50 protein-coding genes (1 of these 50 running past the window's edge) are annotated in these 57,671 nt (G+C 72.6%); 25 read left to right on the top strand and 25 right to left on the bottom strand.

The features are described 5' to 3' along the window. Window positions 1-393, bottom strand: partial view of a PP2C family protein-serine/threonine phosphatase gene (locus tag AF1_RS09015; protein ID WP_084262650.1) — the 5' portion only. Its footprint begins 840 nt before the window's first position; the window shows 393 of its 1,233 coding nt (coding positions 1-393); it begins with the start codon at window positions 391-393; the stop codon falls past the left edge of the window. Between the two features lie 300 nt (window positions 394-693). Between AF1_RS09015 and AF1_RS09010 the strand changes: the two genes are divergently transcribed. Together AF1_RS09010 and AF1_RS09005 are read left to right on the top strand one after the other, a co-directional pair. Beyond that, entirely contained in the window at window positions 694-2,448 is a 1,755-nt protein-coding gene (locus AF1_RS09010; RefSeq protein WP_084262648.1) for an ABC transporter transmembrane domain-containing protein, read from the top strand. Further along, window positions 2,445-4,187 (top strand): ABC transporter ATP-binding protein, encoded by a 1,743-nt coding sequence (locus AF1_RS09005; protein WP_067794982.1) that lies wholly within the window; start codon window positions 2,445-2,447, stop codon window positions 4,185-4,187. Before AF1_RS09010 ends, AF1_RS09005 begins: the two co-directional genes overlap by 4 nt. On the opposite strand, the gene AF1_RS09000 is transcribed toward AF1_RS09005, so the two are convergent. Further along, window positions 4,160-6,241: a S9 family peptidase gene (locus AF1_RS09000; protein ID WP_067794979.1), complete on the bottom strand. Its 2,082-nt coding sequence runs from the start codon at window positions 6,239-6,241 to the stop codon at window positions 4,160-4,162. The genes AF1_RS09005 and AF1_RS09000 overlap by 28 nt on opposite strands. A 170-nt stretch (window positions 6,242-6,411) precedes the next feature. Between AF1_RS09000 and AF1_RS08995 the strand changes: the two genes are divergently transcribed. From AF1_RS08995 to AF1_RS08985, 3 genes are all read left to right on the top strand, one after another. Continuing rightward, window positions 6,412-7,899 carry a serine/threonine-protein kinase gene (locus tag AF1_RS08995; protein ID WP_084262646.1) on the top strand — a complete coding sequence of 496 codons (1,488 nt, stop codon included), beginning with the start codon at window positions 6,412-6,414 and terminating at the stop codon, window positions 7,897-7,899. Between the two features lie 81 nt (window positions 7,900-7,980). Further along, window positions 7,981-8,871, top strand: coding sequence for an N-acetyl-1-D-myo-inositol-2-amino-2-deoxy-alpha-D-glucopyranoside deacetylase (mshB, locus tag AF1_RS08990; RefSeq protein ID WP_067794976.1), 891 nt, complete (start codon window positions 7,981-7,983; stop codon window positions 8,869-8,871). A gap of 40 nt (window positions 8,872-8,911) precedes the next feature. Next, window positions 8,912-9,415: a DUF6113 family protein gene (locus tag AF1_RS08985; RefSeq protein ID WP_067794973.1), complete on the top strand. Its 504-nt coding sequence runs from the start codon at window positions 8,912-8,914 to the stop codon at window positions 9,413-9,415. A gap of 39 nt (window positions 9,416-9,454) precedes the next feature. On the opposite strand, the gene AF1_RS08980 is transcribed toward AF1_RS08985, so the two are convergent. The 4 genes from AF1_RS08980 to rocD all read right to left on the bottom strand — a co-directional run bounded on the left by AF1_RS08980 (window position 9,455) and on the right by rocD (window position 14,122). Further along, window positions 9,455-11,068 (bottom strand): DHA2 family efflux MFS transporter permease subunit, encoded by a 1,614-nt coding sequence (locus tag AF1_RS08980; protein WP_067794970.1) that lies wholly within the window; start codon window positions 11,066-11,068, stop codon window positions 9,455-9,457. Further along, window positions 11,065-11,694 carry a PadR family transcriptional regulator gene (locus tag AF1_RS08975; RefSeq protein ID WP_067794967.1) on the bottom strand — a complete coding sequence of 210 codons (630 nt, stop codon included), beginning with the start codon at window positions 11,692-11,694 and terminating at the stop codon, window positions 11,065-11,067. Before AF1_RS08975 ends, AF1_RS08980 begins: the two co-directional genes overlap by 4 nt. Window positions 11,695-11,800: 106 nt before the next feature. Beyond that, complete coding sequence (locus tag AF1_RS08970; protein ID WP_067794964.1) at window positions 11,801-12,769, bottom strand: LCP family protein; 969 nt, start codon at window positions 12,767-12,769, stop codon at window positions 11,801-11,803. 159 nt (window positions 12,770-12,928) lie between these two features. Further along, window positions 12,929-14,122, bottom strand: a complete 1,194-nt coding sequence (gene rocD, locus AF1_RS08965) for an ornithine--oxo-acid transaminase (protein WP_067794961.1) — start codon at window positions 14,120-14,122, stop codon at window positions 12,929-12,931. Window positions 14,123-14,303: 181 nt separating this feature from the next. Here rocD and AF1_RS08960 point away from each other — a divergent pair, with 181 nt between their 5' ends. The 3 genes from AF1_RS08960 (at window position 14,304) to AF1_RS08950 (ending at window position 17,456) form a co-directional block, all read left to right on the top strand. Next, window positions 14,304-14,777, top strand: coding sequence for an Lrp/AsnC family transcriptional regulator (locus AF1_RS08960; protein ID WP_067794958.1), 474 nt, complete (start codon window positions 14,304-14,306; stop codon window positions 14,775-14,777). Between the two features lie 10 nt (window positions 14,778-14,787). Further along, window positions 14,788-15,270, top strand: coding sequence for a ribonuclease E activity regulator RraA (rraA, locus tag AF1_RS08955; protein ID WP_067794955.1), 483 nt, complete (start codon window positions 14,788-14,790; stop codon window positions 15,268-15,270). Between the two features lie 122 nt (window positions 15,271-15,392). Next, window positions 15,393-17,456 (top strand): M6 family metalloprotease domain-containing protein, encoded by a 2,064-nt coding sequence (locus AF1_RS08950; RefSeq protein WP_242608809.1) that lies wholly within the window; start codon window positions 15,393-15,395, stop codon window positions 17,454-17,456. A gap of 153 nt (window positions 17,457-17,609) precedes the next feature. Here the strand turns inward: AF1_RS08950 and AF1_RS08945 are convergent, their stop codons facing one another. The 5 genes from AF1_RS08945 to AF1_RS08925 all read right to left on the bottom strand — a co-directional run bounded on the left by AF1_RS08945 (window position 17,610) and on the right by AF1_RS08925 (window position 25,808). Then, window positions 17,610-18,185 carry a TetR/AcrR family transcriptional regulator gene (locus AF1_RS08945; protein WP_067794953.1) on the bottom strand — a complete coding sequence of 192 codons (576 nt, stop codon included), beginning with the start codon at window positions 18,183-18,185 and terminating at the stop codon, window positions 17,610-17,612. 78 nt (window positions 18,186-18,263) lie between these two features. After that, the gene (locus AF1_RS08940; protein WP_067794950.1) at window positions 18,264-22,811 is read right to left on the bottom strand and encodes an SAV_2336 N-terminal domain-related protein; all 4,548 of its coding nucleotides are present in this window, start codon (window positions 22,809-22,811) and stop codon (window positions 18,264-18,266) included. Then, entirely contained in the window at window positions 22,801-23,784 is a 984-nt protein-coding gene (locus AF1_RS08935) for an AAA family ATPase (protein WP_067794948.1), read from the bottom strand. The genes AF1_RS08940 and AF1_RS08935 overlap by 11 nt, the downstream gene beginning before the upstream one ends. Then, window positions 23,785-25,455: a VMAP-C domain-containing protein gene (locus tag AF1_RS08930; RefSeq protein ID WP_165488381.1), complete on the bottom strand. Its 1,671-nt coding sequence runs from the start codon at window positions 25,453-25,455 to the stop codon at window positions 23,785-23,787. Between the two features lie 8 nt (window positions 25,456-25,463). Further along, window positions 25,464-25,808 carry a CU044_2847 family protein gene (locus tag AF1_RS08925; protein ID WP_067794942.1) on the bottom strand — a complete coding sequence of 115 codons (345 nt, stop codon included), beginning with the start codon at window positions 25,806-25,808 and terminating at the stop codon, window positions 25,464-25,466. Window positions 25,809-25,892: 84 nt separating this feature from the next. On the opposite strand from AF1_RS08925, the gene AF1_RS08920 reads away from it, so the two are divergent. Then, window positions 25,893-26,237, top strand: a complete 345-nt coding sequence (locus tag AF1_RS08920; protein ID WP_067794939.1) for an MmcQ/YjbR family DNA-binding protein — start codon at window positions 25,893-25,895, stop codon at window positions 26,235-26,237. Window positions 26,238-26,247: 10 nt separating this feature from the next. Here the strand turns inward: AF1_RS08920 and AF1_RS08915 are convergent, their stop codons facing one another. The 6 genes from AF1_RS08915 to AF1_RS08890 all read right to left on the bottom strand — a co-directional run bounded on the left by AF1_RS08915 (window position 26,248) and on the right by AF1_RS08890 (window position 32,902). Next, window positions 26,248-27,213, bottom strand: a complete 966-nt coding sequence (locus AF1_RS08915; protein ID WP_131732631.1) for an IS481 family transposase — start codon at window positions 27,211-27,213, stop codon at window positions 26,248-26,250. A 110-nt stretch (window positions 27,214-27,323) separates the two neighbouring features. Continuing rightward, the gene (locus tag AF1_RS08910; protein ID WP_084262644.1) at window positions 27,324-28,076 is read right to left on the bottom strand and encodes a hypothetical protein; all 753 of its coding nucleotides are present in this window, start codon (window positions 28,074-28,076) and stop codon (window positions 27,324-27,326) included. Window positions 28,077-28,124: 48 nt separating this feature from the next. Then, window positions 28,125-29,612: a hypothetical protein gene (locus AF1_RS08905; protein ID WP_067794929.1), complete on the bottom strand. Its 1,488-nt coding sequence runs from the start codon at window positions 29,610-29,612 to the stop codon at window positions 28,125-28,127. A gap of 145 nt (window positions 29,613-29,757) precedes the next feature. After that, window positions 29,758-31,518, bottom strand: a complete 1,761-nt coding sequence (locus AF1_RS08900; RefSeq protein ID WP_067794926.1) for a serine/threonine-protein kinase — start codon at window positions 31,516-31,518, stop codon at window positions 29,758-29,760. Beyond that, complete coding sequence (locus AF1_RS34200) at window positions 31,515-32,003, bottom strand: hypothetical protein (RefSeq protein ID WP_067794922.1); 489 nt, start codon at window positions 32,001-32,003, stop codon at window positions 31,515-31,517. The genes AF1_RS08900 and AF1_RS34200 overlap by 4 nt, the downstream gene beginning before the upstream one ends. Window positions 32,004-32,308: 305 nt before the next feature. Then, window positions 32,309-32,902: a hypothetical protein gene (locus tag AF1_RS08890; protein ID WP_067794919.1), complete on the bottom strand. Its 594-nt coding sequence runs from the start codon at window positions 32,900-32,902 to the stop codon at window positions 32,309-32,311. A 158-nt stretch (window positions 32,903-33,060) separates the two neighbouring features. On the opposite strand from AF1_RS08890, the gene AF1_RS08885 reads away from it, so the two are divergent. Further along, complete coding sequence (locus tag AF1_RS08885; protein WP_067794917.1) at window positions 33,061-34,014, top strand: zinc-binding dehydrogenase; 954 nt, start codon at window positions 33,061-33,063, stop codon at window positions 34,012-34,014. Here AF1_RS08885 and AF1_RS08880 read toward each other — a convergent pair. The 3 genes from AF1_RS08880 to AF1_RS08870 all read right to left on the bottom strand — a co-directional run bounded on the left by AF1_RS08880 (window position 34,011) and on the right by AF1_RS08870 (window position 36,768). Further along, window positions 34,011-35,138, bottom strand: coding sequence for an alpha/beta hydrolase family protein (locus AF1_RS08880; RefSeq protein ID WP_067794914.1), 1,128 nt, complete (start codon window positions 35,136-35,138; stop codon window positions 34,011-34,013). The two genes, AF1_RS08885 and AF1_RS08880, sit on opposite strands and share 4 nt — an antisense overlap. 87 nt (window positions 35,139-35,225) lie before the next feature. Beyond that, window positions 35,226-35,885: a cysteine--tRNA ligase gene (locus tag AF1_RS08875; RefSeq protein ID WP_067794911.1), complete on the bottom strand. Its 660-nt coding sequence runs from the start codon at window positions 35,883-35,885 to the stop codon at window positions 35,226-35,228. Window positions 35,886-35,955: 70 nt separating this feature from the next. Then, a complete protein-coding gene (locus AF1_RS08870; protein ID WP_067794909.1) occupies window positions 35,956-36,768 on the bottom strand; it encodes a class I SAM-dependent methyltransferase in 813 nt (270 codons plus the stop codon). Window positions 36,769-36,808: 40 nt separating this feature from the next. Here AF1_RS08870 and AF1_RS08865 point away from each other — a divergent pair, with 40 nt between their 5' ends. Both AF1_RS08865 and AF1_RS08860 read left to right on the top strand, forming a co-directional pair. Next, window positions 36,809-37,141, top strand: a complete 333-nt coding sequence (locus AF1_RS08865; protein WP_067794905.1) for a hypothetical protein — start codon at window positions 36,809-36,811, stop codon at window positions 37,139-37,141. A gap of 87 nt (window positions 37,142-37,228) precedes the next feature. Beyond that, window positions 37,229-38,086 carry a polysaccharide deacetylase family protein gene (locus tag AF1_RS08860; protein WP_242608811.1) on the top strand — a complete coding sequence of 286 codons (858 nt, stop codon included), beginning with the start codon at window positions 37,229-37,231 and terminating at the stop codon, window positions 38,084-38,086. On the opposite strand, the gene AF1_RS08855 is transcribed toward AF1_RS08860, so the two are convergent. Then, on the bottom strand, window positions 38,083-38,352 hold the full coding sequence (locus AF1_RS08855) for a putative acetyltransferase (RefSeq protein WP_067794902.1): 270 nt from the start codon (window positions 38,350-38,352) through the stop codon (window positions 38,083-38,085). The genes AF1_RS08860 and AF1_RS08855 overlap by 4 nt on opposite strands. 112 nt (window positions 38,353-38,464) lie before the next feature. Here AF1_RS08855 and fdxA point away from each other — a divergent pair, with 112 nt between their 5' ends. The 10 genes from fdxA (at window position 38,465) to AF1_RS08805 (ending at window position 48,111) form a co-directional block, all read left to right on the top strand. Continuing rightward, window positions 38,465-38,791 (top strand): ferredoxin, encoded by a 327-nt coding sequence (gene fdxA, locus AF1_RS08850; protein ID WP_067794899.1) that lies wholly within the window; start codon window positions 38,465-38,467, stop codon window positions 38,789-38,791. A gap of 84 nt (window positions 38,792-38,875) precedes the next feature. Next, window positions 38,876-39,961: a succinyldiaminopimelate transaminase gene (dapC, locus tag AF1_RS08845; protein ID WP_067794897.1), complete on the top strand. Its 1,086-nt coding sequence runs from the start codon at window positions 38,876-38,878 to the stop codon at window positions 39,959-39,961. Between the two features lie 146 nt (window positions 39,962-40,107). Then, window positions 40,108-40,734 (top strand): DUF4178 domain-containing protein, encoded by a 627-nt coding sequence (locus tag AF1_RS08840; RefSeq protein WP_067794895.1) that lies wholly within the window; start codon window positions 40,108-40,110, stop codon window positions 40,732-40,734. A 2-nt stretch (window positions 40,735-40,736) separates the two neighbouring features. Further along, the gene (locus tag AF1_RS08835) at window positions 40,737-41,237 is read left to right on the top strand and encodes a DUF2617 family protein (protein WP_067794892.1); all 501 of its coding nucleotides are present in this window, start codon (window positions 40,737-40,739) and stop codon (window positions 41,235-41,237) included. Continuing rightward, window positions 41,234-41,668 carry a DUF4247 domain-containing protein gene (locus AF1_RS08830; protein WP_067794890.1) on the top strand — a complete coding sequence of 145 codons (435 nt, stop codon included), beginning with the start codon at window positions 41,234-41,236 and terminating at the stop codon, window positions 41,666-41,668. The genes AF1_RS08835 and AF1_RS08830 overlap by 4 nt, the downstream gene beginning before the upstream one ends. A gap of 10 nt (window positions 41,669-41,678) precedes the next feature. Beyond that, a complete protein-coding gene (locus AF1_RS08825; protein WP_067794887.1) occupies window positions 41,679-42,119 on the top strand; it encodes a DUF350 domain-containing protein in 441 nt (146 codons plus the stop codon). An 11-nt stretch (window positions 42,120-42,130) separates the two neighbouring features. Then, a complete protein-coding gene (locus AF1_RS08820) occupies window positions 42,131-43,732 on the top strand; it encodes a polyamine aminopropyltransferase (protein ID WP_067795004.1) in 1,602 nt (533 codons plus the stop codon). Between the two features lie 77 nt (window positions 43,733-43,809). Continuing rightward, complete coding sequence (locus AF1_RS08815; RefSeq protein WP_067794884.1) at window positions 43,810-44,952, top strand: acyl-CoA dehydrogenase family protein; 1,143 nt, start codon at window positions 43,810-43,812, stop codon at window positions 44,950-44,952. A gap of 133 nt (window positions 44,953-45,085) precedes the next feature. Continuing rightward, window positions 45,086-46,486, top strand: a complete 1,401-nt coding sequence (locus tag AF1_RS08810; protein WP_067795001.1) for a pyridoxal phosphate-dependent decarboxylase family protein — start codon at window positions 45,086-45,088, stop codon at window positions 46,484-46,486. A 17-nt stretch (window positions 46,487-46,503) separates the two neighbouring features. Further along, the gene (locus AF1_RS08805; RefSeq protein ID WP_067794881.1) at window positions 46,504-48,111 is read left to right on the top strand and encodes a xylulokinase; all 1,608 of its coding nucleotides are present in this window, start codon (window positions 46,504-46,506) and stop codon (window positions 48,109-48,111) included. Here the strand turns inward: AF1_RS08805 and AF1_RS08800 are convergent. The 3 genes from AF1_RS08800 to AF1_RS08790 all read right to left on the bottom strand — a co-directional run bounded on the left by AF1_RS08800 (window position 48,080) and on the right by AF1_RS08790 (window position 51,893). Continuing rightward, complete coding sequence (locus tag AF1_RS08800) at window positions 48,080-49,630, bottom strand: acetolactate synthase large subunit (RefSeq protein WP_067794878.1); 1,551 nt, start codon at window positions 49,628-49,630, stop codon at window positions 48,080-48,082. The genes AF1_RS08805 and AF1_RS08800 overlap by 32 nt on opposite strands. 15 nt (window positions 49,631-49,645) lie before the next feature. Further along, a complete protein-coding gene (locus AF1_RS08795) occupies window positions 49,646-51,019 on the bottom strand; it encodes an FAD-binding oxidoreductase (protein WP_067794875.1) in 1,374 nt (457 codons plus the stop codon). 139 nt (window positions 51,020-51,158) lie between these two features. Then, window positions 51,159-51,893, bottom strand: a complete 735-nt coding sequence (locus AF1_RS08790; RefSeq protein WP_131732801.1) for a hypothetical protein — start codon at window positions 51,891-51,893, stop codon at window positions 51,159-51,161. A gap of 194 nt (window positions 51,894-52,087) precedes the next feature. On the opposite strand from AF1_RS08790, the gene AF1_RS08785 reads away from it, so the two are divergent. Together AF1_RS08785 and AF1_RS08780 are read left to right on the top strand one after the other, a co-directional pair. Next, entirely contained in the window at window positions 52,088-54,262 is a 2,175-nt protein-coding gene (locus AF1_RS08785) for a sensor histidine kinase (RefSeq protein WP_084262640.1), read from the top strand. Continuing rightward, entirely contained in the window at window positions 54,259-54,921 is a 663-nt protein-coding gene (locus AF1_RS08780) for a response regulator transcription factor (protein ID WP_067794869.1), read from the top strand. Before AF1_RS08785 ends, AF1_RS08780 begins: the two co-directional genes overlap by 4 nt. 24 nt (window positions 54,922-54,945) lie before the next feature. Here the strand turns inward: AF1_RS08780 and aac(3) are convergent, their stop codons facing one another. Further along, entirely contained in the window at window positions 54,946-55,791 is an 846-nt protein-coding gene (gene aac(3) / locus AF1_RS08775) for an aminoglycoside 3-N-acetyltransferase (protein WP_174548832.1), read from the bottom strand. A gap of 166 nt (window positions 55,792-55,957) precedes the next feature. On the opposite strand from aac(3), the gene AF1_RS33105 reads away from it, so the two are divergent. Further along, a partial coding sequence (locus AF1_RS33105) for an RNA-guided endonuclease TnpB family protein (protein WP_084262638.1) occupies window positions 55,958-57,671 on the top strand: 1,714 nt, incomplete at its 3' end.

Below are 57,671 nucleotides of genomic sequence, written 5' to 3'. Positions count from 1 at the left end.
GGCGCGGGCCAGCAGCGGCCCGTCGACCTCCTGCTTGACCAGGTAGTCCTCGGCGCCGGCGGCGACCGCCTGAACGCCGAGGTAGGCGTCGTCCAGGCCGGTCAGGACGACGACGGCGGCGGGCCCGGACAGCGCGAGTACCTGGCGGAGCCCCTCCAGCCGGTCGATGCCGGGGGTGGAGAGGTCCACGATGATGCACTGGGTGCGGCGCGTCAGGGTCCGCCGGGCGGCGACGAGGTCGCCCGCGACGGTGATCCCGACGTCCAGGCCGCTTTCGGCGAGCATCTTCTCGACCATGAGGACGTCGGAGGGGTCGTCGTCGATGAGGAGCAGATCGATCCTGTCCTCGGTCCCCGGCGTGAAATGGTGCGTCTGATGGCTGATCGTGCTCACAGGGCTTCCGGAAGTCGGGCTGACGGCACTGGCAACGGCGGTAGCACACCACTTGTTCCCGCGGCTGCGGGAAGGTGCGAGCGGCTGCGCCGGGGCAGCGGCATCGGCCTAGCCGCCAGGGTCCCGGCTCAAGGAGCGGGGGAAGCGTCGCTCCGTACGTTCCAGACCTTAGCGTGTCGTCCCATCTCGGCGCATCCCCGGCGCGCGCCCTGATCGCGTTTTCCGGTCTGCCCGAAACGCGTCCGAGCTGGTGAAAAACCAGTCGAGAACCGAGCGTCTCGCTGCATAACCTTTCGTCCCGTGAAGTCGTTGCCGGAGAAAGATCCTGGCAGACCCGACCACGCTGTTCGAGGGGGGAGGTCCCCCCGCGGCTCCCGGCGCGACTCCGGCGCCGATCGCCGAGCTCCCGCCCGCTACCTGCTGTGGCTGCTGCGCCTCCAGTGGCGCAGCATCACCGCCGGCGCGCTCTTCGGCGTGGTCTGGATGCTCAGCCAGGCACTGATGCCCGCCGCGATCGGCCGCGCCATCGGCGACGGCGTCGCGGCGCGGGACGAGCGCGCCCTCGTGACCTGGTCCGCCGTCCTGTTCGGCCTCGGCGTCGTCCAGGCCGCCACCGGCGCCGTCCGGCACCGGTTCGCCGTGTACAACTGGCTCGCGGCGGCCTACCGGACGGTCCAGCTCGTCACCCGGCAGGCCACCCGGCTCGGCGCGACGCTGCCGAAACGGCTGAGCGCGGGCGAGGTGGTCAGCATCGGCCTGTCGGACGTGTCGCACATCGGCGACTCGCTGGACATCGTGTCGCGTGCGTCGGGCGCCGTCGTCGCGATCGTCGTCGTGGCCGCGATGCTGCTGAGCACGTCGCCGCCGCTCGGCCTGATCGTGCTGGTCGGCGTCCCGCTGATCCTGGCGATCGCGGCGCCGCTGCTGCGCCCCTACCGCGACCGCGAGCTGGCGCACCGCGAGCTGGTCGGCGAGCTGAACACCCACGCCACCGACCTCGTCGCGGGCCTGCGGGTACTGCGCGGCATCGGCGGCGAGCGGCTGTTCTCCGGCCGCTACCGCGCCGAGTCGCGGCGGGTGCGCGCCGCCGGGGTGGCGGCCGCGCGGGCCGAGACCCGGATGAACGGCGCCGAGGTGCTGCTGCCCGGCCTGCTGATCGCGCTGGTGACCTGGGCCGGTGCCCGGTTCGCGGTCAGGGGGGAGATCGGCGTCGGTGAGCTGGTCGCGTTCTACGGCTACGCGGTGTTCCTGATCGTGCCGCTGAAGACGCTCGGCGAGGCCGCCGGGAAGATCACCAAGGGGATGGTCGCGGCGGGCCGGGTGACCGCGCTGCTGCGGCTCGACCCCGAGCTGCCGGGCACCGGGACGGCCCGTCCCGCGGCGGACTCCGAGCTGGTCGACATCGCATCCGGGCTGGTCGTGCGGCCGGGCCGGGTGACCGCGCTCGCGGCGGCCGACCCGCGCGACGCGCAGGTGATCGCCGACCGGCTCGGCCGGTACACCGGCGGCGAGGTCGACTTCGGCGGCGTCCCGCTGTACGAGGTCGCGGACGTCCGGAAACGGATTCTGGTCGCCGTCAACGAGGACCGCCTGTTCTCGGGGCCGCTGCACGAATCCCTGGCACCGGACGGCGACGAAGCGGCGCTGAGGGCCGCGATCCATGCCGCCTGTGCCGAGGACGTCGTCGCCTCGGTCGGACTGGACGCGCATGTAGCCGAGGCCGGACGAGAGTTCTCCGGCGGCCAGCAACAGCGCCTTCGCCTTGCACGGGCGCTCGTATACGACCCCGACGTCCTCATCCTGGTGGAGCCGACCAGCGCGGTGGACGCGCACACCGAGGCACGTATCGCCGCCAGGCTCGGCCAAGCGCGCGTGGGCCGCACCACCGTGGTCTGCACAACGAGCCCGCTGATGCTGGACCGCGCCGACCACGTGGCCTTCGTCCAGGACGGGCAGGTCATCGCAGAAGGAACCCACCGCGACCTCCTGGAGACCGAGCCGCGCTACGCGGCCACCGTCACCAGAGGAGAGGCCGCAGAAAGGGCGGGCATGTGAGCGCCGAGACCCTCCCGGTCGCCGGCCCCGCGCAGGTGCGGGCGTACGCGCGGCGGCTCGTGCTGCGGCACCCCCGCGCCCTCGCCGGGGTGCTGGCCCTGCACGCGCTGGCCGCCGTGACCGGCCTGGTGACGCCGCGGCTGCTCGGCGCCCTCGTCGAGGACGTCCGCGACGGCCGCGCCGACATCGACACCACCGGCCTCGCCATCGCCGCGTTCGTCATCGCCCAGGGCGTGCTGATCCGGTACGCCTACCTCGCGTCCGCGAAGCTGGGCGAGCGGGTCCTGGCCGAGCTGCGCGAGGAGTTCGTCGACCGGGTGCTGGCGCTGCCGCTGTCCACGGTCGAGCGCGCGGGCACCGGCGACCTCGTCAGCCGCGCGTCCCGCGACGTGGACACGCTGGGCACCTCCGTCCGGTACGCGATGCCGGAGACCCTCGTCGCGAGCGTCGTCGGCGGGCTCACGGTCGGCGCGCTGCTGCTCAACGGGCCGCTCGTCGCGCTGCCCGCGCTGGTCGCCGTCCCGATGCTGGTGGCGGTGATGCGCTGGTACCTGCCCCGCGCGCGCGGCGGCTACCTGGGCGAGCACGCGGCGTGGGCGCGCATCGCCGACGGGCTGACCGAGACCGTCCAGGGCGCCCGGACCGCCGAGGCGCTCGGCCTCGCCGACCGCCGGCACCGGCGCGGCGACGCCGACATCGCGGCCTCCTACAAGGTGGAGCGGTACACGCTGCGGCTGCGCACGGTCCTGTTCCCCGTGGCCGAGATGGGTTTCGTGCTGCCCGTCGTGTCGACGCTGCTGGTCGGCGGGCTCCTCTACATCAACGGCATGGCGACGCTCGCGCAGGTGACCGCCGCGACCCTGTACGTGCAGCAGCTCATCGAGCCGGTCGACACGCTCCTGTCGTGGCTGGACGAGCTGCAGCTCGGCGGCGCGTCGCTGGCCCGGCTGCTCGGCGTCGGCGACGTCCCGCCCGACCGGACGCCGAACGGCGGCCGCCCGGCCGGGGAACGGCTCACGGCGCGGGACGTCCGCTACTCCTACCGTCCCGGGCGGGACGTCCTGCACGGCGTGGACCTCGACCTGCGCCCCGGCGAACGCCTCGCGATGGTCGGCCCGAGCGGCGCGGGCAAGTCGACGCTCGGCCGCCTGCTCGCCGGCGTCGACGGCCCCCGCTCCGGCGCGGTCACCGTCGGCGGCGTCCCGCTGGTCGAGCTGCCCCTGGACGACCTGCGCCGCGAGGTCGCGCTGGTCACCCAGGAGCAGCACGTGTTCCGCGGCTCGCTCCGCGAGAACCTCGTGATGGCCCGCCAGGACGCGTCCGACGGCGAGATCCGCCGGGTCCTCACGGCCGTCGACTGGGACGGGCCGGACCTGGACACCGTCGTCGGCTCCGGCGGCGCGACGCTGTCGCCCGCCCAGGCGCAGCAGCTCGCGCTGGCCCGGCTCGTCCTCGCCGACCCGCACACGCTCGTCCTTGACGAGGCGACGTCGCTGCTCGACCCGCGCGCCGCGCGCCGCCTCGAACGCTCGCTCGCCGCCGTCCTCGACGGCCGGACCGTCGTGGCGATCGCGCACCGCCTCCACACCGCCCACGACGCCGACCGTGTGGCGGTGGTGGAGGACGGCCGCATCACCGAACTAGGCACCCACGACGAGCTGATGGCCGCTAACGGCCCTTACGCCGCCCTCTGGGCGTCCTGGCACGGCGGTCACCCGGACAGGGCGGACTTCAGGTAGTCGACCTGGATGTGGAGGAGGTTCTCCGCGACGACCTCCTGTGGGGTCATGTGGGTGACGCCCGAGAGGGGCAGGACGGTGTGCGGGCGGCCGGCGGCCAGCAGCGCCGACGACAGCCGCAGGGTGTGGGCGGCCACCACGTTGTCGTCCGCCAGCCCGTGGATGATCATGAGGGGCCGCTTCAGCTCGCCGGCCATCCCGGTGAGGGAGTTGGCGGCGTAGCTCTCCGGCTCCTCGTCGGGGTGGCCCAGGTAGCGCTCGGTGTAGTGGGTGTCGTACAGGTGCCAGTCGGTGACGGGGGCGCCGGCGATGCCCACATGGAACACATCCGGGCGCTGCAGGACGGCGAGGGCCGAGAGCCAGCCGCCGAACGACCAGCCGCGGATGCCGACGCGGTCGAGGTCGAGCGCGTCCGGATGCCGGCGCGCCGCCTCGACCAGCGCGGTGATCTGGTCTTCCAGCACGGGGCCGACGAAGTCGCCGCGGACGGCGCGGTCCCAGGCCGGGCCGCGCCCCGGGGTGCCGCGGCCGTCCGCGATCACGACGGCGAACCCCTGGTCGGCGAGCCACTGCGGCTCGCAGTACATGCGGTGGACGGCGAGGACGCGCTGGGCGTGCGGCCCGCCATAGGGGTCCATGAGGACGGGCAGGCGCCCCTGGCCGGGCTCCCACCCGGTGGGCAGCACCACGGCGGTGCGGATCTCGCGGTCCCCGCAGCGCAGCAGTTCCACCCGCGGGGTGATCACCGGGGTCTCGGCGAACGACGCGACCGGGTGCACGGCGGACGGCGTGCGCACCTCGGTCTCCGTGCCGGGACGGTCGAGCCGCGCGCCCGTCACCACGGTCACCCCGCCGGAGCGCAGGCCGCCGAAGACGCCCTGCCCCTCGGTCAGCCGCGTCACCTCGCCCGCCTCGTAGGAGTACAGGTGCACCTCGGTCGGCTCCTCCGAGGCGGTGAACAGGATCGACTCGCCGTCCGCTCCGAGCACCGACCGGACCTGCAGGCCGCCCGGCGTGACGGGCTTGCCCGCGACGGTGAGCCGGCGGGTGTCGGTGTCGGGGTCCTCGGAGGTCCAGATGAGGTCTCCGGCGTTCGTCCGGGCGGGCAGGCCGGGGACGATGTCCGTCCACACGGGGTCGTGCTCGGTGTGGACGAGCGACGTCTCGCCGTTGGACGGGTCGACGCTGAGCACCCGCTGCGAGCGCTGGTCGCGCGGCTGGACGACGATCAGCAGGCCGTGCCGGTCCCAGCCGGCCGTGACGAAGTAGGGGAACATGCCGCGGTCCCAGCCGATGCCGACGCGCCGGCCGTCCACCTTGAGCAGCACCAGCGACACCAGCGCGTTCGGCGTGCCGGCGGCCGGGTAGGCGATCTCGGCGGGGGGACGCTCGGGGTTCGCGGGATCGGCGATGTGCCAGCGATGTACCGGCGTCTCGTCCACCCGGGCGACGAGCAGCGTTCCGCCGTCGGGTGACCACCAGTGGCCGCGCAGCCGGCCCATCTCCTCCGCCGCGACGAATTCGGCGAGGCCGTAGGAGATCTGGTCGGACTCCGGCTGGACGAGCGCGCGGTCATCGGTGCCGTCCATCTCGATGAGGCGTAGCGTCCGGCCCGATACGTAGGCGATCCGCTTGCCGGCCGGATCGGGACGCGGGTCGAACACGGGTGTCTGCGCGGGTAGTTCGCGGACGAGTGCGGTGTTGAGGTCGGCGACGTAGAGGCGCCCGGCGAGGGTGAAGACGGCCTGCTCCATGGCCTGGTCGGTGGCGTACCCGACGATGCCGCCCGCCTGCTCGCGGGCCCGCTCGCGCCGGGCGCGCTCTTCGGCGGGCAGGTCCTCCTCGCCCGGGACGTCCAGCGTCGCCGGGTCGGCGACGCACCGCTCCTCGCCGGTCGCGGTGTCCAGCGTCCACAGGCAGGTCACAGGGTCGTCGCCCGCCCTGGTACGCAGGAAGACGACGCGCGACTCGTCCGGCGCGATCTGGAATGCACGGGGTTCCCCGAGGGTGAACCGTCGGGTGCGGGCGCTCTGCCGCGGATAGCTGATGCTCATGACAACCGAGTCTGCCAGGATGACGGGGAAGTACGGCCCGCGGCGCTCTCCCGCCCCTTATGATCACGGGTCGTCGCGTGGTGGCCGGGAATGTCCCGTGCCCGGGTCCGCGCTCGCGTAAGCTCAAAGCTTCCCCAACACTTTTCCTGTCGCGGGCTGAGGAGTGGTCAATGCCGGAGCTGCAGTCGGGAGATCCCCGGCGGCTTGGCTCGTACGAGATCGTCGAACGACTCGGTGAGGGCGGCCAGGGCGTCGTCTACGCCGGCGTGGACGCCTCTGGGAACCGGGCCGCGATCAAGCTGCTCCGCGCCGACCTGGCCGGGGACACGATGGCGCGCACCCGGTTCGTCCGGGAGGCGCAGGCCGCCAAGCAGGTGGCGCGGTTCTGCACCGCGCAGGTCCTGGAGGCCGACGTCGCGGGCGACCAGCCGTACATCGCCAGCGAGTACGTGCCGGGCCCGTCGCTGTACAAGCAGGTCACCGAGAGCGGCCCGATCGGCGGGGCGGCGCTCGACCGGCTCGCGATCGGCACCGCGACCGCGCTCGTCGCGATCCACCAGGCCGGGATCGTGCACCGCGACTTCAAGCCGCACAACGTCATCATGGCGCCGGACGGGCCGCGGGTCATCGACTTCGGTATCGCGCGGGCCCTTGACACCGGGCAGACGAACGCGACCAAGGCGATCGGCACGCCGTCCTACATGGCGCCCGAGCAGGTGGCGGGGGCGACCCTCACCGAGGCCGTGGACGTGTGGGCGTGGGCCACCACGATGGTGTTCGCCGCGACCGGCCGCCCGCCGTTCGGCGACGACACCGTCGTCGCGGTGATCAACCGGGTGATGCACGAGCCGCCCGCCCTGGACGGCGTCCCCGCCGACCTGCACCGGCTGGTCGCCGCGTGCCTGGTCAAGGAGCCGGAGCGGCGACCGACCGCGCAGCAGCTCATGATGGCGCTGATCGGCAGCGGGCCGGGCGGGGCCGGGCAGACCCGGATGGAGGACTCGGCGCAGGCCGACACCATGCTCGCGGAGGGCTCGACGCTCGCCGCCGGCGGCCTCGCCGCGGCCGGGATGATGGCGGGCGCGACCCAGCCCGGCGCCCCCGGTGGTCCCGGCGGCGGGACGCGCCGTGTCTCGCCGGCCGACTACACCGGGACGCTGCCGCCCGCGCCTCCTCCGTACGGCGCCGACCGGGGCCGCCGCGACGGCTGGGAGCCCGAGCACAAGTCCAGGTGGCCGATCCTCGCGGCCGTCGCGGCGATCGCCGCCCTGGCGCTGGTCGTCGGCCTGTTCATGGCGACCCGGAACGACGACCCGCCGGCCGGGCCCGCCACGCCGGCGGTCTCCGACTCCGGCACGGTGTCGGAGACCCCGACGACCGAGGAGCCCGACGAGCCGGCGCCGACCCCCACCCGGACGCGCCGGTACACCACGCCGGCGACGCGGGAGCCGACCACCACGCCGCCGACCTCGCGGGAGCCGACCACCACGCCGCCGACCAGCAGCGCACCGACGACCACGCCGCCGTCCACCGGCACCGGAGGCGGTGACGGCGGTGGCGGCACCGGCGGTGGCGGTACCGGGGGCGGTACCGGCGGTGGCACCGGTGGTGGTACCGGAGGCGGTACTGGCGGCGGTACCGGCGGCGGGACCGGCTGAAGCCCGCCCGCCGGGCTTGCGGGGCGCGTGGGGCAGGGCGGCCATCACCGCGGTGCCGTGCCCTGAGTAGGCTCGTTGACTATGAAGGAGCCGCGGATCCTGTTCGTCCACGCCCATCCGGACGACGAGTCCATCGGGACCGGGGCGACCATGGCCAAGTACGCCGCCGAGGGCGCCCACGTCTGTCTCGTCACCTGCACGCTGGGCGAGGAGGGCGAGGTCATCCCCGAGGAACTGCGCCACCTGGCGTCCGACAAGGAGGACCGCCTCGGCGAGTACCGGATCGGGGAGCTCGCGGCGGCCTGCGAGGCGCTCGGCGTGCGCGACCACCGCTTCCTCGGCGGCGTGGGACGCTGGCGCGACTCCGGCATGATGGGCGCCCCCACCAACGACGACCCGCGCTGCTTCTGGCGGGCGGACGTCGACACGGCCGCGCGGGATCTCGTCGCGGTGATCCGGGAGGTCCGGCCGCAGGTGATCGTCACCTACGACGAGCGCGGCAACTACGGCCATCCCGACCACATCCAGGCGCACCGGGTGGCGCGGCGGGCGTTCGAGCTGGCCGCCGACCCGTCCTACGAGGACGGCGCGCCGCCGTGGCGGGCCGCCAAGTTCTACGCCTACGCCACGCCCCGGACCGTCCTCGCGCGGGCGATCGCGGTGATGCGCGAGGCGAAGCTGCCGTTCGCCCGCGTCGCCGGGCTGGACGAACTGGGCTCCGGCGTCCCGGACGGGCAGGTCACCACGGTCGTCGACGCCCGCGCCCAGCTGCCCGCCAAGCTCGCGGCCCTGCGCGCGCACCGTACCCAGATCGTCGTCGCGCCCGAGCGGGTCGGCCCGTTCTTCGCGCTGTCGAACAACCTGGGGCAGCAGGCGTTCGGCACCGAGTACTTCATCCTGCAGGCCGGTGAGCCGGGCCCGATCGGCGCCGGGCGCCGCGAACGCGACCTGTTCGCCGGTCTCACGGACTGATCAACAAAGGGGACGCCCGTGCCCCGGTACCCTGACGTCCGTGCATAAGGACGACGACGAGGCGCGGGTCAGCCTCGCCAAGGACGGCCGCCCGGCGGGCGGCGACGGCGGCGGGTCCGGCCTGGACCGGGCGGACGGCGAGCGGCCGCTGGACGCGTTCGTGTCCGGCGCCGCCTACGCGGCCCTCGGCCTGCTCGGCGGGGTGTTCGGCCTGGTCGGCTCGTTCGCCCAGGACTGGACGGTCGGCTCCGTCCCGGTCGCGGCGATCGTCCTGGTCGCGCTGGTCTTCCTGATTGCCCGCCTGTCCGGTCTCGGCATGGGCGGCCGGCTCGGTGCGACGGTCCCGGCGGTGACGTGGGGAATCGTGGTGTTCGTGATGTCGATGCGCCGCGGTGAGGGCGATCTCGTCGTCCCCGCGACCACGGCCGGCTACCTGTTCATCATCGGCGGCATGCTCGCCGCGGTGGCCGGGATCATGATGGTGCCGCCGGCCCGCCCGCCGGGCGAGTGGCTGCTCGGGAAGGCGGCGCGTACCCGCAGGTAGCGGCACCGGCCCGGGGGAGCCCCCGGGCCGGCGGCCAGGTCAGGGCGCCACCGGTGCGGGTTCGGGCTCGACGCTGAGCGCGGTGTTCGCCCGGTGGCCCTTGAGGGTCAGGCAGGCGACGGCGCCGAGGAGGATGACGCCGATCGGCAGCCACATCGTCGGCTTCATCGCGTGCACGAAGCCGTGCGAGAACACCTGCCCGGCCAGTTCGTTGACGCGGTGCGCGATGGCGGGCGGGACACCGGGCGGAAGCTGCTGCCTCGCGCCGCTCTGGCCCGCGCCGACCTCCAGGCCGCCCTTGGCCGCGTCCGCGAACCCCTGGACGAAGCCGGGACGCATGTCCGCCGGGAGCGCGGTGGAGCGGGCCGTCGCCTCGTCCCGCAGCGCGGACGCGAGCCGGTTCTGCAGCGTGGCGCCGACCGCCGCGCTGCCGAGCACCGACCCGACCTGCCGGATCATGTTGTTGACGCCGGACGCGGCGCCCGCGAGCCGCGGCGGAACATTCCGGGTCGCCTCGGTGGCCATCGGCGCGAACACCCCGCCGATGCCGAGGCCGGCCACGACGAGCGGGCCGATGAACGCGGTCCAGTCCGTCCCGACCTCGGCGATGGCGACGATCCACCCCATGCCGGCGGCGTAGAGGACGAGGCCGGTCATCAGGATGAACTTGCCGCCGATGCGGTCGGACAGCCGTCCCGCGACGGGCGCGAGGAACATCGACACGACCGAGGACGGCGCCATGACGAGGCCCGCCTTGAGGGCGCTGAAGCCCAGCACCGACTGCAGGTAGATCGTCATCGGCAGGAACATGCCGATCATGCCGACCGAGACGGCCGCGCCGACGAAGTTCAGGACGGTGAAGTTGCGGTCTTTGAACAGCGAGAACGGGACGAGCGGCTCACCGTCCTGGCGGGTGCGCTGCTGGAGGACGAAGACCACGAACAGTGCGAGCCCGGCGGCGATCAGCCCCCAGATCCCCTCGTTCCACTCGTACTTCTGGCCCTCGGTGAGCGCGAACGTGACGCAGAACAGGGCGGCGGACGCCAGCAGGACGCCGGCGACGTCGAACCGGTGCCGGACGGTGCGGGTGTGGCCGGGCAGGATCGGCACGGCCATGGCCAGCACCAGGATGCCGATCGGCAGGTTCACGAAGAAGATCCACCGCCAGCTGAGGCTGGTGACGAGCAGCCCGCCGATCGTCGGGCCGGCGATGGTGGACACCCCGGCGACCGCGCCCCACACGCCGAGCGCGGCACCGCGCCGCTCCGCCGGGAACACGCTGATGATCATCGACATGGTCTGCGGCATCAGCAGCGCCGCGCCGAGCCCCTGCACCGCGCGGGCGGCGATCAGCTGCGTCGGGTCCTGGGCGATGCCGCACACCAGGCTGGACAGCGTGAACAGTGCCACCCCGGTGATGAACAGGTTCTTCTTGCCCCACAGGTCACCGAGCCGGCCGGCGGTGATGAGCAGGACGGCCAGCACCAGGATGTAGGCGTTGACGACCCACAGCACCTGGTCGAGCGAGGCGTCCAGTTTGTCGATCATGCTCGGGATCGCGATGTTCACGATCGTGAGGTCGAGCAGGGTCATGAAGAATCCGAGGGAGAGCGTGAGCAGGATCGCCCAGGGATTGCCGCGCCATTTGCTCATGTTGCCCCCTTGTCGTCATGGCGTGGTGGCCGCGGTCGCGGATGGCAGAGGAACTGCACCTCGTCGTCCTTCCAGGTGAGGCGGCCGGAGTCGAGGTCGTCGGTCAGGCCCCGGACGAAGTCCAGTTCGCCGCGCACCCGCGCGATCAGCCATTCCTGGTCGATCAGCTTGTAGCGTTTGAGGCCCTGCTTGCGAAGTGCGTCGTGTGCGGTCTGGTGCGCGGCGAGCGCGGACTCCAGCACGACCGTGCGGTAGCGCAGCAGCCGGGCGACCTCGCCCTCGGGGAGCAGGTTGATGAACGCCAGCCCGGTGCCGAACAGCGGGAACTCTTCGGTGGGGTTGCGCAGCAGTTCGGCGAGCCGGAGCTGCGCGGCGTCCCGTCCGGCGCTGGTCACCGCGTAGATGGTGCGCTCGGGCCGGCGGCCCTCGCGGCTCGTCTCCAGCGGTTCGATCAGCCCGCACGCGGCGAGCCGCTCCACCGAGTGGTACAGCGACCCGTGCGTGATCTTGACGGCCTGGTCGTAGGCGCAGTCGCGGATGCGCTGCTGCATCTCGTACGGGTGCATGGGGCGGTCGCACAGCATCCGCAGCACGGTCAGCGCGAGCGGTGTGATGGGTCGGGACATGACGGCGGCCTATGGTCGATTCTGGTTAGTCCACTTAGACTAATCCATGTGGACGGCTGCTGTCATCTTTCTTCATGTCCGGCATTTCCGTGCAGGTGGGACGGGGTCAGCGCACGGCGTCCACCGAGTTGGCGGCGCCGTTGCGGGCCACGTAGTCGCCCACCCGGTCCTGCCGGACGGTGGTGAACAGCGTCCGCATTCCATCCTCGTCCAGGAGTACGACACTCTGGCGGTCCCGCTCGGCCGTCCCCGCGACGGGGACGGTCAGGTACTCCGTCAGGGACGTCTTGAGCAGCCGGCGCGCCAGCCTGCGCAGCGTCCCGGCGGTCACCGAGTCGTCCACGGTCACCGAACCGGTCACGGCCCGGACGAACCGGTCGATCCTGATCGGATTGCGGGTGTCCATCGCCTTGTCCGCGAGCGCGTGCAGGAACGCCTGCTGCCGCTTGATCCGGTCGAGGTCGCCGCTCGGCAGGTTCCACCGCTGCCGGACGAAATCGAGGGCCTCGGCGCCGTTCAGATGCCGGCGCCCCGCCTCCCACGTGCGGTTGTGCATCGGGTCGTGGGTCCGCTTGGTGATGGTGACGTCCACGCCGCCGAGCGTGTCCGTCATCTTCACGAACCCGCCGAAGTCGAGCGCGGCGTAGTGGTCGACGCGGACGTGCGTGAGCTGCTCCACGGTACGGATCAGCAGCGGCGGCCCGCCGTAGGCGAACGCCGCGTTGATCTTCGTGGTGCCGTGCCCGGGGACGGGCACCCAGCCGTCCCGCGGGATCGAGATCAACGAGACCCGGTCGCCGCGCCCGGACAGGTGCACCAGCATGATCGTGTCGGCCCGGGCGCCCATCGAGGGGATGTCGGCGCGCCGGTCGGAGCCGATCAGCAGCCAGTTCTCACCGCGTCCGGTGGAGGACGGCCGGCCCGGCGCGGTGGGCAGCGCTCCGGCGACCCGCCTGACCTCCCCGTTGTACGCGCGCTGGAGCAGGTAGAACCCGCTCGCGAGCAGCACCATGAGGCCCAGTGCCAGCCCGCCGCACCCGATGGCCACCCGGCGTCGGCCCTTGTTCCGCAGCATGCCCGCCACACTGCCCCCGCGGGCACGCCGCGCCACCGCGCCGTGCGGGCCCCGGCCAAGTCTTTGATGATCCTCGGGGCTGCGGTGAAGGAGGAAACGCCGCCGGGCGCCGTTGACCGGCGACGTTTCGGTTCAGGGGGCCGGAGCGATGCGGTGGGTTCAGCCCTTGAGGGCGATCTCCAGCTGGTCGAGGGCCCAGTCCAGGTCGTCCTGCTCGATGACGAGCGGGGGCGCGAGGCGGAGGGTGGTCTCGTGGGTCTCCTTGGCGAGGACGCCGAGGCCCATGAGGCGCTCGCTGACCGGGCGGGCCCTGCCGTGCAGTTCGACGCCCGCCCACAGGCCGCGCCCGCGCACCTCGCGGACGAGGTCGCCGGGGAGGTGACCGAGCCGCTCGTGCAGGTGGGCGCCGAGCGTCCGGGAGCGCTCCTGGAACTCGCCGGTCTTCAGCATCGCGATGACCTCGCGGCCGATCGCGCAGGCGAGCGGGTTGCCGCCGAACGTCGAGCCGTGCTGGCCCGGCTTGAACACGCCGAGGACGTCGCGGTCGGCGACGACGGCGGAGACCGGCATGATGCCGCCGCCGAGGGCCTTGCCGAGGATGTAGATGTCGGGGACGACGCCCTCGTGCTCGACGGCGAACGTCGTGCCGGTGCGGCCGAGGCCCGACTGGATCTCGTCCGCGATCATCAGCGCGCCGCGGGCGGTGCACAGCTCCCGCACCGCGCGCAGGAACCCGCTCGGCGGGACGTTCACGCCGGCCTCGCCCTGGATCGGCTCGATCAGCACGCCGACGGTGGCGTCGTCCATCGCGGCCTTGAGCGCCTCGGCGTCCCCGTACGGGACGGTCCGGAAGCCCGGCGTGTAGGGGCCGTAGGAGTCGTGGGCGTCCGGGTCGGTGGAGAAGCTGATGATCGTGGTGGTGCGGCCGTGGAAGTTGCCCTCGAACGTGATGATGTTCGCCTGCCCGGCCGGGACGCCCTTGACCTCGTAGCCCCACTTGCGGGCGGTCTTCAGCGCGGTCTCGACGGCCTCGGCGCCGCTGTTCATCGGCAGCACCATGTCCTTGCCGCACAGCTCGGCCAGCTCGGACACGAACGGGCCGAACTGGTCGTGGTCGAAGGCCCGGCTGACCAGCGTGACGCGGTCGAGCTGCCGCTTGACGGCCGCGGTGAGGCGCGGGTTGCGGTGCCCGAAGTTGACCGCGGAGTAGGCGGCCAGCATGTCGAGGTAGCGGCGGCCCTCGACGTCGGTCAGCCACACCCCGTCCGCCTCGGCGACCACGATGGGAAGGGGGTGGTAGTTGTGCGCGCTGTGCTCCTCGGACATGGCTCGCAGCTGGTCGGTCGGCGTCACGACGCTCCTTCGCGGCTCGGCCCGGCCGGATGGGCCGGGGGCATGGCTGGGGCACCGGGGTGGGGCCCCGGTGCCGGGAGAGGAGGCCGGGCGGGTCAGGTGGCCGCCGGTCCGCCTCCCAGCGTATGTTCGGAATTGACCGGCGACCAATGACGAAAACCGACTTAGAGGGTGCTGTTCGTTGCGTCTTGACGAGCTCGACCGTCACATCGTTGCGCGCCTCCTGGAGGACGGCCGCGCTTCGTACGCGCAGATCGGGGCGAAGGTCGGGCTGTCGGCCCCGGCGGTGAAACGGCGGGTCGACCGGCTGCGGTCGGACGGCGTCATCACCGGCTTCGCGGCGGTCGTCGACCCGGCGGCGCTCGGCTGGACGACCGAGGCGTTCATCGAGATCTTCTGCACGGGTGCGACGTCCCCGGAGGAGATCTACTCGAGTGTCCGCGGCCATCCGGAGGTCGTCGCGGCGTACACGATCAGCGGCGACGCGAGCGCGCTGGTCCATGTGCGGGCCCGTGACATCCAGCACCTGGAGCAGGCCCTCGAACGGCTGCGCCGGGAGAACAACATCACCGCGACGAAGACGGCGATCGTGCTGTCCCGGCTGATCGGGCGTCCGACCGACGCGCCTTCGGGCCAACCTGTTACCGATCGGTAGGCTCCCGTCCATGGACTTCGCGACCGCTGACCTCATCGACGACTTCGGGGACGAACTGCGCAGCTGCGAGACGCAGTTCCGCCGGTACGGGGCGCGGGCGTCGTTCGCCGGCCCGGTCTCGACCGTGCGCTGCCACCGTGACAACGGCCTGGTGAAAAAGCTGCTCAACACGCCCGGCGCGGGCCGGGTGCTGGTCGTGGACGGCGCCGGTTCGCTGGCGTCCGCGCTGCTGGGCGACATGATCGCGGCGGCGGCGGTGGCGAACGGCTGGGCCGGCGTCGTGATCAACGGTGCGGTCCGGGACGTGGCGGCGCTGCGCGGGCTGGACCTCGGTGTGCGGGCGCTCGGCGCCAACCCGCGCAAGAGCGCCAAGGACGGCGCCGGCGAGGTGGACGTCCCGGTGTCGTTCGGCGGCGTGGAGTTCCGCCCCGGCGACTGGCTCTACAGCGACGAGGACGGCATCGTCGTCGCCGGGCGCGAGTTGCCGCTGTGACCTGCGCGCGCCGCGCGAGATGCCAGGACATTCAGCGCAAGATCGGCTAAGTCGGCCCTAGCCGGGAGCAATCTCCTGTTCTTACCTACTTCTCAGCAACCCACCGGAGAGGTAGGGGAGACATGCGCGCCAAGAAGACGCTGCTGGTTCCCGCGGCGGCAATGGGGCTCATCGTGGGACTCGGGGCCGTGCCGGCCGCCGCACAGCCGAGACCGCCGATCCCGAAACCGACCGCGAACCCCTGGCAGATGCGGCACTGGCCGCAGACCCAGCCGTGGCAGCGCGGGCAGCCGTCCGCCCGCGCGTTCGCGGCGGGCGCCCCGCGCCCCATCGACCCGCAGAACTACGAGCTTCCCGACACGATGACGTGGGGCGACTACAAGAACGTCCCGGGAACGTCGTGGGCCGACCCGTACCGCAAGGGGTCGGTGAAGAACTTCAACGGCGCCGTCGTGCTGGTGGACTACCCGAACCAGCCGTTCGAGGTGACGCAGCCGAAGAACTCGTCGATCTTCGGCAACCCGACCGTGGCCGGCGACGTGCCGCGCGAGCGGGTCGCGAAGTTCTACCAGGACTTCCTCAACCGGCCGCAGAAGCTGAACCACGGCCACACGCTGCACGAGTACTGGATGGAGGATTCCGGCGGCCGGTACGGAGTGGACCTCACCGCGTTCGGCGCGTACCGGATGCCCGGCAAGGACCACGAGTACGGCCTCGGCTGGCCACAGGACGGGGCGGGCTGCCCCGCGGGCGACACCTGCGGCCGCGACCTGCGCAAGGACGCGCGGGCCGCGTGGGTCGCCGACGTCGGCGAGGCGACGGCCAAGAAGTTCGACTTCGTGTTCTTCCTCAGCGCCGGGCAGGACGAGTCGTCCACCTGGCAGGAGTTCGGCGAGATGAAGTTCGACACGAAGGAGAAGGTGCCGAGCGCGTGGGGGCCCGGTGACCCGAACCTGCCGAACTGGGTGAAGACCCGCTACGTCGAGTGGACGTCCTGGCAGGCGGGGTCCACGATCTGGCCGAACGCCGAGCCCGGCAGCTCCACCCAGGCGGAAAGCTCCGGCATGGCGGTCTTCGCCCACGAGTTCAGCCACATCCTGGGCATCGGTGACAACTACAACAACCCGTACGGCGTCCCGCCGCGCCGCGCCTACAGCGGCCCGTGGGACATGCTCAGCCGCGGCTCGTTCAACGGGCCCGGCGGCCCGCACACCCGGTGGACGATCCCCGCGACGAGCGGCGCGTCCATGGGCGCGCAGCACATGCTCCGCAACAAGATGAAGCTCGGCATGGTGGACCCGGCCAAGGTGCTGCAGCTCAGCCGGGACGCGCTCGCCTCGTCCGGCATGGTCGTCGCCAAGGTCACGGCCCGTTCCACTGAGCCGGGCAAGGGCGGCCTCGCGGGCATCAACCTGAAGCTGGGCCAGGGCGGCGACAAGAGCCCGGCCTGCGACACCGGCACCGACCCGCTCTGCGACGGCGGCGGCTACGACAACTACACCATCGAGGTCGTCGACCGGATGGGCACGGACTCCTTCACGCCCGACTCCGGCGTCCTGCTGGCGAAGACCAAGGACCGTGACCGGTCCCCGTTCATCTGGGTGAAGGACGCCAACCCCCAGGACATCAACAAGGTCGACTTCGTCCTGCCGGACGGCACCCCGAAGAAGATGACGATCGGCGACTACCGGCAGCTGTCAGACGCCCTGTACCACGCGGGTACGAACTCCGGCAGCGAATACGAGTATGTGGACGAGGCCAACCGGCTGCACTTCTACGTCCTGAACCTGAAGCGGGACCGGAGGGGCGTCCTGTCGTACACGGTCGCGATCAGCTCGCTGGACGGCGCCGGGCCGCAGCGGCGCGGCGTGCGGATCGACCCGGGGTACGCGAGCCCGACCGGCTCCGGCTGGATGAAGTGCACGATGACGCTCCGCAACACGGGAGGCGGCGGCAGCGGCCACCACGGCTCCGACGTGTTCCGCCTGCGGGCCGAGGCGTCCGGCGACGGCTGGACGACGTGGCTGCCGAACGAGCTGGCGACCGCGCGGGCGGGGGGCCGCACCGGCGTCGAGGTCTGGGCGAAGCCCGCGCCGGGCGCGTCCCGGCACGCGCGGCTGCGGCTGACGGGGACCTCGGAGAGCGACCCGTCGAAGTCCGGCTCCGGGACGTGCCGCCTGCGCTGACCCCGTAGCCGGAACGACCCGCGAACGCACCTCCCGCTCCCGACCACCCCGGGCAAGGGCCGGCGCAAACCAGCGCCGGCCCTTCGCCCTGCCCCTCCTGTAATGATCAGTACAAAATGGCACTCAAAAGAGGGCGGCGCGGGGCGCCCCAGGTCAGAGTGCGTTCAGGGCCGTGTCGGCGATGCTCTGGAGCGTCGCCCGGTCTGCGCCGCCGCGTGCGGCGACCTGGATGCCGCTGACCGTGGAGATCACGAAATGCGCCAGCGCGCCAGCGTCCCTGCTCCCGTCGATCTCGCCGGCGCGCATCCCGTCCTCGATGGCGGCTCTCAGCACGTCGAACCGCCGCCGCCTGTGCTGTTCGAGCCGTGCCGCGATATCGGGATCGTGCTGCCCGAACTCCACCGTCGCGTTCACGACCAGGCATCCGGAGGGGTCTTCCTCGTCCGGGGCGGCCGCCCATTCCAGGACCGTGCGCAGCCGCTCCCGCACCGGCTTCGCACCGTCCTCCATCAACGCGGCGAGCCGGGCCGCCCTGTAGTCCATGTAGTGCGTCAACGCCTTGACGAACAGATCCCGCTTGCTGGCGAAGGTGTTGTAGATGCTGCTGCGCCCGAGCCCGGTCGCCCCGCACAGCCCCTGCGTCGAGGTCGCCTCATAGCCGTCCGCCCAGAACGCCCGCATGGCCGCCTCGACCGCCCGCCTCTCCTCGAACTTCCTGGGCCGCCCCATACCCGCACCGTAACACGTTATGGACCGGCCGATCCAAATTTCATCCGGCTCTTGGACCCGCCGTATCCGTGCCCGCCCTCAGACGTCGGGTGACGCGTGCGCCACCTGAATGTCCCGCTGCCGCCCCGATCGGACGAGCACGCCGCGTCCCGGCGGGACAAACCCGGTGGGGAGCTCGGCGCCGTACAACTCCGCCTCCCGGCTCTGGCCGGTTCCCAGCAGCACGGCAGGGGCGCCGATCGTGTGCAGGGCGCGGACCAGCGGGTCATGCGGCATGCCGGCGGAGGTCGCCAACCGTGCCACCACGACATGTACGCGGCCGCCGCGAACGGAGAGCAGATCCGTCAGGACCGTCCGGAGAGAGAAGCTGTCGGGGGGCAAATCAATCACGACGAGGTAGACCTCACCGTCCGGTGGCCGCTCGGCGATTCCGGCCACGAGCAGGAAGAACTCCTCGGGCGAGCCGGTGTACCCGACTCCGGGCTCCACCGGCTCCGGGAGGCCGAATTCGTGGGCGATCGACCGGAGGAGTCCGTGTGGATCGAGGACGTGGATCTGCGTTTCACGGCCGCCGGCCCGCGCCGCGATCCCCTTGAGGAGCAGGTGCAGCAGGTTCGCCCGGCCGGATCCGAGCTGTCCCGCGACCAGCAGATGCGGGTCGGCGTCGAAGTCCACGAACACCGGCTCCGGCGTTCCGCTCTGGATCCCGATCGGGATGCGGCCATCGGCCACCGGGGGCAGTGCGCTCAGGTGAACCATGTCGGGCAGACCGTGCGGATCATCGATCCAGTCGACCACCGTGAACCGTTCGTCGAATCGGGGGACGGCCACGCGGACGGCATCCGCCTGTGCGGAATCTCCGCACAATATGACCAACGGGTCGTCGGGGTGTTCGCCCGTCGCCGCGATCAGTGCCTGTACCGCCTCGGGACGGAGGTAACCGGGAGCCTCCGCCTCGCCCGCGTGATGGAGCAGGATCACTCCGCCCCGGAAGGTCCGGAAGAGTTCAGAGAGTGACTCGGTCGTGTCGCGCAGATACCCGCCTATCGCGGACCAGGAGATCTTGCTCACGTCACCATGCGAGAGGATGCCCAGGCGGGAGAGGAGCCGCCCGTATACCGCCGCCACCGCCGCCGGCACCTCCACGTCCGGGCCCTGCCGTCCGGTGAGTATCAGATGGCGAGGCAGACGGCCGGCCATCAGGGCATCGGCGTCCCGCATGAGGAGTTCCCGGAACATCGGCTGGATCGATAGGGCATCGGCGGTGCCGAGTGCCTCCACGACTTCCGAAAGGAAGCGGAGGCGAGGTTCTTCCGCGGATTCGGGGGGCCGGTTGTGCACGCGGTCGAGGAAGGTGTTCAGAGCGCCCGTGGAGGGGGCCGGCGCCACGGTGAAGCGGCGCGGGGGGCCGCCGCCGGCGAGGAGGTAGGCCGTGCGGTCGCAGGGGAAGGGGAGGCTCGCCCGGCCGAGGACGCGCTGGAGTTCGGCGGGGGGCAGGGGGCCCGCGGCGATCCGCCAGCCGAGGAGGGGGAGGAAGCGGTCCCAGATCGTGGTGTGCTCGACGGTGGTCGAGGTGAGCAGGAGTTGCACGCCGAGGGCCCTGCCTCGTTGCGCCAGAGAGAGAAGCGCCTCCCCGACCTCGGGCCTTCCGGGAGGGAGTGTCAGCGACACGTCGGCCACGATGAGCAGGCGCGGCGGTGCTTCGGGCGCCGGCGCGGGCGGGGCCGGGGACGGCCGGTCGCCCGGCGGGTAGTCGGCGAAGAAGTCCCCCCAGGCCCGGTCGACCGAATCCGGGTCTTCGCGGTACCGCTCGTACAACTCGTCGACGAGCCATTGGTTGGTGCCGAAATCGGGGGTTCTTGGAAGGTCGCGCGGTGCTGCGGCGGCGCGGGAGTCCAGTTCGTCTGACAGGAAGTCGAGGAACTGATGCAGTTTCCGAGGCCGCGCGAGCAGCATGTGCTCGGAATAGCGGACGTGGGGGAGATCGAGGGGCTCGCCGAGAGGATGGTCGCCCAGGCCGGCGAAGGCGAAGGTGAGGGTCGCGGGGGAATGACCGGCGGCCAGGGCGAGGGTGATGGCGCGGACGACGCGGTGCCGGGCCTCCGGGGCGCCGACGATCAGCCCGTGCGGAATGCCCGACGAGAAGTCGAGGGGGGAGAGGGTGAGGACGCCGCCGTCGGCGGCATGACCGATGGCGGGGTTCCGCGGCTCGGACGCGGGAAGCGCCCACGTCTCATGGAACATCGCGCTGGGCTCGGCGCCATTGAGCTTGAGGACGTCGAACTCCGGCACGGCCGGGGACGCGGAAGCGCCGGGCGCGGGCACGGGGTGTTCCTCGGGCCAGGGGAGTTTCCGGGCGCTGGGGCCGCGCCGGCGCATCTGCTCGATGAGGGGATCGGTGACGTCGAGCGGTACCCGTGCGGGCTCGAAGTGGGGATGGGCCCGGTCCGCGAAGATGTGCAGGAAGGCGCCGTCATCACCCCTCGAACCGGTGTTCCAGCCGATGTGACCGAGGAGGGGGCCGGGCGGGGGCGAACCGTCCGGTGTGCAGAAGAGGAATCTGATGCCCAGCGGTCCTCCCGTCTCGCACAACCAGACGAGGGGGTCCAGCAGGTCGGGGCGTGCGTCCAGGAGCGGGCCGGTGTTGTCGAGGACGACGACCAGGGCGGGCAGGGGCTCGTGGGACGCGCCGCCGGCGACCGCCCTCCGGTACTCGTCCCACGTGGCGAGGTCGGTGTCGTCCAGGACGGTGTCGCGGCGGATCCGCTCGTCTTCCAGCGCCGCTATCAGGTAGCTGAGCTGCGGCGAATCCGCTGACCCGGCGTGGACGGCCGCGGCGACATGAGGGAGGTTGCCCAGGCCGACGAAGGACGCGCCGCGGGAGAAGTCCGCGAAGACGAAATTGACGGTGCCGGGCGAGTGGGTCAGGGCGAGGCCGAAGACCGTCGTGCGCAGCAGCGCGTCGCGGGCGGCTCTCGGGCCGACGATCAGCCCGTGCGGGAGGGCCGCCTCGCCGTCGAGGACGTTCAGCGTCACGGGGTCACCGTGGTCCACGCCCAGCACCGTCGCGCGCGGGGGGCCGTCCCAGCCGCTGAGAGGGTCGTCGGCGGGGACGCCCAGGAGCCGCAGCAGGTCGGGACCCGTGCCCGGGGCGGGGGCGAGGTGGGCGCGGGTCCGCGGGGTGAGGAGGGCGAAGTGGTCGGTGTCGGCGGTCAGCGTCACCGGGCCGCCGTCGGCGGGCAGCAGCGCGCGGAAGGTCTCGGCGGCGGTGCCGGCGCGGCGTTCGATCTCGGCGGAGACCGCCTTGAGGACGTGCCGGGTGTGCTGCGCCTCGGGGCGCGGGAGGGTGTCGAGCAGGGCCTCGCGGGCGCCGGGGACGAACTCGTAGCGGACGTCGTCGATCGGCCGGAGCAGGCCGCTCAGCAGGACCTCGGCGAGCCGGCCCGGTCCCGAGCCGCCGAGGATGCGGTGCTGGATGAGGCGCATCACCGGCAGGGACGGGACGGAGACGGCGACGTGCGCGGCGAGTTCGGCGGCGCCCGGGGAGGCGGTGGTGAGGAAGCGGCGGACGCGTTCGGCGATCGGCAGTTCGCGCTCGCGGTGCAGCGGCGCGGGCCCGGCCGGGCGCGGCGGCAGTGCGGTGATCGCGGCGGGCTGCGGGTCCGCGCCGGAGACCAGGCGGGCCCAGGCGGCGAACCAGCGCGGCGCCACCTCCAGGACGGGGACGGGCACGCCGGGTGGCACGGCCCCGTCGTGCGGGGTGAAGCGCAGGCCGGTGTTCGGGGCGCCGGGGCGGGGGAGGACGGCGAGGCCCGGGGCGGCGGGGGCGGCGGTGCGGCGCCAGAGGCGTTCGGCGAGCGGCTGGAGGATCGCGACCGGCCCGGCCTGGGCCCAGCGGCGGACGGCGCCGGCGGCACGTCCGTCCCACCAGTGCGGGCCGGAGCAGTCGCTCAGGACGAGAACGGCATGGCGGCCGGACGCGTCCAGCAGCGTCCCCGGGGCTCGGCCCGGCGCGTCGGGGGCCGAGGCTATACGGCCGCCGGTGTCGAGGTAGGTGAGGTGGACGTCCCGGAAGGCGCCCTGGCGGGCGAGCGTCTCGGCCAGTTCGCGGGCGAGGGGGCGCCAGAGCCGCATCGTGGGCCCGGTGTCCACGACCAGGCTGAGGGTGAGCCACCGTTCGGGCGCCGGGACGAGGACGGGCGTCCACAGGCGGGTGTCGGCGATGCGCGCGGCCGTCGCCTCCTCGTCCAGCTCGCGGCGGTGCCGGGAGGGGACGCGGCGTTTCAGCGGACGCAGCGCCCGCTGCACGCCCAGCGCGTCCGCCAGCATCGGGGCCGTCGGGACGAGCACCTGCGCCGCCTCCCCGGCCGGTTCGGCACCGGGAGCGGGACGCGGATGCAGACCGGCCGGCGGCTCCGGCTCCGGCGCCGCCCGAGCCGGAGCCGGCGGGAGCGCGGGCTCCGGGGGCGTCGCGCAGGCCCCGGACGGTTCCGGCGGGGCGGAGGCGGAACGTTCCCCGGGAGCGGGGGAGATGTGGCAGGCCAGCCACAGCATCTCGCTCAGCTCGCGGGCGTCCGGCGGCGGGCCGATGGCCGACAGGGCCTCCCGCAGCCGGTCAATCGTCATCGATCGGCCCGGTCAGGTAGGGCATGATGCGGTCGGCCAGCGCGCGGCGGTCCGCGGCGGCGGCGTGGCGGCACAGGTAGACGGCGTTGAGCAGCTGGTCGGTCGCCAATGTGCCGGACGTGGAGCGTTCGAGGAAGCGGCGGACCAGGTCGTCGCTCTGCTCGGCGAGCGGCCCCAGATGCTCGCGCACGATCGCCGACAGTTCGGCCGCGCCGGAAGGCTGGCGCAGTTCCACGGTGACGCATCGGCGGAGGAACGCGGGCGGGAACTCGCGCTCGCCGTTGCTGGTCATCACGACGAACGGAAAGGCGTTGCAGCGGACCGTCCCGGCGGTGACCGTGACGCGGGCACCCGGCCCGTCGGCGGTCATGACCTCGGCGGACGGGTCGGCCCGCCGGGTCAGCTCCGGTATCTCGTACTCGCCCTTCTCGAAGATGGTGAGAAGGTCGTTGGGCAGATCGATGTCGCTCTTATCGATCTCGTCCACCAGCAGGACGCGAGGACGCGCATAGGGGAGCAGCGCGGTCCCCAGAGGCCCGAGGCGGATGTAGCGGCCGATGTTCTCGTCTGCGGGCGCGTCGGCCCGTCCGGCCGCGTACAGGCGGGTCAAGGGGTCGTATTGGTACAGCCCGTCCCGCAGCGTGGTCCGGCTGGTGATGGGCCAATGCAGGACGGGCCCGAGACCGAGTTCGTGAGCCACCGCATAGGCCAGCGTCGACTTCCCGGTGCCGGGCGGCCCCGTCACCAGCAACGGACGACGCAGATACAAGGCGGCGTTGGCCTGCTGCACGGCATCGTCCGACGGCCGGTATGTGGTCGCCTGATGCTCGTTCCCGGAACCGCCGGGCGGAGACGGCAGAACGGGCCCGCCGTCGAACGCGCGCCAGGGCGGCGGGTCGGGCAGCCGGCCGAGCGGGTCGGCGCCGTCCTCGGGACCATTCCGGCTCCCGGTGTAGATCAGCCAGTCGGGCACCTATACCTCCATGGCGAGAGGGGGATCGGGAAGCCGGGACGGGTCGTCCCACAGCAGCGTCAGGTCACGTCCGCAATGCGGCTCGTCCTTGGGGGCGATGAGCGCGGCCTTGCGCAGGGCGAGCGCCACCTGCGGCAGGTCGCCCGGGTGCCGGTCGCCGACCGCGGCGGTCAGCTCGTCCAGAACGCGGTGGCCGCGGCAGTCGCCGTGGGACGGCGCGTCGCAGGGGGTGCGCGTCCAGAGCATGACGGGGATGCCGTTGTTGAGCGCAGCCGTCAGCCAGCTCCTGACCGGACGCGACCCGTACACGAGCACGCAGAAGTCGACGTTGGCCTCAAGCCAGTCCTGGAAGTCGCGGCCCTTGCGGGGCGCGTCGCAGGCGATGGGGCGCGGGTCGCTGCGGCCGCGCTCGTGCAGCAGCCGCCAGCGGTGGTGGGCCTGGTCCCGCCGGATCGAGTCGGGCCGCATCCGCTCCACGTCCCGCACCACCACCGGATACCGGCGCATCGGGATCTTGTTGCGGGGGTCGAGGTACCACTGCTCGAACGGCTTGCCGAGCCAGCTCTCCGGCACCGCGAACTCGATCATCCAGTCCCGGCCGAACAGCGCGGGCGCGAGCGCGGCGACGCCCGCCTCGACGACCGGCCGGACCCGCCGCTCCGGGACGCGCTCGGTCCGCCGGGACGGGCCTTCGGCACCGTCGATCCAGGTGTGCACGGTCACGTCGAAGGCGTTGTCGAACGTCACCCGCTCCAGCCGGACGATCACCGACGCGGGGCCGGACCGCGCGGGGGCGGGCGCCGCGCCGGGCAGATGCCGCGCCGACCAGGCGGTGAGCCGCCCGCGCGCCGCCTCCGGCAGCTGCGGGCCGAGCGCCGCGAGGTAGCGGACGAGCCGGTCCCGCGGCCAGCCCTCGGCGACGTACCGCACCGACGCCCACGCGGACCGGAACCCGCCGAATGCCGGGCGGCCGGTGATCCGTTCGAGGCCGGCGCCGAGCGGGTCGGTGAAGCGCACGCCGCGCAGCAGTTCGCGCAGCTCCCGCCGCGCGTCCGGGGTGAGCCACCGGAGCGGCAGCAGGTCGTCCAGCTCCTCCCAGTACGTCCGGATGTGCGGGAGCGGGAGCATCCAGCCGAGGTTCGCGCGGTCGCCGTATCGGAGCTCGGCGTTCGTGACCATGCCGATGACCTCGCCCGTGACCGCGTCGTACACGGCGGACCCGCTGTAGCCCTCCTCCAGCCACTCGTCCGGCCCCGTCTTCAGCTCCCACCATTCGCGCCGCATCCCGCGGTGCGGGGACGTCGTCACGGTCGCGTGCCGTTCGTTCTGGTCGGGGCGCCGGGGGAACCCGCAGACGGCGAACGTCCGCCCGCCGAGGGCGTGCTCGTGGAGGTCGTCCGGGGCGGCGAACCGGGCGGGCCGGTAGGGGACGGGCCGGTGCAGTTCGAGGACGGCGACATCACCGGGGTCGCCCGCGCGCCGCCAGTCGCCGCAGCGCACGACCCTGGCGGGCAGGTCCTCCAGCAGGCCCGGGAAGCCGACGCGTGCCTCGTCCATGCCCTGGACGGTGTGGGCGCAGGTCAGCAGCCGTGTCTCGGTGATCAGGAACGCCGCGCCGAGCTTGCCGCCGGAGGGAGGGCCGACCCAGGCGCGCCACTGCCAGTCGTCCACGATCCCGGCTACGCCTCCTCCGCGGCCCCGGCCCCGGGGGCCGGCCGGCCCCACGTCATCTTGACCTTGAGGTGCCCCTCCACGGACGTCTTGGCGATGACGGCCCCGGCCGCCGCGTTGAGCTTGACGCCGAACTCCAGCTCGACCGTGTCGGGGTCGAGACCGCCGCCGCGCAGCGCCGCGAGCGCCGACTGGGCCGCCTCCCGGACGTTCTCGAACGCGTCCTCGAACTTGCCCGCCGCCTCGTGGAAGATGTCCCCGGTGCGGGACACCGACTGGAATCCCGGTTCTCGATCGTCGCTCTCCACGACGATGAACCCGTCCTCGGTCCGCCAGCGCACCAGTTCGTTCACGATCGCCCCCTCACCCGGGCAAATCTACCAAGATCATCCTTATCGGATGCTTCGCCGGGAACCCCACGGCCACAGGAGGACACGATGATCACAGTCGAGCAGGTGCGGGCCCTCGCGCTGACGCTGCCCCGCACATCGGAACATCTCATCCGGGACCGGGTGAAGTTCCGCGTCGGCTCGATCGTCTACGTCGCCTTCTCACGGGACGAGACCGTGATGGGCTTCGCCTTCCCCAAGGAGGAGCGGGCCGCGCTGGTGGCCGCCGAACCGGAGAAATTCCACCTGCCCAGCGAATCGGACATGCGCTTCAACTGGGTCCACGCCTGGACGGAGGCGCTGGACGAAGCCGAAATGGAAGAACTGGTCATCGACGCCTGGCGCATGGTCGTCCCGAAGAAGGTCGCCGCCGCCCGCCTCGGCGACGCCTAGTTGTACTCGGTCATGATCTTGGTGACAGTCGGGTGATGGGTGGCTGGCCGCCCAGGGCTGAGTGCGGGCGTTTGGTGTTGTAGTGCTCCAGCCAGGGGCCGAGGGCCTGGGTGCGCTGGTCGTTGCTGGTGTAGGGGCGCCGGTAGGCCCATTCGGTGGCCAGGGTGCGGTTGAGGCGTTCGGCTTTGCCGTTGGTCCAGGGGTGGCGGGGCCGGGTGAACTTCTGCCGGGCGCCCAGCTGGGCGCAGGCCTGCTGGAACGCGCGGCTGGTGCGGTAGTTCTTGGCGTTGTCGGTCAGTACCCGCTGGATGCGGGGGATGCCGCAGGCGGCGAAGAACACCGCGGCGCGGGTGAGGAAGGCGGCGCTGGTGATGCCCTTCTCGTCGGGCAGGACTTCGGCATAGGCCAGGCGGGTGTGGTCGTCGATGGCGGTGTGGACGAAGTCGTAGCCGATGCCGCGGCCGCGGACGGCCTGGCTGCGGCCATGGATCCGCCAGCCGCCGCCGTCGGGGATCCGGCCGAGCTTCTTGACGTCCAGGTGGATCATGTCGCCCGGCGCGTCATGCTCATAGCGGCGCTCGCTCTCGCGCAAGGCGCGGATCTGGGCTCCGGTCACCGGGTCGCAGGCGGCGAGCACCGGCACGCCGTGGCGGCGCAGGATCCGGGTGACGGTGCGGGCCGGCACCCCGGTCGCGGCGGCGATGTGGTCGGGCCCGGCGCGCAGCTCACGCCGGGCGGCCAGCACCCGCTCCTCGGTCTTGGCCGGGGTCTGTGACGGGCATGCGCGGGGGCCGCTGCGCCGCTCGGCCAGCCCGTCCCAGCCTTCTTTGCGGAACCGGCCGACCCACCGGTGCGCGCACTGGCGAGACACCCCGAGTTCGGCGGCGACGTGCGCGATCGGGCGCCGGTCGAACTCGACACGGCGAACCAGCAGACATCTGCCATGGAACGTCAGCCGGGCATTAGCGTGACCCACTGGGACCTCCTGGTGGCGGTGAAGTCGGTGAAACTCCACTACGCCAGGAGGTCCTCTTGCTGATCAAAGACCTACCGGTCAGGTGTCACCAAGATCATGGCCAAGTACACCTAGTGCGGCGGGGGCATCGGGTGGAGGGCGTTGGCGGCGGTGCAGCCGGCCTCGCCCGGCATCCGCTGCATCGGGGACGGTGACCACACGCTCGTCCGGCCCGGTGCGACGCTGGCGAGGACGCAGTCGAACGCGTCCGACAGGTACGGCTTCACCCTCAGCACCAGGCCGACCGCGGCGCCCTCGGTCGCGAACTCACGCCGGATCGCCGGGTCGAGACGCAGCGACGCGACCGCGGCGCGCACCTTCGCCTCGTCCGCGCTGCCCCCGGCCGGGACGCGCGGCAGCGCCTTCTCCAGCTTCTCGACCGGGATGTCCGGCGTCTTCGGCCACGGTTCGAACGTCAGCGGTGCGCCGGGCGGGCACGCCACCTGACGGGTGCCGTACCGCCGGAACTCGCCCGCCGTGGAGAACCGCATCCGGAAGCAGTGCCGCACGGTGACGGACCCGGCGGGGAACGGCCCGTCCTGCGGTGCCGTGCCCGGCACCCGGATGACGAGGGTCACCCCGGCCCCGGCGGTCGAGGCGCCCGACACGCCCATGACCTCGACGCCGTCGAGATCCGCCGCCCGGTGCGCCAGATCCCGGGCGGATTGGACCCGGGAGGTGTAGATCTTGTCGCCGGCCAGGTCGGCGGCCTTGCGCGCGTCCGTGGCGGCCCGTTCCCCGGACGTCCCGGCATCCCCGGAGTAGGGGACCTCGCCGCAGGCGCCCAGCAGAACGGGCAGGAGGAGAAGCACGGCACGACGCATGGGATCATGATCGCCGCGGTCGAGACCCGGCGGAATCCGTACATGTACTCATTCGGCGTTGAGCGCGGTCTCGGCGGGCCGCATCTCGGGCTCCGCCTCCTCGGCCGGTTCCGGCTCCGGTTCGGTGACCGGAGGGCGACGGCCCCAGGCCATCGCGGCGGCGAAGCACGCGAACGGCAGGGCGGGCAGCAAGTACCGGTAGTCGAAATCGACGGTGACCGGGGGAATGGCCAAAAGCGCGACCCCGGACGTCCAGAAGAGTGCGGTCCGCGCGCGCGCCCGCCGCCACACGATCCCGGCCGCGCCGGCGAGCAGCACGATCCCGAGGACCGTGCCGGGCATCCTCACACGCTCCTGATAGGTGCGCATCACCTCGGCGTAGGGTTCCACGATGTGGGTGCGTCCGGTGCCGTGCGAATACTCGTACACGACCGTCCGCCGGTCACCGCCGCCGAGCACGCGGAGGCCGGGCTTGAACGCGGTGGGCCTCGTCGGGAAGTGGTACCTGGCCTCGGTGCCGACCGTCGGGTACCGCGACCGGTGCCATGAGAACGTCCGGACGAAGAAGTCGTACGACACGACCCGCAGGTAGTCGAGCGGCTGATTCCGGATCGCCCAGAGCGCGAACCGCTGCGCCCGCTCGTTGGTCTCCTCGTCGAACGCCTTCCCGTCGACCCACCCGGTCGGCGAGTCGTCCGCCCAGATCTGGTGGGACGAGGCGGGCCGCTTCCCCTTCGCGCCGTGCGGGCACAGGCTCGCCAGGTCGGGGGGCGGCGGGTGCGCGCCGCAGTCGGCGAACGCGGCCGTCCGCCCCCACAGGAAGATGCCGTCCACCCCGGTCATCGCGAACCGGCCGTGCTCCCGCTCGAACCATGTCGCGTACGCGCCGACCGGCAGCACGAACGCCGCCGCGAGCGCCACGTACGCCGGCCATCTCGTCCGCCGCACCAGCAGGTACAGGACGACGATCAGGAGCAGCGGCAGGCCGACCGTCCGCGTGACGGCCGCCACGCCCAGCAGCGCCCCCACCACGGCCGCCCGCCGCCACCCGGTCGCCCCCGGCTTCGCCAGCACCAGCAGCGCCCCGACCAGCAGGACGGTGAACACGGTGTCGGACAGCAGCAGATGCTCAAGCTCGATCTGGTAGGAGTCCAGCAGGATCGGCGCGACCGCCAGCGCCGCCCACGTCCGCCGCACCTCGAAGTCGCGGACGAGCATCCGGTACGCGAGCACCGCCAGCCCGACGATCGCCGCATGCTGCAGCGCCGTCACCAGCGCCAGGCTGTGGAACGGCTTCAGCGTCCACAGGAACAGCCCGTAACCGGACGGCCGGAGCGGATGCGGGAACGGGTCGTCCGCGATCCGCAGGAAGTCGTAGCTGTCGTTGAACCACAGCACGCCCCGGAACCCCAGCATGGTGACCACCCGCAGCACGATGCCCGCGAGCAGCACCACCGTGAACAGCAGGTTGCCCCCGACCGCGGCGGGCACGGCACCGGTCTTCGGGCGGCGAGCGGCGATGGAGGAGAGCAGCACCGGGAACCTAACTGTGGACGTGCGGCGAACGGAATCTCGCGCCGAACGGATATCGGCCGTGTCACGCCGGGGGCGGGCCTCCTGGCGGCGTCACCGCGTCCGCCCACGTATGAGCCGAGATCATACCAGCGCCCCCACCAGCCCCTCAGCCGTCCAACACCTCGATCACCGGCAACGTCCCGTCGATGGTGGCCCCCGCCGACTCGGGGGGGATCGCCTCGTCCCCCCGTAGTGTGGTGGTGATCTTCATCGGCACGCGCGGGGTCACCAGGTACTTGCCCGGAGGCAGCAGCCGGTGGCCTGGAAGGACGATCTTGATCGTCGTCGTCCATCGGCTCATGGTGGCGCATTCCGCTTGGACGAACGGCTGGTGCTGGTCGGTCGTCTCACTCCTGACGGGCAGGATCTTGGCATTTGCCGTCTTCTGCGGAATTTCGTTTTTCTTCGCCGGGGGGATGCGGTAGAACGCCAATACCTCGGTGCTCTTGGCGTCGAGTTGATCCTTGTTGAGCCCGATGCCCCACTGGTACCAATGGGTCTTGGGCGGCTTCGCCCCTCGTCCAAGGCATTGACGTTCGCCACTCGGCGTGTAGTAGAGACTCCCGGGAGTGCGTGCCCGGAACTGCTCCACGATGCGCACTTCCGTCCCGGTCTTCGCCCTGGCGGGAGTGACCGAGTACTTGAGGTCGATGTACGGCGTCTCGGCGGCGGGCAGGTGAGCCTGACCCAGGAGAACACCCGGCTTCGTGAAGTAGGCGTGCACACCGGCGTGGCTTGTCCCGCCCACGCTCGGACCGGGCCAGAAGTACCAGGCCGCGATCACCGCGCCGACTCCCACGGCGCCGATGCCCGTGGCGCCTTTCGTCCCGCCGACCTTGCTCAGGAAGCCCTTGGAGGCGGACGTCCCGGCCTTCGCCATCGTGTCGACCGACGTGGCGCCCTGGGCAAGCCCGGCCGACACATGACCCGCCGTCGTAGCGGCCATCGCGCCCGTGGCGGACGCACCGGGCGTCAGAAGGGCGCCGCTGAGCAGCGCGAGCGGGACCGCCGCCACCACGGCCGCGGCGACCACGCCGAGCGCGAGGAGCCCGCGCCTTTCCCAGTCGGGCCCGTAAGCCTGGACGGCGGCGGTCTCCAGTTCGCCCACGAACTCGTAGGCGTTCCAGACCCGCTCGCCAGGACTCTTCGTCAGGCCCCGCCGGACGAGCGGGCGCAGCGGCTCCGGCACCCTGTCGAACGATGCGAAGCCTTCCTCGTGCGAGGTCTTCAACTCGGTGAGCGTCGTTCCCCCGAAGGGCTTCTCGCCGGTGACGCATTCGACGAAGACGCACGTGGCCGCGTAAAGGTCGGTCGCGGGTGTGGCGGGTTCACCGGCCCACTGCTCCGGTGCCATGTAGGCGGGCGTCCCGGCGTGACCGCCCTGCCCGGTGAGGACGGCGACACCGAAGTCGATGAGCTTGCTCTGCCCGTCGTCCTGGACGAGCACGTTCGCGGGCTTGTAATCGCGATGGACGACTCCGGCCGCGTGCGCCGCGGCCAGCCCGAGGAGCGAGCCCTTCAGCGTCGCCAGCGCGGCCTCGGGTGCCAACGGCCCTTCGCGTTCGTCCAGTACCTTGCGGAGCGGACGTCCGGGGACCGCCTCCAGGATGATCGCCGCACCCCACGGTGACTCCAGATAGTCCAGTAGCCGCGCGACATGCGGGTTGTCGACCCGCTTGAGCATCTGCGCCTCAGCACGGAAGACGCTCCAGGCTGCGGTGTCGCCGAGCAGGCCGGGAGCCAGGTACTTGATCGCGACCGGCCCGCCGCCGGACTCGTGCCGCGCGAGGACGACCTCGCCTTGAGCACCCGATCCCAGCTCCGCCAGTTCGATGAAGCCCGGAAGCCGATGTTCGCTCGGGGTCACTGGCCCGTATTGGTCTGGATCTCGCTCACGACGAGCGGCGTGGGCGCCGATGACACCGGGTTCCGCCCGAGGCTGCCGCCGGGTGAGTCGCATTCGGCGCCCTCACACGTCCACGTGACGTCCCACCAGATGGTCGCCGTGATCTTGTAGGAACCGCCCGGCTGCGAGGCCGACGACCGCTTGTAGGCGTAATGGCAGGTCTTGCCGTCCTTGCTTCCGGCGCCGTCGCAGACCAAGTCCTTCGTCTCCCCCAGATCCCACGTCACGGAGCTGGGTTTCGCGGTCAACTGCACCTTCTGCGCACCGAAGGTGATCGGCTGGGTCTGCACGTCCTTGAAGCCTTCGACCCACAGGGAGGTCCGCAAACGCACGTACGTCTTGTTCTTGGGGGCCGTATGCACGATGACCGTGGGGAACCTGGCGGACGCCCGTGCCGTGGCGACCAGATCCGCTGTGGCGGGCGGCGCCGGCGCGGGAGCGGCCACGCCGGGAACCTGGACGACGCCCGGCGCCTCATCGGGAGTCAGACCCTCCGGCGGTGGAGGAGCCACGGGGCCGCTGTCGCCGCCGCCACCGGTTCCACCTCCGCCTCCCCCTCCTCCGCTTCCGGGGGTGTGGCTGGTCCCGTTGCAGTTCGCGACCACGTTGTTCGGCAGACTGCACGGAGCGGCCTGAGCCGGGGCACTGACGAGCAGGGGCATGGTCAGGGCCGTCGCCGTGAGCGCGGCGGTGGCCGCCCGGCGCCCGGCGGGGGTATGGGGAGACATCTGGTGTCCTTCCCTGCGGACCGTCAGCATTGGCGGTCCCGGACATTGGCGGCGACCTTCCAGGTGCCGGAGTCGTACTGGACGGTGGCCCGGTACACATAGGCCCCGCCGGGGGGATTCCCCGTCCGCGCGCCGGTCTTGGCGGAGTAGCGGTAGGCGGCGAGGGTGCGGACGCAGTCGATGACGTAGACCTTGGTGCTGTCCTTGGAGCGCGCGTAGACGCGGGGGTTGAACGTGTTGGTGAAGCGCCAGATCACGCCCTTGGCCTTGGTCGCCTCCACGTCGTTGGTGACCTCGGTGAGGAGGGGGTCCATGGCGACGGCGGCGAGGCCGGTGGGGTCGTTGGTCTCGTATGCCTTCTTGTAGGCGTCCTGGTAGGCGCGGTAGCGCTGGAGGACCGTCTGGTAGAGCTGCGCCGTGGGGACGGCCGAGGGTGTGTCGGCGGCGGGTGCGGTGGTGGCGGCGCCGTCGTCCAGGGTGCCGTTCGGGGCGAGTTCTCCGCCGGAGGACGAGTGGGCCGAGCCGCATCCGGCGGCGGCGCCCACGGCCAGCAGGACGGGCAGCCAGACGGCGCGGCGGAACCCGAGCGGGGAGGAACGTACCAACCGGGCGCGCATCGTCTTCCCTGAGAGGCAGCCGACAACGGGGGTGGAATACGCGCGAAAGCTTACAGAGATGGGTGTGGTGAGAAAAGAGATTCGTTGCGAACGACTTGACCTCGACCATGCTTGAGGTAACAGGGTGGGGGGTGATTGCCGCTGATGGGAGGGGTCGCATGCGCGCTGTGTGGTTGAGGGAGTTCGGCGGGCCGGGGGCGTTGGTCCCGGGGGAGGCGCCTGATCCGGTTCCGGCGGAGGGGCAGGCGCTCATCGGGGTCGAGTTCGTCAACATCACGTTCGTGGAGACGCAGATGCGGTCGGGCCGTGGCCCGGCTCCGGTGCGGTTGGAGCCGCCGGTCATCCCCGGCAACGGTGTCGGCGGCGTGGTGACGGCGGTCGGCGGGGGCGTGGACGAGGCGCTCGTCGGACGGCGGGTCGTGAGCGGCACCGGCGGTACCGGCGCTTACGCGGAGCAGGTGGCCGTGGACGCGGCGGGCCTGTTCGAGGTGCCGGAGGGGCTGGCGCTCGATGACGCGGTGGCGCTGCTGGCGGACGGCCGGACCGCGATGATGATGCTGCGGGCGGCGGACCCGCGTCCGGGCGAGCGGGTACTGGTGGAGGCGGCGGCCGGCGGGGTCGGGACGCTGCTCGTCCAGTTGGTGAAGGCGCGGGGCGCGACGGTCGTCGCGGCGGCCGGGGGCGCGCACAAGACCGAGATCGCGATGCGCCTGGGCGCGGACGAGTCCGCCGACTACCGCGAGCCCGGCTGGGCGGACAAGGCCGGTGACGTGGACGTCGTCTTCGACGGCATCGGCGGTGATGTGGCGCGGGAGGCGTTCGGCCTTCTGCGCGGCGGCGGACGCATGGTCAGCTTCGGCCTGGCGTCCGGGCGGTGGGCGGACATCACCGAGGACGAGGCGGCCGGACGCGGCGTGACGCTCCTCCAGCCCCAGGCCACGCCCGCACAGCTTCGGGAGTACACGGTGAGCGCGCTCGAAGAGGCCGCCCATGGGCGGCTGATGCCGGTGATCGGCCAGCGGTTCCCGCTCGGCGGCGCCGCCGACGCGCACGCTGCGATCGAGTCGCGCTCCACCGTCGGCAAGACGCTCCTGGAGGTCCGCCGTGCCTAACCGACCCTCTGCAAGAACGATGTCAGGGAGCGTTCGTAGGCGGCCGGGTCGACGTTCCACGATTCGGTGTGGTCGCCCGGCGTGGTGATGTGCGTGACCATGCCGGGCGGCGCGGTCCTGGCGAAGGTGTAGGCGGGGCCGTTGTCGACGGTCGCGTCGTCCTTGGCAGTGAAGAGAAGGACGGGCGTGCGCAGGCGAGGCGCGTACCGGCGCTGGTCGTAGTCGGTCAGGTCGATCCCGATGCGCTGCTCCAGGATGCGCTTGGCCACGTCGGTGACGAAGCCGGGCAGGTTGCGGGCGTCGCCCTGCTTGTCCAGGGTGGCGCTCCAGTCCAGGACGGGGGAGTCGAGGACGACCCCGCGAACGAACGACGGGTCCTTGCGCAGGGCCGTCATCACCATCGCGCCGCCCATCGACCATCCGTACAGGACGACACCGGTCGCGCCGTGTGCGCGCGCGTAGCCCATCGCGGAGACGACGTCGTTCCATTCCGTGTCGCCGAGATGGTTCTTGCGGTCGCCGGACGAAGGCGCGCCCACGTCGTTCCGGTACGCGATCGACATCATCGGCAGCCCCAGCTTGTGCACGGGCCGCATGGCGCGGAACGTCTCCGCCTTGTCCGCGTTCCGTCCATGGACGGCGATGACCCATGTGCCCTTGGGCGAGGCGCCCGGCACCCACCACGCCGGCATCGGCCCCACCTTGGACGGATAAGTGACGTCTTCAAAGGGCAGCCCCAGGGCCTTCTTAGGGTCGCCCTCATACAGCCAGTGGTCCATGGCCGCCGGCGCGCCCTTCACCAGGGCACCTGAGACGACCGATGCCACCTTCCGCACGACGTGCGCATCGTCACCGCCGACGACGGGCCCGAGCAGGGCGCGCCCGTTCTTCCAGACGAGCGCCCACGTTCCCGGGCGCTCCGTCTCCGGCTCCCGCGGCAGCGTGACCGTGCCGTCGCGTGCGTCCACGATGGTGAGCGGGTATTCGGCGGCATGGTCGACCTCGATGGCGACGCCCGCGAAGTACCAGCCGGTACCGCCGAGGGCCGCGCACAGCAGCACGGTGAGCGCGAGGGACACCGCCATCAGCGGGCGGGCGCGGCGGCGGCGCCGTGGGCGGGCCACCGGGGCCGGTGACTCTGGAGCTTCGGTCGGCACGGCATACGAAGTTAGCCCTTCCAGGGGCACCGGCGGCACCTTCAACGAAGGTGATCAGACGCTCCCGATCGCCGACACCAGGCCCAGCGCCAGCACCATGTCCAGGTGGATGAACGTCTCCAGCTTCGCGCCCGGCGGGACGTCCGGGTCCCCGGCGAGCCGGTCCAGGACGGTGAGCGCGCCGGCGCTGTCCAGGTCGTCCGCCAGCGCGGCCTCCGCCCGCGCCGCGTAGTCCCGGCTCATGGGGCGGCCCGGCGAGGTCGCCCACTCCGCGAGCTTGCCGCGCCACGCGTCCAGCCGTGCGCTCGCGGCCGACAGGCGCTCGTCCGACAGTTCCACCGGCTCCCGGTACGCGGCCTCCAGCATCACCAGGCGCGCGGCCAGCGCGTCCGGCGGCTTCACGCCGGTCTCGGCGGGCACGGCCAGGCACAACGCGTCGGCGTCCGCGCCCGAGGAGACGTAGACGTCGGCGTCGGCCAGCGGGTCGTCGAGCATCTCGAACGGCGCGACGCCGTAGTCCGCCCAGGCGCCGTCCGGGGGCACCGGGGTGCTCACCAGCCGGACGCGGCGCCCGGACCGCTGGACGATCCGGCGCAGCAGATCGGCGACCACCAGCGTGCGGTACCCCGCGCCGGGAAGGATCTGGACGCGCAGGCCCGGCCCGGCGGGCAGTGGCTCCGCACGTCCCGTCCGATGGTCGTACAACCGCAGCATGCCCCCACCCTAGGCGGGACGCGGCCGGATCAGAGCGGCCGGATCGGAGCGGGCGGATCAGACGGGCGGGTCAGAGCGGCCGGTCGGACGCCGGCGGCCCGAACGGCGTCGGCGCGGCGCCGTCCGACCGGCGGACGGCCGCGAACCGGAGCCGCACGTAGTCGGCGACCCACCCGGACTCGCGGCGCAGCGCGGGCGCGGCCAGGTCGTTCACCCGGTCGAGCAGCGGGTCCACCAGTTCCGGCGGGACGTCCGCCAGCGCGCGGGCCGCGTAGGCGCGGACCCAGTCGGCGGCGCCGTTCGGGCCCTCGGTCATCCGGGTCGGGCGGTCGGCGTGCTCCAGCAGCCGCAGCGTGAACCCGGCCTCCTCCAGCCTGGTCGCGTACGCGGCCGGGCTCGGGAAGTACCAGGGCAGCTCGGGCTCGCCGAGGCCGAACACCCGCCACGCCGTCTGCATCGCGACGATCAGCTCGGCGCAGTTCCCGGCGCCGCCGAGTTCGCCGACGAACCGCCCGCCGGGCCGCAGCGCAGCGTGCACGCGGCTGATCACGGCGTCGGGGTCGCGGGTCATCCAGTGCAGGGCGGCGTTGGAGGCGACCGCGTCGAAGGAGTCGCCGACGGTGAAGTCGTGGGCGTCTCCGACGACGAAGGAGAGGCCCGGGTGCAGCGCGGTCGCCTGCGCGACCATGTCCGGGCTGCCGTCGATGCCCAGCACCTCGGCGCCGCGCTCTGCGATCTCCGCGGTGAACGTCCCGGTGCCGCACCCGAGGTCGATGATCCGCTCGCCGGGCTGCGGGTCGAGCAGATCGACCAGGGGCGCACCGTGCGCGGAGACATACCCGAAGGCGGAGTCATACGTCGTCACGGCCCAGTTCACTGTCATAATTTATCCGAGAAAGTCCTGCGAGGAGGCGGTCTTGCGCATGGCGGACGTCACGTCCGAGGTCCGGATCGTCGGTGCCGAGCGGCCGGACGGGCTGACGCTGCGCACCGTCGGGCTGTCCGCGCGGGGCCTGCCCGAGGTGCGCGTCGAGGCTCTGGCGCCCTATCTGGGGGACGGCTGGGCGCGCGTCCTCGGCACCCTGGCGCGGCATCTCGCGGCCACCGGGGAGCCGCCGGGGGAACTCGCCCCGGGCGTCGAGGTCCGGTTCAGCACGGCCGACGACGGCGCGCTGATCCTCGCCCCGCCGCCGGGCCGGGACGCCGGGTGGCACCGGGACGTTCTGATCCGGCTCTTCCCCGAGGCCCGGATCTGACCTGCCGCTTCCGGATCTTGGCGGCGTGTGTCACCCAGGTCACGGAGGGTATGAGGCGGGCTGAGACGACACGTTCGGGGGTGCGTGGTGCGGATCAGGAAATTCGCCGTCTTCGGTGCCGGGCTGCTGCTCGTGGCGGGATGCAGCCATGCCGGCGAGCGGCGGGCGCGGACGGCCGGCCAGCAGGCCACGCTGAGCCACCGGCCGCGGGCGGCCCCGCCGCCGGCGCCGCCTCCGCCCCGGAGGATCGACTGCGACCGGGTCGCGTGCGTCGCGCTCACGTTCGACGACGGGCCCGGCCCCTACACGGCGGGCCTGCTCGACACGCTGAAGAAGGACGGCGTGCGCGCCACGTTCTTCATGCTCGGCGAGAACGTCGGCGCCCACCGCGACGTCGTCCGCCGGATGGCCCTCGAAGGCCACGAGCTGGCTGACCACAGCTGGTCGCACCCGCAGCTCACCTCGCTGTCGTCCGCCGAGGTCCGGTCGCAGATCCAGCGGACGCAGAAGGCCATCGCGGAGGCGTCCGGCGGGGTGCGGCCCACGCTGATGCGGCCGCCGTACGGGGCGACGGACAAGCGTGTCGGGCGGGCCGTCGGGATGCCGCTGATCCTGTGGAGCGTCGACACGCTCGACTGGCGCTACCACGACGTCGCCCGCAACATCAGGGTCGGGACCAGGGAGCCGAAGCGCGGCGGCATCATCCTGTTCCACGACATCCACAAGACGAGCGTCCAGGCCGTCCCGAAGGTGGTGGAGGGCCTGAAGAAGCGCGGGTTCACGCTCGTCACGGTGTCGGAGCTGCTCCAGGGCAGGACCCTCAAGCCGGGCGAGACCTACAGCGAGCGCCTCCCCGCACCCGAGCGGGTGAAGACGAGCCCGCCGCCGACCGGATCGCCCGCAGGCCCGCCCCGCACGCGCCCGGTGCCCACCGGCTCCGGCTAACCGGCTCCCGGCTCCGCGCGGCGGGGACGGCGGCGCGGCGGCGGCTGCGGCGGGACGACCTTCGCCGCGACCATGGTCTCCTCCGGCACCTCGACCAGCTCACCGGTGCGCCGGCGCACCGTGAGGGTCTTGTTGGACCACGATTCGAGTACGCCGACGACGTCGCTGTACTCTCCCGTAGGCAGGCGGCGGCGCAGCGAGATCCGCTGGCCCACGTCCGCGCCACTGATGGAGACCACCAGCCGCGCGGCGAAGCGGGCTGACATCTGAGGACCCCCGTGTCGAATCGACCGAGCCGTGATGGCAATACTATTCACAGCGAGCTTGCGGTGAGCCGTGACGTGCGGCGGGGCCGGAAATCCGAGAGGAGTCACTGACGTGACCTACGTCATTGCGCAGCCCTGCGTGGACCTGCTCGACAAGGCATGCATCGAGGAGTGCCCGGTCGACTGCATCTACGAAGGGAAGCGTCAGCTCTATATCCACCCGGACGAGTGCGTCGACTGCGGTGCGTGCGAGCCGGTCTGCCCGGTCGAGGCCATCTACTACGAGGACGACGTCCCCGAGCAGTGGAAGGACTTCTACAAGGTGAACGTGGAGTTCTTCGACGACCTCGGCTCGCCGGGCGGCGCGTCCAAGGTGGGGAAGATCGAGAAGGACCACCCGATCGTCGCCGCGCTCCCTCCGCAGAGCCACGACGACTGAGCCGGGCCCCACGCTTTCCGGGCCGTGGTCTCCCTGCTTCGGGAAGGCCGCGGCCCGCCGGGTCTCCAGAGGAGGAACAAGGTCGTGTTCACGTTGCCGGACTTTCCGTGGGATCGGCTCGCGCCCTACAAGGAGCGGGCGCTGGCGCACGCGGACGGCATCGTCGACCTGTCCGTGGGGACGCCCGTCGACCCGACGCCCGAGCCGGTCAGGGAGGCTCTCACCGCCGCGGCCGACGCGCCCGGCTACCCGCAGACGTACGGGACGCCGGAGTTGCGCGAGTCGGTCGCGGGCTGGCTGCGGCGCCGCGCCGGCGTGTCCGGCGCCGACCCGGACGCGGTGCTGCCCGTCATCGGCACCAAGGAACTGGTCGCCTGGCTGCCGACGCTGCTCGGCGCCGGCCCCGGCGACAAGGTCGTCTTCCCCGCGCTGGCCTACCCGACCTACGACGTGGGCGCGCGGCTGGCCGGGGCCACCCCCGTCTCGACCGACGGGCTGCTCGCGCTCGGCCCGGTCAAACCGAAGATCGTCTGGGTGAACTCGCCGTCCAACCCGACCGGCAAGGTGCTGCCGGTCGAGCATCTGCGCAAGGTCGTCGCGTGGGCGCGCGGCCGGGGCGCGCTCGTCGTCAGCGACGAGTGCTACCTGGAGTTCGGCTGGGACGAGGGGAATCCGCCGATCTCGATCCTGCACCCGGACGTGTGCGACGGCTCCCATGAGGGGCTGCTCGCCGTCAACTCCCTCTCCAAGCGCTCCAACATGGCGGGCTACCGCGCCGGGTTCGTCACCGGCGACATCGCGCTGGTCAAGCGGCTGCTGGAGGTCCGCAAGCACGCCGGCATGATCGTCCCGGCGCCGGTGCAGGCCGCGATGACCGCGGCGTTCGCCGACGACGCGCACGTGGACGAGCAGCGCGCACGGTACGCGCGCCGCCGCGCCGCGCTGCGCGCCGCGTTCGAGGGGCACGGCTTCCGCGTGGACCACTCCGAGGCGTCCCTGTACCTGTGGGCCACGGGAGACGAGCCGTGCTGGGACACCGTCGCCCACCTGGCGTCCCTCGGTATCCTCGTCGCCCCCGGCGAGTTCTACGGCCCGGCCGGGGCCCGGCACATCAGGATCGCCTTCACCGCGACGGACGAGCGCGTCGCCGCCGCCGTCGACCGCCTCTGACCCGGGGGCGGCCCGGTCCCGCTCTCGCAACGGATCACCGATTCCCGCGTGCAACCCGTGGTGCATTTGATACGTCTCATCGCGGTATGGGCTTGATAGGCCGCAGTCGATAGGATCCGCTGGTCTGCGCCCATATCGACGAAACGATGGAGGTGTCCGTGGGCGGAACGGCGATAGTGATCCTGCTGGCGCTGATCCTGGTCGCATTGATCGTGCTCATCCTCGTCCTGCTGCGGCGCCGTTCGGCTCCTGCGGCCCCCGCCCCGGTGGTCCCGCGCGACCCGTTCGCCCCCGAGGACCAGGTGGCCGGCGACCCGCGGGCACTGAAGGCCGGCGACATGGTCGAGTACCTCGGCACCCGCTACTTCGTGCGCGGCTCGCTGCGGCTGAAGGAGGGCGGCTTCACCTGGAGCGAGCATCTCCTCGACGCCGACACCATCGAGGGCACCAAGGTGTGGGTCTCCGTCGAGGAGGACCCGGACCTTGAGGTCGTCTGGTGGACGGAGTACGACGCCGGGGACCTCACGCCCGGTGAGAAGACCATCGTCGTGGACGGCGTGGAGTACCGCCGCGACGAGCACGGCACCGCCGACTACACCAGCGAGGGCACGACGGGCGTCGGCGTCCAGGGCCGGGTCGAGTACGTCGACTACGAGGGCCCGCGCGGGAAGTACCTGTCGTTCGAGCAGTACGGCGGCGGCCCGTGGGAGGCGGGCCTCGGCGAACGCGTCCCGGCCGGATCGATGACGATCTACCCGGGTGGCGGTAGCTGACCTTGCGCGCGACCCTCGACACCCCCTACGCGGACGCGCGCGCCGACGGGCTCTCGTTCGCGCTCGGGCTGCCGCCGCTGGACGCGCTCGCCGTGCTGCCGGTGGAGCGCGCCGGCCTGACCGTGGAGCTGCGCCTGCTCGGCGCGTCCCACCAGGTCATCGCCGGTCCGCTGAGCGAGACGGTGGCGTGCCTGCCGGATGCCGCCGAGCCGCTGCCCGGACATGCCGCGACGAGCGTGCCCGGCTGGGCCTACGAGTTCACCGCGACGACCGCCGCGCACCGTGACGGGACGGCGTTCGCCCGTGCCGTCGAGGCCGTGTGCGCGCGGCTCGCGGACCGCGGTGACGCGCTGACCGGGGCGTTCCCCGGTTCGCCGCACGCCGTCACCGCACTGGCACTGGAAGAGACGCGGGAGCCGGGATTCGGCTGGCGGACCTGGCACGCCTACCCGCAGACCCGGGAGATCGTGATGACACGGAGCCGGCTGGTGAGACCATCGTGAACAGCAGATACCGGGTGGCGGGCGCGGTGCTCGCCGCCGCCGTGACCACCGCGGCGCTCGGCGGCTGCGGCCAGTCGGAGTCGTCGTGGATCGCCGACAAGTACTCCCGGGCGGGGGCGGGCACCTACCGCTCCCCGAAGGCTCCGTACACGGTGGCCTCGGAGATCGGCCGCAAGTTCAAGCCGATCGACCGCGTGGACGACATGGCGGCGATGGGCGCGGCGGGCGGCATCTTCATGCGCTACCCCAATCTCGTCGTCGGCGTGCTGCCGGACGGCGCGGGCAGCCGGATCACGGTCGACAATCCCCGCAGCGGCTACGGCCGCTACTACTCCCATGTCGGCGGGCGCTGGGCGAGCCCCGGAAGCCACGGATGGAACAGCAGAGGCGCCGCGTCGTTCCGGGGCGGCGGCCCAGGGTCGGGCAAATGAGGAGCGGCACATGAACGACGACATCCTTCGGGAGATCGGCGCGACCTTCGCCTACGGGGCGGTCGGGATCGCGCTGATGGCGCTCGGCTACCTGGTGGTGGAGGTGACGACGCCGGGCAGGCTCGGCAAGCAGATCTGGACCGAGGGCAACCGCGGCGCGGCGCTGCTGCTCGCGGTCAAGCTCTTCGGCATCGGCATGATCGTCACGACCGCGATCGTCACCAGTGACAACGACCTGGGCGCCGGCCTGGTCGACACCGCCGTGTTCGGCGCGATCGGCATCGTGCTGATGGTCGTCTCGTTCTTCCTGCTGGACGTGATCACGCCGGGCAGGCTCGGCGCGACGCTCGTCGACGTGGACGGCGGCGGCACCGCCATCCACCCGGCCGGGTGGGTCGTCGCCGCCGCCGACCTGGGCGTCGCCGCGATCGTGGCCGGGGCGGTCTCCTGACGACCCGCGATCTGGACCGGGCCGTCCGGCCGCCCGACCCGGAACCGTCCCGGGCGGACGGGCCGGGAAGGCCGCGCGTCCCGGTACGGTTCGCGCGCACCCTGATCCTCGCGGCCGTGTTCACGTGCGCGGCGTGCGGGCTGGTGTACGAGCTGGCGCTGGTCGCGCTGGGCAGCTACCTGGTCGGCAACTCCGTCACGCAGGCGTCGATCGTGCTGTCGGTGATGGTGTTCGCGATGGGCGTCGGGTCGCTGGCCGCGAAGCCGCTGCAGGGCCGCGCGATCGTCGCGTTCGCGGTCGTGGAGGGCGCGCTCGCGCTGGTCGGCGGCGTCTCCGTGCTGGCGCTGTACGCGGCGTTCGCGTGGCTCGACCTGTACGTCCCGGCGCTGGTGGTGGTGGCGTTCGCGGTCGGCGCGCTGATCGGCGCGGAGATCCCGCTGCTGATGACGCTGCTGCAGCGGATCCGCAGGCAGGACGCGGGGTCGGCGGTCGCCGACCTGTTCGCCGCCGACTACGTGGGCGCGCTGGTCGGCGGGCTGGCGTTCCCGTTCCTGCTGCTGCCGGCGTTCGGGCACATCAAGGGCGCGCTGCTGGTCGGCGTGGTGAACGCGGTCGCCGGGGTCGCGGTGGTGCTGTGGCTGTTCCGCCGCGAACTCGGCCGGGTCGCGCGGGCCGCGCTGGCGCTCGGCATGGTGGCCGTCCTCGCCGTGCTCGGCGGTGTCTACGCGCTGGCGGACGGGTTCGAGGTGTCGGCGCGGCAGGCGCTCTACAGCGACCCGATCGCGGTGGCGGAGCGCACGAGGTACCAGGAGATCGTCATCACCCGGCAGGCCGGGCTCGGCCCGCCGGACCTGCGGCTCTTCCTGAACGGCGATCTCCAGTTCTCCTCGGTGGACGAGTACCGGTACCACGAGTCGCTCGTTCATCCGCTGATGTCCGGGCCGCACGGCCGGGTGCTCGTTCTCGGCGGCGGGGACGGGCTGGCGCTGCGCGAGGTGCTGCGCTACAAGGACGTCCGGAGCGCGACGCTGGTCGAACTGGACCCGGAAATGCTGCGCCTGGCCCGCACCTACGGGCCGATCGCGTCCCTCAACCACCGCTCCTTCGAGGATCCGCGCGTGGAGACCGTCACCGCTGACGCGTTCTCCTGGCTGCGCGGCCTGAACGAGCAGTACGACGCGATCATCGTGGACATGCCCGACCCCGATGACGTGGCCACGGCCAAGCTGTACTCGGTCGAGTTCTACGGGATGGTGAAGCGGGCCTTGGCGCCGGGCGGGCGGATGGTCGTCCAGTCGGGTTCGCCGTACTTCGCGCCCAAGTCGTTCTGGAGCATCCAGAAGTCGATAGCCGCCGCCGGTCTCGCGACCACCCCGTACCACGTGGACGTGCCGAGCTTCGGTGACTGGGGGTTCGTCCTGGCGTCCCCTACCAAGGAACCCCCCGCGCTCAAGCTCGCACCCGACCTCACTGGGCTTCGCTTCCTTGACAGTGCGGTCCTGCAGGCGTCGACGGTTTTTCCCAAGGACCGCCGTGGCCGGGACGTGGAGGTCAACACCCTCGTCCACCCGCGCCTGGTCGAGTACGAGGGCGAGGAGTGGAAGAACGCCTGATCAGGTGGGCACCGACCGGCGGACGGCAGATACATTGGCCCTGTATCAGCACTCACTTACTTGAGGGAGACCGCCGGATGGGACGCGACATCTACACCGACGAGCACCACGCCTTCCGCGACATGGTGCGCTCCTTCATCGTGAAGGAGATCGCCCCCCACCACGAGCAGTGGGAGAAGGACGGCATCGTCTCCCGTGAGGTGTGGCTGGCGGCCGGACGCGCGGGCCTGCTCGGCATCGACATGCCGGAGGAGTTCGGGGGCGGCGGCAACCCCGACTACCGCTACTACGTGATCTTCAACGAGGAGCTGGCGAAGGCCGGCGTCCACGGCCCCGGGTTCGCCGTCCACAACGACATCAACGGCGGCTACCTGCGCCAGCTGTGCACGGACGAGCAGAAGCGGCGCTGGTTCCCCGGCTACTGCTCCGGCGAGATCATCACCGCGATCGCGATGACCGAGCCCGCCGCCGGATCCGACCTGCAGGGCATCAGGACCACCGCGGTCGGGGACGGCGACGACTACGTCCTGAACGGGTCGAAGACGTTCATCTCCAACGGCATCCTCGCCGACCTGGTCATCGTGGTCGCCAAGACCGACCCGGCCGCCGGGGCGAAGGGCGTCAGCCTCCTGGTGGTCGAGCGCGGCATGGCGGGCTTCGAACGCGGCCGCAACCTCGACAAGGTCGGCATGCACGCCCAGGACACCGCCGAGCTGTTCTTCGACAACGTCCGCGTCCCGAAGGCGAACCTCCTCGGTGAGGAGGGCATGGGCTTCATCTACCTGATGCGGAACCTCGCCCGGGAGCGGCTGTCGATCGGCGCGACCGCGCAGGCCGCCGCCGAGACCGCGTTCGAGCAGACCCTCGAATACTGCAAGACGCGGGAGGCGTTCGGGCGTCCCATCGGCAAGTTCCAGCACAACCGCTTCACGCTCGCGGAGATGAAGACGGAGCTGACGGTCTCCCGCGCCTTCACCGACGAGTGCATCGTCAAGGAGAGCGCAGGCGAGCTGACCGCCGACGAGGCCGCGATGCTCAAGTGGTGGAACACCGAGCTGCTCAAGCGGGTCGTGGACCGCTGCGTCCAGCTCCACGGCGGCTACGGCTACATGACGGAGTACCCGATCGCGAAGGCGTACCAGGACGTCCGCATCCAGACGATCTTCGGCGGCACCACCGAGATCATGAAGGAGATCATCGGCCGAGGTCTCGGGGTCTGACCGCCCCGCCCGGGCCCAACGGCACCGGTCAGGGGGGACGAAAGCCTCTATGCCCCGCCGGTGGATCGGTTCCACGATCGTGCCTACGGCGCTCCGTGACGAGGCGGACGCGCGGGAGCGGAGGGCGGCACACGTGACGGACTACCCCTACGCCGGCCGGTTCGAGGTCCACCGGAGGCTCCCCGAGGAGGGGCGGCCCCCGGTGGAGATCCTCGCCGAGCTGCGGGAGATGGCGGCCGGAGAGGACGCCCTCTGGGAGACGGGCAAGGCGTCCGGGACGATCTACTGCGGCGACCACGACCACTACGCCTTCATGACCGAGACGTACGGCCTGTTCGGTCACGCGAACGCCCTGCAGCGGGACATGTTCCCCAGCGCGACGAAGTTCGAGGGCGAGATCCTCGCCATGACCTTCGACCTCATGCACGCCGGCGCCGTCACCGGCACCACGCCGGGCGGGGTGGTGACGACCGGCGGTACCGGCAGCATCCTGCACGCGATGCTCGCCTACCGGGACGCCGCCGCCCGCCATCGCGGCGTCACGCGTCCGAACATCGTCAAGCCGGAGACCGCGCATCCCGCGTTCGACAAGGCCGGGCACCTGTTCGGCATCGAGGTGCGGCGGGCGCCGGCCGACCCCCGCACGACCCTGGTGGACGCCGGGGCCGTGGCCGGGCTCATCGACGCGGACACGATCGCGGTGATCGGCTCGGCGGGCAACTACGGGTACGGGACGATCGACCCGATCGCGGAGCTGTCGGAGCTGGCACTGGCCCGGGGCGTCGGCCTGCACGTGGACGCCTGCCTCGGCGGGTTCATCCTCCCGTTCGGTGAGGAACTGGGCCTGGACGTCCCCGTCTTCGACTTCCGCCTGCCGGGCGTGACCAGCATCTCCGCCGACACCCACAAGTACGGGTACGGGCTGAAGGGCACGTCCACGCTGCTGTTCCGCGACAGCGGGCTGCGCAACGAGCTGTACTTCCTCAACGCGGGGTGGAGCGGCGGGAAGTACCTGTCGCCGGGCATCGAGGGCTCCCGGTCGGGCGGGCTGCTCGCCGCCACCTGGGCGGGGATGGTCAAGCTCGGACGCTCCGGATACCGCCGCCACGCCGAGCGGATCTTCGCCACCGCGCGGCAGATGATCGACGCGGTCCGGTCGCATCCCGAACTGCGGGTGCTGGGCGACCCGACGTTCCTGTTCAGCTTCACCTCCGACGAGTTCGACATCTACCACGTGTACGACTTCATGGCGGGCCGCGGCTGGCGGCTCAACGGCCAGCAGTATCCGAACGCCGTCCACATGGCGGTGACCCGGCCGCAGACCCGGCCGGGGGTCGCCGAGACCTTCGCCGCCGACCTCGCCGCCGCCGTCCGGTACGCCGCCGAGCGGGAGGCGGCGGGGGAGAAGCCCATGTCGGGCGCGGTGTACGGGGGCGTGCCCGGCGGGCTCACCGAGGAGGCGGACGACTTCATCCGGCAGATCATGGCCGGGATGCTCGACACCCAGCAGTCGCTGCCCCCGGCCGCCCGCTGACCCGGCCGGAGCCACCGATGACATCCGTGCCGCAGAAGCAGTACGTCCTCACCGTCGATCTCGGCTCGACCGGGCTGAAGGTCGGCCTGGTCTCGCTCACCGGGGAGATCGCCCGCTGCGAGTTCGCCCTCCTCACCACCCGCCGGCCGGGCGGCGGCGCGTCCACCCAGGACGCGGGGGAGTGGTGGCGGCTGCTCACCGAGGCCGCCCGGCGGGTGATGGCCGCCGGTGCGGTCCGTCCCGACCAGCTCGTCGCGGCGTCGTGCACCGGGCAGTGGGCCAGCACGGTGCCGGTGGACGCGGCGGGCCGCCCGGTCGGCGACTGCCTGCTGTACGACGACACGCGGGGCGCGCCCTACTCCCGGGCCCTGATCGCCGGGCCGGTCGCCGGGTTCGCGCCGCGCAACGCGCTGGCCTGGGTCCGCAGGACGGGCGGGGCGCCGTCGCCGTCCGGCGCCGACCCGATCGGGCATCTGCTGTTCCTGCGCCACGACATGCCGGAGGTGTACGCGGCGGCGCGCTGGTTCCTGGAGCCGGTCGACTACCTGACGATGCGGATGACCGGGGTCGCCGCCGCCACGCACGCCTCGATGACGGCCGCCTGGCTGACCGACAACCGGCGCCCGGACGTGCTGCGCTACGACGCGGACCTGGCCCGCCGGGCGGGGGTGGACGCCGGCAGGCTTCCGCCGCTGTGCCCGATCGGCTCGGTGGTCGGCACCGTCACCGGTCACGCGGCCGGCGAACTCGGGGTGCCCGAGGGGCTGCCGGTGGTGACCGGCCTGCCCGACCTGCACGCGGCGGTCTGCGGCGCCGGGACGCTGGACGATTTCCAGGCCCATCTGGCGATCAGCACGACGTCCTGGATCGGGCTGTCGGTGCCGTTCAAGAAGACCGACGTGCTGCGGTCGATCGCCAGCGTGCCGGGCCTGTCGGCCGGCTCCTACGTCGTCGCGAACAACCACGAGACCGGCGGCCGGTGCCTGCAGTGGCTGAACGAGACCGTGCTGGGCGCGCCCGCCACCGGCGACTCCGACTACGAGCGGCTGGTGACCCGCGCCGCCGCCGTCCCGCCGGGCAGCCACGGCGTGCTCTTCACCCCCTGGCTGGACGGTGAACGCTCACCGGTCGACGACCGCGACGCCCGCGCGGGCTTCCACAACCTGTCCCTGACCACGACGCAGGACGATCTCATCCGCGCCGTCCTGGAGGGCGTCGCCTACAACGACCGGTGGCTGCACGAGGCGGTCGAGCGGTTCGCCGGACGCCGCCTCGACCCGATCAGGGTGATCGGCGGCGGCGCCCGGTCCGATCTGTGGTGCCAGATCCACGCCGATGTGCTCGGCCGCACCGTCGAGCGCGTCGCCGATCCGATCAACGCGGGCCTGCGCGGCCAGGCCGTCTTCGCCGGGCTGTCGCTGGGCGCCGTCCGCCGCGAGGACGTCCGGATCGGCGTCGACCGCGTCTTCCGCCCGGACCCTTCGGCCGCGGCGGAGTACGAGCGCCTCTACCGGGAGTTCCCCGGCCTGTACCAGAGCCAGCGGCGCATGTTCCGCCGCCTCGCGCGGGGCCGGGTGCCGGACCCGTCGGGGCTTACCCCAGCGGGGGCACGACCGCCTCGATGAGGTGCGGGCCCGGCTCGGCGATCGCCCTGCCGAACTGGTCCGCGAACTCCTCGGCCGTGCGGGCGCGGGACGCGGGGACCCCCATGCCGGACGCCAGCGCGACGAAGTCGAGGGAGGGCCGCGACAGGTCGACCATGTCCCGGGCGATGGTCCCCGCCGCGGGCGGTGCCGCCATGGCGCCGACGCGTGTCGTCTCCATCGACAGGATCGCGTAGGCGCCGTTGTTGAACACGACGGTGGTGACGTCCAGGCCCTCCCTGGCCTGCGTCCACAGCGCCGAGATCGTGTACATGGCGCTGCCGTCCGCCTCCAGGCAGATGACGGGACGGTCCGGGCGGGCGACCGCGGCGCCGGTCGCGACCGGCAGGCCCTGGCCGATCGCGCCGCCGGTCAGCGTGAGCCAGTCGTGCGGTGGCGCGCCGGCGGTGGCGCCCGCGAGCCACAGCCCGGACGTGTTCGCCTCGTCCGACACGATCGCGCCGTCGGGGAGCAGCGCGCCGATGACGGCGGCGGCGGTCTCCGCGGTGAGCGCCCCGGTCGGGATCTCCGGCCGCGCCGCCGCCTGCCGGGGCGGACGCGCGTCCCCGGCGACCGCGTCGGCGAGCTCGGCAAGGGACTCGGCCGGGTTCGCGCCGAGGTCGTGCACCTGGCAGCCGTCCGGCACCAGGTCGCCCGGAAGATCCGGATAGGCGAAGAACGTCACCGGCCGCCGCGCGCCCGCGAGCACGATGTGCCGGGCGCCCGCCAACTGTGCCGAGGCCATCTCGCCCAGGTAGGCGAGCCGCTCCACCGGCGGGACACCGGCGCCGCGCTCCAGCCGGGCGGGGAACGTTTCGCACAGCACCCGCGCCCCGGTCGCCGCCGCGATGCGCCCGGCGGCCTCCAGCCCCGCGCGCCGGGTCGCGGCCCCGCCGATCAGCACGACGCACGGCTCACCGCCGGTCAGCGCGGCGGCGACCGGTTCCAGCGCGTCGCCGGCCGCCGGCGCGGGCGGCGGGGCGGGCCGGGCCTCGGCCACCGTCCCGCCCTCCGACCAGGCGGCGTCCGCGGGCACGATCAGCGTGGCGACGCCCCCCGCCCGGGCCGCCGCGACCACGTCCGCCGCGGCCGGGCCGACGTCCGCGGCGGTCTGCGGCAGCCGCATCCACGCCGACACCGACCCGGCCACCGTCGCGATGTCCGACTGCAGCGGCGCGTCGAACCGGTGATGGTGGGTGGCGTGGTCACCGATCACCGTGACGACCGGGGTCTTCGCCCGCCGCGCGTTGTGCAGGTTGGCGAGCCCGTTCGCCAGCCCCGGGCCGAGGTGCAGCAGGACGGCGGCGGGCCCGCCCGCCATCCGCCCGTACCCGTCGGCGGCGCCCGTCGCGACCCCCTCGAACAGGCACAGCACACCTCTCGCCCGCGGCTCGCCGTCCAGCGCCGCCACGAGGTGCAGCTCGGACGTGCCCGGATTCGCGAACCACACGCCGACCCCGGCGTCCGCCAGCGTGCGCACCATGGCCTGAGCGCCGTTCATCTGCCTCTCCCCAGCTCAGCCGAACAGGACCCCGGGGTTCAGTATCCCGTCCGGGTCGAACGACGTCTTGATCCGCCGCATCAGCTCCACCTTCACCGGATCCTCCAGGGCGCGGAAGTGGCGGCTCTTCTCCCGCCCGATGCCGTGCTCCCCGCTGATCGCGCCGCCGCACTCGACGGCCGCCGCGAGGATCTCGTCCATCACCCGGGCCAGCGCGTCCGCGTCCGGCTGGAACACCGACAGGTGCACGTTGCCGTCCCCGGCGTGCCCGCACCCGCCGATGAGCGCCCCGCGCCGCGCGCCGATCCGCTGGACGGCGGTGAAGAACCCGGCGAGCACGGCGCGCGGCACGACGGCGTCGACGATCGCGTCCGCCCCGGCGCTCCGGGCCGCCCAGAACGCCTTCTCCCGGGCCGTGACCAGCTTCCGGAGGGGCCCGTCCGCAAGGACGTACACGTCGGCGGCGCCCAGGTCCGCCAGCTGCCCGCCGAGCGCCCGGACGTCCTCCTCCAGCCGCTCCGCCGAACGGTTCTCCAGCACGACCAGCAGATAGGCGCCGGCGGTGTCGCGGACCTCCTGCGGCACGCCGAGATCCAGCCCGGCGTTCTGCGTGATCGCCGCCATGGCGAGGACGTCCACGTACTCCAGGACGAGCGGGTCCAGCCCGCCGCCCGTCAGCCGGGGCACCGCCGCCGTGACCGCCTCCACGCGGGCGAACGGCGCCAGCACCCCGGCCCGGTGCGCGAGCCGGGGCCGCAGCCGCAGCGTCGCCTCCGTCACCAGCGCGAGCGTGCCCTCCGACCCCACGATGAGCTGCGTCAGGTCGTATCCGGTGGAGGTCTTCACATACCGGCCGCCCGTCCGGATCACCTCCCCGGTGGCGAGCACCGCCTCCAGCCCGAGGACGTGATGCCGGGTCACCCCCTCCTTCACCGCGTGCATCCCGCCCGCGTTGGTGGCGATCGTCCCGCCGAGGGTGGCGCCGTCCTCACCGGGAAAGATGGGGTACACCAGGTCCTTCCCGGCGGTCGCCCGGTCGAGTTCCCCGAGTGTGACGCCCGGCTGCACGACCGCGACCTGCCCGTCCGCGTCGATCTCCAGGACCCGGTTCATCCGCTCGAACGACACCACCAGCCCGCCGGCGCAGGGCACCGCCGCACCGGACAGGCCCGTCCCCGCCCCCCGCGCGGTCACCGGCACCCCGTGCGCGGAGGCGACCCGCAGCACGCCCGCGACCTGCTCGGTGTGCGCGGGCAGCACCACCGCGTCCGGCCGCACCCCGGCGACGCCCAGCGACTCGTCCCGCCCGTAGTCCGGGGGCACCGCGTCGCCCGACAGCACATGTTCCGCACCGACGACCTCCGCCAGCGCCGTCCGGACATCCGTCATGGCTTCCTCCCACCGGCAGGTCACGTCGGCAAGTGTGACGCCACCCGCCCGCCCCCGGTAGGGGGACTTCCGGCCCGAACCCGCGGGCCGAAGGTCCCCCGCGAACCGCTCCGCCCCGGGCGGGCGGCCGGAGCGCCGGTCAGCGGGGTGCCAGGACGTCCGCCGGGCGCAGCGCCAGCCACACCCCCACCACCGTGTAGGTGCCCAGCAGCCATGCCGCGCTGACCAGGGTGGCCGCGCCCCCGCCGGCGGCCTGCCCTGCCATCGACACCGGCAGCCACAGCCCGCACAGCGGGAGGTACCAGCGCAGCGGGCCGCGGTAGCGGCCGACCTTCAGCACCGCGATGCCGAGGACCAGCATGCCCAGGTTGGACAGCGGCCAGCACGCGTCGATGATCGCCAGCCAGGGCGGCAGGTCCTCGTAGGTGTGGCCCACATACGACAGCGAGAGCAGGTTGAACAGGAACGCGCCGGGCAGCAGCGCCAGCACCGCGATCGGGAACGCCCGCCCCTTCCGCGCGCCCGTCCCCCCGGTGTACAGCACGACCAGCGCCAGGCAGAACAGCCCGGCCACATAGCCGAGCCCGGTCACGCAGTCCACCAGCGTGATCCCCTTCTTGACCTCCTCCCCGACGACGACGATCCCCACCGCCCACACCGCCGCGCCGGCGGCCAGCATCACCCCCGCCAGGCGCACCGCGGCCGCCGTCCGCGGCGCGGGCAGCCCCGGCCCCCCGGAGGCCGCGGCCGCGCCGGCCCGGCCGGCGTCGGCGGCCTGGCCCATGTTGACGAGCCTGCTGCGTTCCACGCGGACCGGCGGCTCCGCCGGGTGCGGGTGTTCCGCGGGGTCCTGGCCCATCGGCCGTATCGACATGCTCACTCCACGATCTTCCGTGCGGCGCCCCCTGCGCCGCGGTACGTCCACCATCGGCGGGGGACGTCCCGGGCGGGCAGGGGCGGCGCGCACCTCGCCGTCCCGGATCCGCCCGGCCGGACCGGGATATCGTCCCCGCCGGTCAGGGGCGCCCGTCCCGGACCGCGGGACGGCGGGCATGGGATCCTCGGTGCGTGGGAAAACCGCTCCCTGCCTCCCGTTTCCGCTGGTCCGGGCGGTGGCTCACGACCGCGGCGGTGGCCGCGGCCGTCGCCGTCGCCGCGGGCACCGCCGCCGGGTTCTGGCTCGACCTGCTGAACGGCGACGGCCGCCGCCCCGAGCCCCTGGCCTGGTCGGCCTGGGGCTCCACGGTGCCGGGCCTGGCGCTGGCGCTGGCCGGCGCGATCCTGGCCACCCGCCTGCCCCGGCACGTGATGACCTGGCTGCTGGTCGGCGGCGGCGTGCTGGCGTGCAGCAACGGCGTGGCCGCCGCGTACGCGTCGTTCTCGCTGCTGGAACATCGCGGCACCCTGCCGCTGACCTCGCTCGCCGCCTACATCGGCGGCCGCACCGGCCCCTCGCTCAACCTCATCCCGCCGCTGTTCCTGCTGTTCTTCCCCGACGGGCGGCTGCCCTCGCCGCGCTGGCGGTGGCCGGTGGGCATCTCACTGGCCTGCACCGGGCTGGCGCTGCTGTTCGGCCTGACCGCCCCGTGGCGGATCTTCGTCTCCGCCGAGGGCGAGAGCCCGGACGCCCCGAGCATGGACGGCCTGGCACTGGACCCGACCACGCCGCCGCTGCCCGACGCCGCATGGCACACGCTGCTCGGCCTCGTCCTTCCGCTCATCGCCGTCAGCCTGTTCGTGCCGGTCGCGGCGTTCGTCCGCCGGTTCTTCGGCGCCGACCCCGAACGGCGGGCGCAGCTGCGGTGGATGCTGCTGGCCGCGCTGCTGAACCTCGCCCTGATGGCCAGCCCCCTGCTCGCGCCGGGGAACTGGATGAACGACGCCGCGTTCGCCGCCGGGCTGGTGGCGCTGGCCGCCGCCGTGCTGATCGCGGTGTCCCGGTACCGGCTGTACGAGGTGGACCTGCTGCTCGGCCGCACCCTGCTGTACGGGGGGCTGGCGGCCGCGGTGGTCGCCATCGACATGGCCGTGTTCCTGACCGCGGGCACGCTGATCGACGAGCCGCTGGCCGCGATCATCGGTGCCGGCGTCGTGGCCGTGCTGTACGCGCCGCTGCGGGCCCGGCTGCAGCGCTCCGTGGACCGGCTGGTGACCGGCCGCGGCGACCCGTACGACGTGGTGTCGGCGCTCGCGCGCCGCCTGGAGGACTCCAGCGGCTCCGACGAGCTGCTGGTGGAGGTCGCGCAGGCGGTGGGCACCGCGTTCCGGTCGCCCTACGTGCGGGTGGAGATGAACCGCGCCGACGGGCACACCGTGGTCGCCGAGCACGGCACCGCGAGTGCCGGCGCGGTGGTCCTGCCGGTGGCCTACCGGGGTGTGCCGATCGGCCGGCTCACCCTCGTGCCGCAGACCGGGACGCGCCTGTCGGACGCCGACCAGCGGCTGCTGGCCGACGTCGTCCGGCAGGCCGCCGCCGCCGTCCGCGCCACCGCGCTGACCGAGGAGCTGCAGCGCAGCCGGGAACACCTGGTCACCAGCGTGGCCGAGGAACGCCGGCGGCTGCGCCGCGACATGCACGACGGGCTCGGCCCCGCCCTGGCCGCCGCCGCCCTGAAGATCGAGGCCGCCCGCAACCTGGCGGCCCGCGACCCCGCCGCCGCCGACCGGACCCTGGCCGACGTGCGGCGCGACCTGTCGGCCGTGCTCGCCGACGTGCGCCGCCTGGTGCACGACCTGCGCCCGCCCGCCCTCGACCAGTTCGGGCTGGTCGGCGCCGTCCAGCGGCAGATCAGCCGGTTCGACGGCGCCGGCCTGGCCATCACCCTCGACCTCGGCGCGGCGGGCGCCGCCGCGGGCTCCGGCGAGGTGCTGGCGGACCTGCCGGCCGCGGTCGAGGTCGCCGGTTACCGCATCGTCTGCGAGGCGCTGGCCAACGTCACCCGGCACGCCGCCGCGAACCGCTGCACCGTGCGCCTGGCCGCGCCCGCGGACGCCCTGGAGATCGAGATCGCCGACAACGGCCGCGGGATCGCCCCGGACGCCGTCGTCGGCGTCGGCCTGCTCGGGATGCGCGAGCGGGCCGAGGAACTCGGCGGGCAGTGCACGGTGACCTCTCCGCCGCGCGGCGGAACGCGGGTGCACGCCGTCATCCCGTACCGCGCCTCGGCGCGGCGGCACGACCACGGGGAACGGGGCGCCGGGGTAGAGTCGCTGCCGGCCGCCGACCCGGGAGGAGCCCGATGACCGCTGCGGAACGGCCGCGGGTGCTGCTGGCCGACGACCATCCGATCTATCGCGACGGCCTGTCGCTGATGCTGACCTCCACCGGCGCCGTGGAGGTGGTCGGCACCGCGGCCGACGGCGTCGACGCCGTCGACATGGCGCGGCGGCTGCAACCGCACGTGGTCGTGATGGACCTGCAGATGCCCAAGCTGGACGGCATCGAGGCGACCCGCCGCATCACCGGCAGGCACCCCGACATCGCGGTGCTGGCGCTGACGATGCACGAGGACGACGAGAGCGTCCTGGCCGCCATGCTCGCCGGCGCCCACGGCTACCTGGTCAAGGGCGCCGACCAGGCCGAGATCCTGCGCGCCATCACCGCCGTCGCCAACGGCGAGATCATCTTCGGCCCGGCGCTGGCCGCGCGGGTCACCGCGTACTTCGCCAGGCTCGCCGCCCCCCGCGCCGCCGAGCCGGATCCGTTCCCCCACCTCACCGCACGCGAACGCGAGGTGCTCACGCTCATCGCCGGCGGCCTGACCAACCGCCAGATCGCCGACCGGCTGTCGCTGTCGCCCAAGACGATCCGCAACAACGTCTCCGCCGTGCTCGCCAAACTCCAGGTCGCCGACCGCACCCAGGCCGTCCTGCGCGCCCGCGAGGCCGGCCTCGGCCCCTGACCCCGCCCGCCGCACGCGTGTTCCTCACCGGAGTCTGCTCTCGATCCAGGTGACGGCGAAATCGACGGCTTGTGACGCCTCGAACAGGTAGCTGTCGGCGGCGCCGACCCTGCCCTTCCGGCCGATTCCCTCGGCGAGCATGTCCTCGGCGATGACCGCGAACGGGTCCCGCCCCTCGGGCACCACGGCGGAGTAGTCGAAGGCCCCGTCCTCCGAGTCGATGTCGTGGAAGCGGCGCCAGACCCGCCGGCCGTCCACGAGGACGGGCTGTTCGTAGTCCACGAACCTCTTGCCGGGCGCCTCGGCGAGCGCCTCCGCGTGATGCAGCAGCGTCATGGTGTCCAGAGGAGCGCCCAGCAGCAGGACCCGGCCGCCCCGGGCCACCAGCCGCGCGAGCGGGCTGTCCGCGCCGTGGGGATCGTCCCACGGATGGCCGGCCGTCAACTCGGCCGCCGCCGCCCCGAGGGCCGCGAAGCTGACGTCCGGGTGCCGGCTGCGCACCGCCCCCGGCCACCGGCGCAGCGCCTCGGGGAGACGCCCGTTGCCGTGGTCGGCCTCGCTGAGGCCGGGGTCGTAGGCGGGGTGTTCCGCGCGCAGGGCGTCCTGCCAGGCTCGCGGCCAGGTGACGAAGTCATAGGGCGGTGCGTCGTTCCAGCCGCAGTACGTCATGAGCGTGCCCCGCGGTCCCACCACGTCACCGAGCGCGCCGATGACGGTCTGCGGCCCGCCGGCCACGTAGCCGATGGCGGACATGCGGGTGTGGAACATGACCGCGTCGCCGCGGCCGAGGCCGAGCGCTTCCAGGTCGCGGCTGATCCGGCTCCGGGTCACCGGCCCGCCGGAACCGGCGAGCAGGCTCATCTCGTCCATGATCGCGATCATAGGCGGGACCGTCCGGCCGGAGCGCGTTCCCTTCCGGTTGGACGAGATCCGGGAAAGCTGGGTTTAATCGGCCGAGTAAATGATCATGGTGGAGAGGGCGAGGACAAGCGCAGAACCGTGCTTCTTCCGATGTCGGCCGCGATGGTGGTGGCCGGTGAAGCGCCGGGGTGTCAAGCACGTGCGGCTGCTCATCGTCGGGGGCGTCCACCACCTCACCGAGCCCATCGTCTGGGACTACTCCCCGAAGGGGTCGAGCGTCGTCTTCGACACCGCCCCGGGCACGGGCCGCGTCGTCTTCGACGGGTCGCGGATGAACACCGCGCGGGCCGCCCGCTACCCCGGCGAGACGACCTGCGCGACCTACCTCCTGTGCATCAAGGCCGGGTACGGGAGCTTCACCATCTCCGGCAAGACGTTCCAGAACGCCCCGAACGGGATCAGGCTGAAGGGCAACACGAATATCACCATCACCGGGAACGTCTTCAGGAACCTGAGCGGCTCCAAGGGGTACGGCGGAATCCACACGGAGAGCTCCTCCGGGCTGAAGATCAAGAACAATCTGTTCTCCAAACTGAAGAACTCGGGCAAGATGCACGGCATCTACCTCGTCCGGACTTCGAGGAGCACGATCTCCGGCAACAGGTTCGAGTACGTGACGGGCGACCCCGTCCGCGTCCGCGTCAGCAGCAACAACCTCGTCAGCGGCAACAAGTTCTATCGCTCGGGCTCCTACGCCACGTTCAGCGAATGGCGGGACACCACGAAGGGTGAGGGGTGCGGCAAGGGCAACGTCTTCAGCATCTTTCTAGTGAGGAACCCCGGCCCGTCGGGGCCGGGAGGAATCGCTTCCCTGGTGCGCGGCGCGTCGGCGCCGCCTCGCCGGGTTCCCCACATGCTGGGGAACGTAATGGTAATGTCACGGATTGTGAAACTGGTGGTGCAGGTGAAGCTGCTGCCGACGCCTGAGCAGGCGTTGGCGCTGGAGGCGACCCTGCACGCCGTCAACGTCGCCGCCACCCGGGTGTCGGCCGTGGCCTTCGACAAGTTCGGGCTTCGGTGCCGCGAGACGCCGCTGCGGCGGTTGTGTTACGCCGAGTTGAAGGCCGCCGGGCTGGGGGCGCAGGCCGCGCAGCATGTGATCAAACGGGTCGTGGACGCCTACACCGCCCTGCGGGCCGGTATCCGCAACGGCAATCTCGGCGGCCCGGCGTCCCGGCGGCGCCGCAAGGCCGAGTCCAAGCCGGTCGTGTTCCGCCCGGACGCGGCGCACACTTTTGACGACCGCAACCTGTCGTGGCGGTTGGACGCGGGCACCGTCAGCATCTGGACCGTTCATGGCCGGTGTAAGAACCTGCGGCTGGCCTGCTCGCCCGAGCAGGCCAAGACACTGGCCGCGCACCGGCACGGCGAATCGGACCTGGTCCACCGGGACGGCATGTGGTTCCTGCTGGCCACCTGCGACATCCCCGAACCGGACGTGTACGAGCCCGCCGACTGGATCGGGGTGGACCGCGGGATCGTCAACCTGGCCACCACCAGCGATGGCGACAACCATCAAGGACGACGCCTGGGCCGGTATCGGCGGTGGCAGGCCCGCAAGCGGGCGGAGATCCAGGCCAAGCGGACCCGTTCGGCGGCCCGGCTGCTGAAGAAGCGGGCGCGGCGTGAGGCGCGGCACGCCCGGCATGTCAACCATAAGATCTCCAAGCAGGTCGTCGCCGTCGCGGCACGCACCGGCCGCGGAATCGCGCTCGAAGAGCTGGGTGGGATCCGCGAACGGGTCACGGTTCCTCGCGACCAGCGGGCGCGCCTGTCGTCCTGGCCGTTCCACCAGCTCGGCGAGTTCCTCGAGTACAAGGCCCGCCGGG

Origin of the sequence: Actinomadura formosensis NBRC 14204, assembly GCF_001552155.1 — a bacterium.
Lineage (GTDB): Bacteria > Actinomycetota > Actinomycetes > Streptosporangiales > Streptosporangiaceae > Spirillospora > Spirillospora formosensis.
The sequence above is the reverse complement of the archived record's forward strand: the minus strand, read 5'-3'. Positions and strand labels throughout refer to the sequence as shown.

Coding starts and splice junctions, on each gene's coding strand:
- AF1_RS08920 (WP_067794939.1), top strand. CDS start 25,893: ATGATCACAGTCGAGCAGGTGCGGGCCCTCGCGCTGACGCTGCCCCGC.
- AF1_RS08885 (WP_067794917.1), top strand. CDS start 33,061: ATGCGCGCTGTGTGGTTGAGGGAGTTCGGCGGGCCGGGGGCGTTGGTC.
- AF1_RS08970 (WP_067794964.1), bottom strand. CDS start 12,769: ATGCTGCGGAACAAGGGCCGACGCCGGGTGGCCATCGGGTGCGGCGGG.
- AF1_RS08800 (WP_067794878.1), bottom strand. CDS start 49,630: ATGAACGGCGCTCAGGCCATGGTGCGCACGCTGGCGGACGCCGGGGTC.
- AF1_RS08950 (WP_242608809.1), top strand. CDS start 15,393: ATGCGCGCCAAGAAGACGCTGCTGGTTCCCGCGGCGGCAATGGGGCTC.
- AF1_RS08940 (WP_067794950.1), bottom strand. CDS start 22,811: ATGACGATTGACCGGCTGCGGGAGGCCCTGTCGGCCATCGGCCCGCCG.
- AF1_RS08805 (WP_067794881.1), top strand. CDS start 46,504: ATGACATCCGTGCCGCAGAAGCAGTACGTCCTCACCGTCGATCTCGGC.
- AF1_RS08780 (WP_067794869.1), top strand. CDS start 54,259: ATGACCGCTGCGGAACGGCCGCGGGTGCTGCTGGCCGACGACCATCCG.
- AF1_RS08995 (WP_084262646.1), top strand. CDS start 6,412: ATGCCGGAGCTGCAGTCGGGAGATCCCCGGCGGCTTGGCTCGTACGAG.
- AF1_RS08790 (WP_131732801.1), bottom strand. CDS start 51,893: ATGTCGATACGGCCGATGGGCCAGGACCCCGCGGAACACCCGCACCCG.
- AF1_RS08815 (WP_067794884.1), top strand. CDS start 43,810: ATGGGACGCGACATCTACACCGACGAGCACCACGCCTTCCGCGACATG.
- AF1_RS08875 (WP_067794911.1), bottom strand. CDS start 35,885: ATGCTGCGGTTGTACGACCATCGGACGGGACGTGCGGAGCCACTGCCC.
- mshB (WP_067794976.1), top strand. CDS start 7,981: ATGAAGGAGCCGCGGATCCTGTTCGTCCACGCCCATCCGGACGACGAG.
- AF1_RS08840 (WP_067794895.1), top strand. CDS start 40,108: ATGGAGGTGTCCGTGGGCGGAACGGCGATAGTGATCCTGCTGGCGCTG.
- AF1_RS08910 (WP_084262644.1), bottom strand. CDS start 28,076: ATGCGTCGTGCCGTGCTTCTCCTCCTGCCCGTTCTGCTGGGCGCCTGC.
- AF1_RS08795 (WP_067794875.1), bottom strand. CDS start 51,019: ATGACGGATGTCCGGACGGCGCTGGCGGAGGTCGTCGGTGCGGAACAT.
- AF1_RS08980 (WP_067794970.1), bottom strand. CDS start 11,068: ATGAGCAAATGGCGCGGCAATCCCTGGGCGATCCTGCTCACGCTCTCC.
- AF1_RS08865 (WP_067794905.1), top strand. CDS start 36,809: ATGGCGGACGTCACGTCCGAGGTCCGGATCGTCGGTGCCGAGCGGCCG.
- rraA (WP_067794955.1), top strand. CDS start 14,788: ATGGACTTCGCGACCGCTGACCTCATCGACGACTTCGGGGACGAACTG.
- AF1_RS08870 (WP_067794909.1), bottom strand. CDS start 36,768: ATGACAGTGAACTGGGCCGTGACGACGTATGACTCCGCCTTCGGGTAT.
- AF1_RS08975 (WP_067794967.1), bottom strand. CDS start 11,694: ATGTCCCGACCCATCACACCGCTCGCGCTGACCGTGCTGCGGATGCTG.
- AF1_RS08855 (WP_067794902.1), bottom strand. CDS start 38,352: ATGTCAGCCCGCTTCGCCGCGCGGCTGGTGGTCTCCATCAGTGGCGCG.
- AF1_RS08890 (WP_067794919.1), bottom strand. CDS start 32,902: ATGCGCGCCCGGTTGGTACGTTCCTCCCCGCTCGGGTTCCGCCGCGCC.
- AF1_RS08825 (WP_067794887.1), top strand. CDS start 41,679: ATGAACGACGACATCCTTCGGGAGATCGGCGCGACCTTCGCCTACGGG.
- AF1_RS09000 (WP_067794979.1), bottom strand. CDS start 6,241: ATGAGCATCAGCTATCCGCGGCAGAGCGCCCGCACCCGACGGTTCACC.
- AF1_RS08945 (WP_067794953.1), bottom strand. CDS start 18,185: ATGGGGCGGCCCAGGAAGTTCGAGGAGAGGCGGGCGGTCGAGGCGGCC.